Origin of the sequence: Caldiplasma sukawensis (assembly GCF_052315375.1) — an archaeon.
Taxonomy (GTDB): Archaea; Thermoplasmatota; Thermoplasmata; order Thermoplasmatales; family Thermoplasmataceae; genus Cuniculiplasma.
Window position 1 is genome coordinate 1 of the sequence record NZ_JBLSDG010000003.1, and the last position, 57671, is coordinate 57671.

Below are 57671 nucleotides of genomic sequence, written 5' to 3' on the forward strand. Positions count from 1 at the left end.
AGCTGTTGTTGAAGGATTGAACAACAAGATCCGTACTGCATTCAAGCGTTCATATGGGTTCAAGGCACAGGAGTACAGGGATACGATCATATATCTGGTGGCAGGAGGATTGAGGTTACCCCCAGAATGTTAAAGAGATCCTTAATTTTTTAATTTTACACAACATAATTAAATACCATCCTGCAATGATCATGTGCAATAGTTTTGCGTGGAACAGATAAAGATGAAAACGTTTGACCAGATGAATTTGAGTAAGGATATTTTGATGGCTATTGAAGATATGAAATATGAGTTTTTAACTGAAATTCAGGAAAGGAGTATTCCAGAAGCTCTGAAGGGAAAAAATCTCATAATAGGTTCCAGAACCGGCAGTGGAAAAACTGCTTCATTTTTAATCCCATTGATAGAAAGAACAGAAAAAAATGACTGGTTTTCCAGCCTTATACTCTCCCCTACGAGGGAACTGGCGAAACAGACAGACTATTTCTGCAACAAACTTGGTAAGTATAAGAATTTGAGAACGGCACTCCTATATGGAGGCAGGCCTGTTGATCAGGATATTGAAAAACTTGGAAAAAAGCCTCACATAATAATAGGAACTCCAGGAAGAATCCTTGATCTGATAAAAAGGGGAAGCCTTGACCTCTCAAAAATAAAAATTGCAGTACTTGATGAGGCAGATACCATGCTTGATATGGGATTTATAGATGACATAGTGGAAATATTTTCTGAGATGCCTTCAGATCGACAAGTTATGATGCTATCTGCGACCATTAATAGGGAGACGGAAAGAATAGCTCACAGAATAATGGATTCGTATGAAAAAATTGCACTCAACAATGGTGATACTGTAAAAGTTGATCACTTCTTTGCAGTAAGCAAGGATAAGCTTGCAACACTTTTTTCATATATCAGGGATGCAGCCCCAAAGAAAGCCATAATATTTGTGAATACAAAAGTTGAGACTGAAAAACTCAGGGAAACACTATACGTCAATGGATTTGATGTATTGAGTTTAAATGGAGATATGACACAGTCTCAAAGAGAGAGAATAATCAGGGACTTCTCAAAAAATGGTGGTTTTCTGGTAGCAACAAATCTTGCATCAAGAGGCCTTGATCTGAAGGACGTGACACATATAATAAATTTTGATCTTCCTGATCAACCGGAAACCTATATACACAGAGTGGGAAGAACTGCAAGAATGGAAAAAACAGGAAAAGCGTTTTCCATAGTTGAAAATGACAGGGCATATGAGATTGCAAATATTGAAAGAAAAACAGGTATAATGGCCAACCTCATTGATGTTCACGATAGTGATTATAGAAAACCAGGAAAAAAATGGAATTACAGAAGATATTCATCAGATAAAAAAATATATAATGAAAGGTAAGCCGCTCAGTCTGCCTGTCATTCATCATTTATCAGGACCTTGAAATATCATCACAGCGACATTTCATAATGTCAATTTTGGATTTATCATTATTCATATAAACAAAATGTTTATAACATGATACAATGGGAATAATATGCCCGTAAATCTTATTAGCACGCCGATGAAAGGCCTGGGGGTTTTTGAAAAAAAGATATTTTCAGATGAGAGGGGTTATTTTTCCGAGGATTACAAAAAGAGCGACATTGTCAGGTCTGGTCTTGACTTTGAAATTGTGCAGGAGAATATTAGCTTTTCAAAGAAAGGTGTGTTGAGAGGACTTCATTTTCAAAAAAAACCATTTGCTCAGGGTAAATACGTTAGATGTATCCAAGGTAGGATATTTGATGTTGCCGTTGATATAAGAAGGGATTCAGAAACTTTTTCCCAGAATTATCATGAAATACTATCACCAGAAAATGGCAAAATATTGTATATGGATGAGGGCTTTGCTCATGGATTTCTTGCACTTGAAGATTCAATTGTTGTGTATGGCTGTACAAGAGAATATAAACCGGAATACGAAGGAGGGATCATCTGGAATGATCCGGATCTGAAAATAGAATGGCCTGAAAAACCAGCTGTAATAAGCAAAAAGGACGCCTCATTCCCAATGCTTAGGGAACTGGAGGTCACTTTTTAATATTAATTTTAATTTTTGTATATAAAATTTTTATCATAATTTTTTTATGATAGGATAAAAACAATATTCAATTAACTATTGTGTCTCCATATTATTGAAATGAAAGTGAAGAACATGAATGAAATTGAAAAAATAAGTGATATAGATCTGTCAAGATGGAAAGATTACGGGGAAATTATCACAGACAGTTTATGGATCGTTGAGAAGAGATCCAAGGAGAATGGACAATCAGGATGGTATTGGGGTAATTTTATACCTCAGATACCTGAGCAGATGATGCTCAGGTACACAAAAAAAGGTGATCTGGTGTTTGATCCTTTTGCTGGAAGTGGAACAACAATTTTGGCGGCCCTAAAACTTGGAAGGGATGCATGCGGAATAGAAATAAATCCCATTACTGCAGAAAAGGCAAAAGAATCAATAAGCAGGGTGATAAAAAAAGTAAATGATGCCCCCATGACATTAATAGAAACAGGGGATTCACTGAAATTGGATTTCAAACTTTTGATTGAAAGATTTGGGAGAAAAAAGGCTGATTTGATGATAATACATCCACCCTACCACGATATAATCAGGTTTTCCAATATTGAAGGTGATCTTTCTGGTTCAAAAACTACTGATGATTTCCTTAAAAAAATGGAGATAATTGGAAAAAAATCCTATGATTCATTAAATCATGGAAGATACACTGCTCTTGTTATTGGGGACAACTATAGAAATGGAAAATGGATACCACTTGGTTTTCTTACGATGGAAAGATTCCTTAGGGCAGGGTATACCCTGAAAAGTATAGTGGTCAAAAACTATGAACAGACTAGGGGAAAGAGGAATCTTGAAAATTTATGGAGATACAGAGCAATGGCAGGCGGTTATTACATATTTAAACATGAATACATATTCATTTTCAGAAAAACATAATTATATTTTCATTTTTCATATGCTGACCAATGAGCGAAACACTTAGATATCTAATTACTGGTGGACTTGGGTTCATAGGTTCTAATATGGCTCAAATCTTGGCTGAGAATAATGAGGTTACAATATTGGATAATTATTCAAATGGAAGCGAAATCAATGTAAAAAAGATTATTGATAATATAAATCTGGTCAAAGGTGACATAACAAGACTGGGTGATTTTGAAAAAATTGGTAAAAATGATGTTGTGATTCACCTTGCTGCAAATTCAGATGTTAGAAAGGGTTCCCTAGATAGGGATTCCGATGTCAATATAAATGTGATTGGGACAAAAAACGTACTTGAATACATGGTAAGAGAGGGTGTTCCAGAAATGATGTTCTCCTCTACATCAACAGTTTACGGGGAGGCAAAACAGATACCAACAGAGGAGAACTATGGACCACTTCTTCCAATATCCCTCTATGGTGCAACCAAACTTGCAGATGAGGGTTTGATATGGGCTTATCATCACTATTTCAATATTAAGGTATCAATATTCAGATTTGCAAACATCATTGGGAGACACTCTACACATGGTGTTATCCATGATTTTATCTCAAAATTAAGGAAGAATAGTAAGGAGCTTGAGATACTTGGTGATGGAAAACAGGAAAAATCATACATGCATGTGGATGATTGCACAGGAGCAATACTTCACATTGGAAATAAAATAAAGGAAGGGGATGTGGTAAACCTTGGAAATGAACAAAGAACTTCCGTTAAGAGGATTGCTGATATCGTTATTGAGTCCATGGGCCTAAATGATGTTAATATTGTTTACAACAAAAAATATGGGGGAAGAGGGTGGCCTGGAGACGTAACAATAGCACAGCTTTCAGTGAAAAAAATGAATTCCTACGGTTGGCACAACAAATATACCAGTGATGAGGCAGTAAAGAAATCAGTTGAAGAGATTCTAAATAATGAGGAATAAACTATCTTACATGTGAGCTGTTTTATTGAAATAAACTCAATCGATACATGATTTAGGTGAAAAAAATGAAAACAATTGAAGGTTGGGTCTATTTCAGTATTGTAGTTGCAATAATACTATTCGGTGCAGGAATGTATTACACCGGATATGTACAGAATGCACCGACTGCTGTTAATTCAAATTCACAGTATAATTTAACTATGGTGATTACAAATCAGAATTACATGTCCTCAGTAAATCATGATCAGCCAGCCTATTTCGTGCTTGAAAACGGAAAGATAATGTCATCAGCTCAGATATATCTTCCAGCAAACTCCCTGATAAAGGTGACAATAATTAACTACGATACCGGTCCGGGAACAGTTCCTTCCCAGTACGCCAAGGTTATGGGTACACTTAACAACACAGAATATGTGATAAATGACACATCCGTTAACAAAAACGGAACATATGGACAGTGGGTGAACACAGTTCCTGAGGCAGATCTTGCACATACATTCACAGTGCCTGGACTTGGACTTAACATAATGGTGCCCTCAGTTTCAACAGTTATAGCATACTTCCACACCGGATCACCTGGTGTTTATCAGTGGCAGTGTCAGGTTAACTGCGGAACTGGGCCAAGTGGATGGGGCGGAGCAATGGCAACCAGTGGATGGATGCAGGGCGAAGTCATAATTCAATAATAATGACTTCATTGAAAATTTTAATCTTATCAATTTTTTTATTTTTCTTATAATTTTTTAAATGATGAATTTGATGCAAAATTCAAAGAAATCAGTTCTCAGGTATTCTATTTTAAATGAAATTTTTCTTTATCTTGTCCATTATATTTGATTAAATCTGTTTCTATGAACCAGGTTTCCAAATTTTATTGCTTAGAAATATGGCATCAGACAGAAATGATTTCCCAATAACAAATATTAAAAGGGGCACAAGACTATAAATCCCCGTCATCCAATTAGGTAAGGATGATAAAAATAATGTGAAATTTATCTTTATGACAATGGATATATGTATTACCTATTGGATTGAAAATATAAAGAGCGTGTACATATAATATATGACATTAATGTGGTGTCATGAAGACTTCTGAACTTTCAGATTCTATTTTTAACTGGATCGATGGATACAAACCCCAGGCAAAGCATGATTTTACATCAAGTGGAATGCCAAACGTTTCTCTTTCTGACATAGATGTAAAAATTGATTCTGAGGAATTTGACAGAATGAGACCAGAAATAGAAACTGTTTTCAGGGAAACAGTGGGTCACCTTTATGACGTGGAGCCTGAAAATGTATATCCGGTTAATGGGGGATCCGAAGCAATATCATTAGCCTCACTGTTTCTTAAAAATAAAACTATAAATGTAAAAATACCTGAATATGAGCCTGTATACAAAACCCCAGAATTTCTTGGCATGAATGTTAAGAAAGTTGAAAAACTTGAAAATATAGAAGGTGAGGCCATTATGTGCTCAAATCCCAACAACCCATCTGGAAACTTGATGTCTGCTGATGAAGTAAACAGCCTCATATCCAAAAAAAATGATGTGTTTATGGATGAGACGTTTCAGGAATTCTCATTCTCAGCCAGACCTCATACCTTATTTTCTGAGGCACCTGAAGCAATCTGTGCAACTACTCTGACAAAATTTTATGGGGCGGGATTTGCAAGGGTTGGTTTCTTCTTTATTTCAAGGGAAAGAATCAGAATGTTGCACGATCTGAAGCTTTTCATCTCTGGTTCAAAAAATTTGCTTTCTTTATACATAGCTGTAAAACTTCTTAACAAAAGGGAAAAAATTGTTGAAAAGAATAAAAAAAGGATATTGAATAACAGAAAACTTGAGGAAAAGTATCTTGAGGGTATTGATCACACGGATCCTGGAAGGACAACATTCACATTTGTTAATGGATTTGATGTGGATTTTGCAGATAGAATAAGAAAAAAATATGGAATTCTTGTAACACCAGGCAAGTATTTTGGTTTGAAAGAGGGTTTCAGGGTATGTTTCACTCAGGAAGAAAGCAAGCTGGAAGAGGATCTTCAGGCACTGGTGCATGCGATCCAATCAGAAGGGAGGAGGTAAAATGGAAAAGAATAATATTCTCAGACAAGGATATCTATAATGATGTTATAAAATTCAGATACATGTCCGATGTTTTCAATGTTGGTGAGGGTGAAACTGTTTATTTTCTAATTGATTCCTCACCAGAGATAACTGATTTTTACATAGGTTCACATAACATTCTTTCACTTCACGTTTTTTCAGAGTTTTTGAGAAGGATATACGATCTAAGTTATGAGGATAAAAGGCCTGAAATTCAGATATTTGAGCAGGAAACATATGTTATAAAAGACAGATCCAGAATGTTCAGGTATTTTCCACAGATGGGAAAGTTTCTTGCTTCATGTGGGGAACTGCTTAACTTTAGAATAGCAATTTCTGTGGGATTAACAGCCTTAAGGAAAGGAAAGCTCCTCTGTTCATACAGGGTAATGAGAGTTGACCCTGTTGGTGACATGGATCTTTTCAGAAAAAGAATGAAGGCATTGTCATATGATATGAAAAAAATTATAGATATGAAGGTTGTCAGGACATCAAACAGAAGAAAATTTTTATTCAAGCCATATGTTTACAAACAATCCCTAATAAATGTGTTCAGGATACCTCAGGATGACGATTTTTCCTGATTTACCCTGTACATTTCCTCTGTGAAGCGTCTTGGAGTGCCAAATGGTGAAAAGGGACGGCCGTTTCCATGATAGAATTTTGAAAAGAATTCAACGTATATGAGTCTAACACCCTGAATTGTTGATTCAACCACTGCAAGGATGAATGTGAAGAGTTGCCCAAGAATTAGAACAATAACCCCAACAACTATCAATACAGGATCTCCAAGTGTGTAAGTGAAGAAGCTGTTTATCAAAAGTGTAAGAACAACAGAGGCAAGTAAAATACCCACTATTCTTGTGTATGATACAACATGACTTATTATGCTGGGAAGCTCAACCAATCCCAGTGGTTTTTCCGCAACCCCTATGATAGCAATTCCCGCCAATATTATAGCAACTTCTATGTCAAATGGAACGCTTGAAAAAGAAAGAGGTGCTCTCCTCAGAAGACCCAGACCTAGTGTTGCAACACCGGTTATAAACATTATCCATCCAACCTTTCCAACTGCATGCCTTATCTCCCCATACAAAGTCTCGTCATATATTCCTATGACAAGACCAAGCAAAACCATGAAGAGACCTATATATCCAGTGATGAGAAGCATTTTAGGAGTGTAGGTCAGAGGATTTATGTAACTGATGCTGTACCCCAGAATATTTGCAGGCAATATTTGAAAACCGAAAAACTCATTGAATATGATACCTGAAATAATTGCAGCTATGCCACCGGGAAGTAATACCTTAGCCAGGCCTTTCAACTGATATGGTGTAAATATTGACAGAACAAATCTGGTTAATTTTTTTGGAAGAGGAAATTTTCCCCCATGATCCACTCTGTGTATTATAAAAAGAGAGAGAAGAATCACTGCTATGCCAAAGCCAAAATCTCCAGTCATAAATCCAAAGAATATTGGGAATACAAATGCTATTATCAGTGTTGGATCAACTTCAGCATTCTCTGGAAGTGAGTAGAATCGTATTATAGACTCAAACATTTTAAGCCTTTTTGGATTTCTCTGAAGTGTTGGTGATTTTTCTTCTGTTTTCAGTATTACCACAATGCAACGGTTGCCCGTTATCCTGTTAAGATCATTAATTAGAATGTCATATCTGGACTTCTGTATCCATCCCTCAGCCACAAATATTGTTTTCGAAGATGGGAATTTAAGTGCTGCTTCAACTTTTTTTGCTTCTATTTCAAGTGCTTCCTTAAGTGCGGCAATCTCACCATAATGCTTATCGGATATCTCGTTGATGAGCGCCGTTATCTCAATTTTCTTCTTCTCAAGATCATCAATTAGTTTTCTGTTCTGCATAATCAGTTCAGATGGTTTACCTGACATCTGCATTATGTAAAATGTCTTCAATCCTGATCTGGAAAGTGACTGGCTGAACGCCTTTTCCTCACCTTTCGGCACTATAATTATTCTTGAATTTTCTGAAATTTTTATTTCTCCAAAAACATTTGGATCAGGATTCTTATAATCACCTTCAATTATGAAAGCCGAAACCGCAGAATTATTAAAATATGATATGTCAGCATCAAGGTTTTTTATTCTCTCCAGAACTTCTAGCTTCTCACCTGCAATTTTCTGTTCGTTCCTAATTTCCGATATCATCTGAGTTGCTATCTTCAGATCTTCATCAATTCTGATGCTCTTTGCCTTTTCCATGAGTTCCTGAAGTGAGTTGAATCTGTACCTCTTGTCAACCTTTCTTTTGAACATCATACCCTCAAGATTTCTCATCCTGTTCATCTGAAGTATGATGTCATCCTTTAACTCCGGCACATAGTAAGCCTTTAGTTCAGATTTTACATCTGAGGAAACCTCCTCCAGCTGTATTATTCTGTAATCATGAAGGAGGGAAAGTACGTTTTCTGTATACTCCTTTGGTGAATATATTCTTATTTTTACAATCCTCTCAGATCTTAGGCCCATCAGTCTCCTCCCAGGTATTCTTTAATATATTTTTCAATAAGTTTTTCAATTTCTTCCTCTTTCATCTTAAATTTTTTCTTGCTGTATTTATCAGTTTCTTCCTTAATGCCAGATGATTTCACAGTTTCCAGTTTCTCCTCTAGATCCTTCACAAAACTTTCGTATTGGGCTTTTAAATTCTCCTCCATTTTAGTAACAGATTCATTCATGTCCTCAATTGCCCTTTCTTTCATATCCCTGCAATTTTCCTTCTCACTGGATATAAGCTTTTCTCCCTCCATCTCCTTCTCTTTTATCTTTTTCAGTATTTCCATATTTCCCATTTCTGTCATATCCTATACACCACATATAGCAAAGAAACTATAATGAGAATTCTCCATAGCATAGAGGTTCTCATCATGAATTTCAATATCTTAATTTTCCTCTCAGATGCTTTCACCCTTTTCTTCCCTTGAAATTATTTTTTTCTTCACCGTCTTCAGCGTTGTGAATGAATCCCGCTCCATCTCATCAAGTCTCATTCTAATATACTTCTGCTGCTGTTCTAGCCTTGGAATCATAACAAATTCTATTGCATTTGACCTTCTCTTTGTTCTGTCAATCTCGTTCAGAAGCCTTCTCATTGCTTTTTCCTTCTCAACAACCTTGATGAGAATTGTGAAAACGTCCTCAAACTTTTCCATTGCATCGTTTATTGATGCAGGTACTGAAATTGCCCTGAATCTTTCATTGAGTACTGCCCGTTCCATCTCAATGTCAAGTTTAGGTATTTTTACACCCATAATGTTTTTTGATGAAACGCTGACCGTTGAGCTGCCTGCCATCATTGAATAGTTCTCAATTTTCATTCTGCCTTCATTTATCTCAGCAGATTTGGCATACTCTATTGCCACGCCCATTTTTGATCTCAGATCCTCCTTTATACCTTTGATTTCTCTTGCAAGATTCATGAACTCCATGATGAGGGCGGATCTTTTCATTTTAAGTAGCTTGTAACCATTCTTGGCAAGCCTTATCCTTCTCTTTATCTGAATTAATTCTATTCTAGTAGGCTTAACGTTCATCTGAGCCAGGTTACATCACTTCCATTTACCATACTTATCTATAAATTCCTTCTTTATCCTTTTCATTTCACTAACGGGAAGTTCTGAAAGAAGATCGTATGCAATATCAAGTGTCTTCTCGATTGGTCTGTCCTCATAAAGACCCTGCTTCACGTATTTTTCCTCAAAATTTTCTGCAAATCTAAGAAACTTTCTGTCGTTCTGGCTCAGTGATTCTTCGCCCACGATTGCGCTCAAAGATCTCAGATCCTTTCCAGATGCATATGCTGAATACAACTGATCTGCCACCCCTCTGTGATCCTCCCTTGTCTTACCTTTGCCTATTCCCTGGTTCATAAGCCTTGACAGGGAAGGAAGAACATCCACAGGTGGATATATACCCTTTCTCTGAAGATCCCTGCTCATGACAATCTGACCCTCGGTGATGTATCCCGTTAGATCAGGAATTGGATTTGTTATATCATCTCCAGGCATTGTAAGAATTGGTAACTGTGTTATTGATCCTTTTTTATTCTTTATTTTACCTGCCCTTTCATATATTGTACTTAAGTCTGTATACATGTATCCAGGGAAGCCCCTTCTTCCTGGAACCTCATCCCTTGCCGATGAAATTTCCCTCAGGGCCTCACAGTAATTTGTCATATCTGTAAGAATTACAAGTACCTGATAGTCCTTCTCATATGCAAGATACTCAGCAGTCGTTAGTGCCACCCTTGGAAGAACTATTCTCTCCATTGATGGGTCCGATGAAAGATTCAGATAAACAGTGGCTCTTGACAGCGCTCCTGTATTCCTGAATTCATTTATAAAAAAGTTCGCTTCCTCACTGGTAATTCCCATTGCACCAAACACCACTGCAAAGCTCTCATCATCCTTCAGTGTCTTAGCCTGCCTTGCTATCTGTGCAGCCAGAATGTTATGAGGCAATCCGGATGCAGAGAATATTGGAAGCTTCTGCCCTCTCACAAGTGTGTTCATACCATCAATTGTTGATATTCCTGTCTGAATAAATTCAGAGGGCTCTTCTCTTGAATATGGATTTATTGCGTCTCCCACAATATCCATTTTTTCTCCTCTGATGCTCTGAACTCCACCATCCCTTGGCTCACCGAGACCATTGAATATCCTTCCCAGTGACTCCTCAGATGCAACTACCTTTGCAGTTTCCCCTGTAAATCTTACTGATGTCCTCTCTGTATCAAGACCCGAAGTTGATCCGAAAATCTGCACAACTGCCATTCCCTTCTCTGTTTCCAGAACCTGGCCAGTCCTAATTACCCCATCCGGATCTTCTATTCTCACAATTTCACCATATGAGGCATCATTCACACCACTCACGAACACAAGTGGTCCGCTTATTCTTTCAATACTTCTGTATGAAGGCTTAATCATTTCATTCACCCCTGAGCCTTTTCATCTCATCCCTTATCATACCAAGTGACTGGTTGAAATAGTTTTCAACATCAACTTCAGGTACTTCCTTGAATCTTGATATCCTACTCTTCGATTCCATCTGCTGCATCTCGTCCATAGTGAGACCTGCTTCCAGTGATTTTTTCACCTCGTTGTGATACTCCATTATAAGTTTCATCATCATCAACTGTTTTTTGGTGGAGCAGTACTGATCTATTTCATCAAAGGCACTCTGCTGCAAAAAATCCTCCCTAATGATTCTGGAAACGTCAAGTATTGACTTTTCTCTATCCTGAAGAGCATCGTAACCAACCAGTTGTACAAGCTCCTGGAGTTCAGCCTCTTTTTGAAGTAGATTCATGAATTCCTGTTGAAGTTGTGGCCACTGTGGATCAACATTTTTAGCAAACCAATCCATCAGATCGTTTGAATAGAGGGAATAACTGTTTAACCAATTAATGGATGGGAAATGCCTTCTTGAGGCAAGGGATGAATCAAGTGCCCAGAATACCCTTGTTACCCTTAATGTATTTTGTGACACAGGTTCTGAAATATCTCCACCGGGAGGGGAAACCGCCCCCACTATTGTTATAGAACCTTCCCTTTCAGGGGTTCCTATGATCTTTGAATTTCCGGATCTTTCATAAAATTCTGACAGTCTCCTTCCCAGATATGCAGGGTATCCTTCCTCACCTGGCATCTCCTCAAGCCTTCCTGATATTTCTCTCAAGGCCTCAGCCCATCTTGATGTGCTGTCAGCCATTAATGCAATTCCATATCCCATATCCCTGTAATATTCTGCTATTGAGATTCCAGTATATATACTGGCCTCTCTGGCTGCAACAGGCATGTTTGATGTGTTTGCTATAAGTATTGTCCTTTCCATAAGTGGCTTCTTTGTCTTTGGGTCCTCTAACTCCGGAAACGTTGTCAGTATTTCCGTCATCTCATTTCCTCTTTCCCCACATCCAACGTAAACCACGATATCACTATCAGCCCACTTGGAAAGCTGATGTTGTACAACCGTTTTTCCTGACCCAAATGGACCTGGAACTGCCACTGTTCCCCCCTTGGCCACGGGGAAAAGGGCATCTATGACTCTTTGACCTGTTATCAATGGTATGTTCGGGCTCATTTTTTCCCTCACACCCCTAATTGAACGGACAGGCCAGGTCTGTTTCATCCTTATCTCACTTATTCCGGATGATGTTTCAACATGACATATTACATCGTTTACTGAGAATTTTCCCTCTTCTATGGATGTTATCTTACCATTGATTCCAAATGGAACCATTATTTTATGCTGTATTATTGAAGTTTCCTGAACAGTTCCTATAATTGAGTTTCCAGAGACCTCATCACCCTTCTTTGCTGTTGGTTTGAATTCCCATTTTTTATTAGGATCTATGGGGTTGGCAGTGTATCCCCTCCTTATGAAATCCCCTGTTTTATCCTTGATTATATCAAGTGGCCTCTGAACACCGTCATATATTGATTTAAGAAGGCCAGGACCAAGTTCAACTGACAGAGGCATTCCTGTTGATTCCACCTTCTCTCCAGGTCTTATTCCACTTGTATCCTCATAAACCTGAATTACTGCCTTATCTCCATCAATCCTTATTATCTCCCCTACCAGCTCAAGCTCTCCAACTCTTACCACATCAAACATTTTTTTATTTTTAATCCCCTCGGCTACAACCACAGGACCTGAAATTCTAACTATCTTTCCCAAACTTTCACCTGCCTATATCTACACCCAAAATTCTCTTTGCCATTTCTTCCACAGATTCTCTGTCTTCAAAACCAGGGAGTGGTATGAACAGAACCAGTGGATCCATTGACGTTTCAAAATGATTAATTGTCTTCACATCCATGTATTCTTTTAACGCCTCAGAAACCATGATTACACTGTATTTTCCAGATTTTTCAAGTTCCTGAAGCACGTTAACTCCGTTTTCACCATAAGCCTCAAAGGCATCCTCTATACCGATGAGCTTGAATCCAAGAGTGAAAAATCTCTCTCCTACAGTTGCAATTTTATCACTCTTACCTACATTATAATTTATGGGCATATTTCATCACACCATAATAAGAGAATTTTCAATTGAAGAGACATCTTTGCCATACTGCTTCCCTGCAAATATCTTTCTCAGATTGTTTCTCTCATTTTCAACCATCTTTATTGAATAGATTATGGCCCCCAGGGAATTTGCCTGTGACCCAATTTTCTCAAGATTGTTTAATAAGGTTTTTCTTTCCATCTCATTCTTGATTTCACCGGGTGTCATTTTACCAATCTTTTCCCCATCAAGCCCAAAATATTTGGAGATAAAATCCTTTATTTCAATTTCCTGACCTGTACCATATATCTCCGAAAGCTTTCTTTCATCTATGTTTCCGCTCTTTATTATCCCAGGCTTCAGAGACTGATAATCAAGATTGAAACGTGAACCCTTAAGAAGGGTCTCCAGATTCTTTATATCAACTTCCTCTTTTATGAAATGTCTCACTGGACCTTCATCACCATTATAGAATTTTATACAATCAATCAGGCGCTGAAAGTATGCAACATCTAGTGCATAAAGCAATATGGAAATATCATTCTCCTTTCTGAATTCGTCCAGATAGTAAAGAAGATAAGATCCATAACCTAGCTTAACAAGAAATTTTGCTATGCCTTCAATATCAAATTCGTTTATCATCATTCTGTACTCTTCTCTGCTTATAAGATTGGTAATTGAACCAACTGGAAAATCGGCCCTGTCAACTATAAATATATCGTTTTCTTTTAACTCTGTACCTAGAAATTTAGAGGTTATAATTGCCTTTATACTCTCAAAATCCCACCTTGAAAGGTATGCTTTCAATGTGTCTCTTGCCGTGGGAGGCGGTGAATCCATTATGTGGACTATTGTTGCAAGCATCTTTTTTGTGGCAGAAAGATCAAGCATATCAAATGAATTGTATCGTGATGAAAGCTCAGAAATATATTTTTCATAGGGTGTACCATTCAATATCCTTATTATATCCGCTACAGACGGAGCTCTTGCTATCTCAATCAACTTCTCCTTTGGAAGCAATTCCATTCTAATTAATCTGGCTTTTGAGGCGCTGCCAGCATAAACCGTATACATCATCAGGACACCATCATCTTTAAAATTTCCATGTTTATGCTTTCTTTGAGATCTCTTAATATTGAGTTTATGGTCATATCGTAGGATATCTTGCCATCTCCACTTTCGCATATAATTCCTGCAAAGTCTCCTGGCATTTTCATAATTTCTACAGTTTCATCAATCTTTTTTACAATGTCAACATCTTTCTCTGAACATTTAACTTTCATTGATTTTTTAAGAAATTTTTTACCAAGGCTCAGTTCTTTTCTAATAATATCCTCATAGCTTTTTGATTCCCTTATTTTTAAAACTATGTTGTTTGCCCTCTTCCAGAATTCTTCCAGTATTCTGTTTTCATACTGCATTTTGATGTTGTTTTGCTCTATCCTTAATTCGTCTTCATAACGTTTTCTCATCATGTTTTCAGTATCTATTCTGATATGCCTGTACTTCTCATTTATGGCCTGCAGCTGAGCCTCTTTGTCCTTCTCGATATTCTTTAAATCCTCCTCACACTCTCTCCTTATCCTTTTTACTTCCTCTTCTGCTTTATCTGAGATGTCTTTAAGAATATCTTCCAACGACATTTGTTCTCACACGACGTTTCTCAGGATAAGAAGAGCAAGTACAAAACCTATAATCCAGAGTGTTTCAGGAAGCACGAAAAGGATCAGAACTTGACCAAACTTCTCAGGTTTTTCAGCGTATATTCCCATTCCTGAGGCTCCTATACCCTGTTGAGCCATTCCTGTACCTATCAAACCTCCAGCTATGATGATACCTGCTGCCAATACTTCATAAGTCATAAATACCAGTGTGTCGGAATATGCTTTATTTATTTAAATTTAATTTATTAGTTTAACATTTGCAGTAAAAGCAAAAACAAGCATTATTTTTTAAAGACCATTTAATAATAGAAAAGACCCATTTAATGTCATCATTAAGTAAGGTGCCCTGCATAATTTTTGATATTATACTAAATTTATGATCCAGAATTCTAAGCATGGAGAATGCTCAAAAACTTTTTATCATCTATATAAAGATTGAATTGAAAAAGATGAAAGATGCAATAGGATGTTGATAATGAGAATTTTAATTTTTATATGTTAAAAATTTATTTTAGTTAATTTATTTATTATTATCATTTAATTTTGTATTCAATATATTCTTCGCTCTGAATTTATTTTACAATATAGTTTTAAAGATTCAAATTTTCATTTCGAAAAAAGATAACTCCGATGTTAATAAATTAGAAACAATATAACGTGTTAAAAAAACTTTTAATTCGTCCATAAGCATTAATTGTTATGAAGCTTACTGCAGTAGAAAAGGCGTTCAACCTCATAACTGGAGAGATTAAAAGACAAGGAGAATATGTCTGGGCATCTCCCCATACAATCCACATGCATGACGTACTTGGCCCCCTTGTGAAGAAGATTATAAAAGAGCAAAATATAGATACACTGAAATTCAGGGGGAGAAAGATAGTGGTAATTGACCATATCTATCCTCCAAAGGATCCTGAAAGCGCAAATAACATAATTTCTATGAAGAACTTTGCTGAGGAGTATGGCTTTGAGATATTTGGAAATGGTGACGGTATAGAGCACACTCTACTTATTGAAAATGGAGTCATAGGTAAGGATGAGATCGTTGCTGGAACAGATTCGCATACAGTAACAGCTGGTGCAGCAGGATCATTTGGAATCGGCCTGGGTTCCACTGACATGGCTTTCCTTTTGATCCATGGAAAAACATGGTTCAGGATTCCGGAAACAATGAGGGTCCATCTTTCGGGAAAGCCTGGTAAGTATACAGAGGGAAAGGACATAATTCTGGAAATATTAAAAAGAATAGGAACTTCAGGAGCAAACTACATGTCAATGGAATTTGTTTCAGATAATGATATATCTTTGGATGACAGACTTTCAATAGCAAACATGACAGTTGAGGCTGGAGCAAAAACATGCATTTTTCCTCAGTCTGAAGTTTATGAAAGTGATGAAGATGCCATATTCAAAAAAGAAATGGAGATAGATGTGAATCAGATTGAACCTGTGGTATCAGTACCATATTCCCCTGGAAATGTTAAATCCCTCAGTGAGGTAAGAGGAACAAAGATTGATAAGGTATATATTGGAAACTGTTCAAATGGAACATTATCAGATATGAGAAGAGTTTATGAAATTCTCAAAGGCAATCATGTTAAAAAAAATATAGAAATGACAATTGTCCCTGCAACACGTTCTATATATCTGGAATCGCTTAAAAGAGGTTACATTGAAACTTTCATTGAGGCTGGAGCAACCGTCCTTCCACCTAATTGTGGAGCATGTGCTGGTTTGCACATGGGTGTGCTTGGAAAAGGCCAGGTATGCATAGCAAACATAAACAGAAATTTCCGTGGAAGGATGGGCGATCCCAATAGTCAGGTATACATTTCCAACACTAGGGTTGCGGCAATGTCAGCAGTTTTGGGAGAAATTCCGGGTGATGTTGATGAATAGTGGTAAGGCAATTGTACTTGGGGATGATATTGACACAGATGTGATTGCTCCTGGCCCTTATCTTCATATGGGAATTGAGGAAATATTAAGGCATTCCTTTGAAGCCATCTCAAAGGACTTTTACAAAAAAGTATCTCCTGGAGATGTGCTGTTTGCAGGTGAAAATTTTGGATGCGGCTCATCCCGAGAACAGGCTGTCATCGTGATCAAGGAAATGGGTATCGGTGCCATAGTTGCCAAAAGCTATTCAAGACTTTTTTTCAGAAATGCAATAAATAATGGACTTTACGTCCTTGAATCCAATCAGATTGAAGAGGTTAAGGATGGCCATGTTATAAGGTATTCTTTTGAAGATCAAATCATGGTTTTTGATGAAAACTTGAAAAAGAATCTGAATGTGAAAAAAATTGACGGTCCTCCTCTTGAGATCCTCAGGGCCGGAGGACTTTTAAATTTTGGAAAAATAAAAAAATTTTAATTTCTTTATGCTGCAATCTGTTCCACATATTTTCTTGTGCTTTTTGGGCCTAACAGTATTAGTGTCAGTGAAACTATTACAACGAGTATCCATACAAATGTGAATATTCCAACTGCATTCTTTCCTCCTATGAAGGCAGCTATAAAGAGCACAAGGATAGTGGTTGAAATCCTACTGATTGAATAGACAAAACCAGCGGCTGTTGTCCTCAGTCTTGTTGGGAATATTTCTGCATTGTACTGGTGCAGGAAGTTAGAGAAGTTCCATAGCATGAATGCCGTAAGGAAACCGAATATGACCACTTCATCCAGTCCATGAATGATTGCAAACATTGTGCCGAAAACACCGCCAAGAATTGCAAACAATATTATACCCCATTTTCTCTCCACTCTGTCTATTATGAATATATTGAACACACTTCCGAAGAAGAACCCACTGAATATTACTGCAGCAAGACCAAGAGGATCACTTGATGGAAAAGCAACGCTTACAAGACCAGGGGCAAATGTTGCAAATCCATAAAATATTCCGGATTGGAAGAACATGAATATGGCCATCATGATTGTGGTTTTTCTCACATCTGGTGCGAATATATCCTTGAATTTTCCCTCTTTCTCAACAACATCGATGTTTTCTGGTATTGGTGGAAGCTCTTTCATTCCAGTTTCTCTCTTCACCTCCTCCTCTATTTTGTCCATCATCTGAGAGGCTTCCTTTATTTTCCCATGGGTTGCCAGCCATCTTGGGGACTCTTTTAACCTGAACCTTATCACCCATACTGCCAATCCCACAGCGCCCATGAACCACAGCGGAATTCTGAAGGAATAGTATCCAAGACCACGTGTTAATGATGTTATGTACAGAATGAGTGGAGCTGATGTGACTGCTATTGTGTAAATCAATGCCAGCCATGCACCTCTTGTATTTTTATTGAAAACCTCTGTTCCGTAACTGTCAACTAGAGGAAATTCTCCACCGACTCCAATACCACCTACGAATACAAAAAATGCCACCAGTGGCCAAGAATCCATAAAACCTGCAATTATCATTCCCAGACCAAAGATCAGCTGGTTATACAAGAAAACAGCTCTTCTTCCCCTTGTATCTGCCAATCTGCCAAAGAAAATAGAACCCACAAACTCTCCAACGAAGAAGAAGGCAGGTATGGAATAATGAGCAAGAAACGATGAGGATGAGATGCCAAAATAGGCAGCTACAAGACCCAGAATCGCTCCATTCCCAAGCAGCATTAAACTTTCCGCCCACTCTCCGCTAGTAAGCATAAGAGCAAATTTCAGATGGAATCTGCTCCTAGGCAATCTCTCAAGCCTGCCAACTATTTTCTCGGCCTCTGGATCGACCGAATTATTGGTTGCCATAGAGTGTGATGATCCCTTATATATATTAAGGGACAATCTAATCTGTTAGATATAAAAGTGACGAATAAATTTAGAATTGCATGTAAAATTTTACAAATGTTTATTTTATATAGGATACCAATTATAAAAAATTTTATTTCCAAATCTAACAGGTTAAATTGAAATTTATAAATGTTGAAAAAATCACGATTTATGGATTTCTCAGTGTGTGATGACACTGTAAGAGAAGGACTCCAAACTCCTGGCATTTCTTTTTCAATTGAGGAAAAGATTAAGATTGCAAGGATTATCGGGAATTCTGGAGTGAAGAGGGCACTTGTTTCATACCCTTCAGCACATATAAGTGAAATTGAAACAACCAAAAACATTCTAAAAAATAATATTTTCAGAGAGACTTTTGCACTGGGAAGGGCCATAAAAAAGGATGTGGACATAATAGGTGAAACCGGTGCCAATATTTCCTTGCACCTTCCTTTTGATCTGAAGAATCTTCAGGAATCATATGAAGCCATAAATTATGCAAGAAAATATGGAAAATTAATAGAGGTTGCAGTTGTTGATGTGGTAAATCACACAGTGGAAGAGATAGAGAAGATCGTAGATAATGTTGTGAAGAGTGGTGCGGACATTGTACAATTACCAGATACAACAGGTTCAGGCACACCTGACAAAATAAGAAATGTTTTCAGAAGAATCAGATCAAATTATGATTTAAAACTTGAAACACACTGCCACAATGATCATGGTATGAGCATTGCAAATACAATTGCGGCTCTTGAAGAGGGTGCTGATTTTGCAGACTGTACTGTTTTTGGAATTGGGGAGAGGAATGGCATTGCAGATCTGCTTTCCATTTCAAGATATGCGAAATCAATGGGTATCAAAACTGGCATAAATGAAGAGAAACTCCTCGATGCTTATGAAAATATACTGAACCTCATTTTGAAAAAAATAGGACCTGACTTTTTTTTGAAAAATTTTCCAAACTTCGGTGATAATGTTAAAACCAACACAGCGGGAACACATGTTTCATATTCAGATGTATTTTCAGGAAAGGAATTTTCAGTGAATGTATACACTGGAAGATCGGTTATTTCAAAAATACTTAAGATGAATGGAATGGAACTTTCAGAGGATTCACTTAAAAAACTTGTTGACAACATAAAGGATATTTCTTCCCAGACAGGTAAATGTCTCAAAACTGATGAGATAGTGAAACTGGCAGGTGAATTTATTGAGAATAATTGAAATTGGACATATTGTAGCGGGCCCAACTGCAGGTCTGATTCTTTCTGAACTTGGTCATGAAGTAATAAAGATAGAAAAACCCGGCACAGGTGACATTGCGAGAAGCCTTACAGGTACAAGCAAGGGAACGTTTCCATTTTTTAACACTAATAAGAAGAGTATTACACTGGATCTATCAAATGAAAATGGGAGAGATATATTTCTAGAATTGCTGAAAACTTCAGATGTCCTCATAGATAATCTTGGCCACGGTTCACTTGAGAAGCTTGGCCTATCTTACGAAATTTTGAAGGAAGCAAACAGAAAACTCATATACCTAAAGATAGAAGGTTATGGAGAAGGACCACTGGAGAGCAGAAAATCACTTGATTATCCCATAGAGGTTCACAGCGGAGTGGCCTATATGAATGGTCTTAATGGCAGGCCAATGAGGCTGGGAGCCTCAATCATAGATATGAATGCAGCAATGTTTGGAGTCATAGGGGTAATGAATGCAATCATTGAAAGAGAGAAAACAGGCGAGGGTAAAAGAATAGTTGTGGGATTGTTTGAAACCTCACTTTTTCTTATGGGACAGCATATCAACACGTATGGGATTACAGGTGAGGATCTTAAGCCAATAAATGAAATGGGTTTTGCCTGGGGGATATATGATTTTTTCAGCACAAAAGATGAAAAAAGGGTTTTCATTGCTGTCACCACAGACGCACAATGGAATAAATTCAGAAAGGCAATGTCATTAAATCTGGATGATGAACAAAAGTATGAAACAAACAGAAAAAGGTATGAACACCGCGATGAACTAATCAAAATTGTTCAGGATGCAGTAATTAAAATGAATCTGATTGAATTATCTGAAATTCTTGACAGGGAGAACATAGTATTTTCCGTTATGAAAAAGCCCTGGGAGGCTATTGAAGAGGAACAGATGATGGGAAAGTACTTTCTGCAGAACTTCGAGGGTAAAAAATTGAAGACCCCTGCGATACCCATTGGAGGCAAATTTTTGTGTAACCCACCATCCCTTGGGGAGCATACAACAGGCTTACTGAAATCAATGGGATTTTCCGCTGAGAAAATACAAAAACTGAAAGAACAAAATATAATTTGAATTTATTAAAATAAAAATTATTAGTGTGTATTGTTTATCATGATCATGTATTTTACCACATGCTATGTGAATAGCAAATGTGGAGTTGCCAGGATGTCAGAATATATAGAGAAGCCAATATTTGTAATGCTGGCAAATAATGTTGAAAAGAGGAACAACCTAGTAGTTGGAATATCGGAAACAAATATTAAAAAATTTGAATATTCATACAATGATTTTATGTGGATGAAATCAACCAGTGAGGGGAAATTCACAGTTTCCCTCATGTTAAAGAAGGGACATGGAATTGTAAGAGGAATTGTGGAAAACATGTCATTTTTAATTTACCCTGTATTAATAAATGATGGTAGAGAAAAGGTAAATTTCATAAGCATTGATAAGGAAGACGCAGAGAATGCCCTGAGAGCAATAGAGATGAGAAATTCGGTGGATTATTGCGATATTAGGAGAATTGAAAAAGGAAAGGGTATTGAAAGCATACTTTTTCATCATGGTATAGATAGGGGACTTACTGAAACACAGAAATTGATACTGAGGGAAGCCTACAGGAGGGGTTATTATAGCTGGCCCAGAAAGATAGAGCTTGAGGAACTGGCAAACACTTTTAGGATTAAAAAGCCAACTGCCCTCTATCATCTGAGAAAAGGTGAGAAAAAAATTCTGGATTCTTTTTTTGGTACAGATGACTTATCTTCCTGAATATTTAACAAATGATCACAAAAGATTATTTTATTTAGAATCAATTGAGTTCTGATATTGATGCTTGATTTTAAATTTGATGATGAACAGGAACTTCTAAGGAGAACCGTCAGGGAGTTTTGTAACAGGATAATTTCCCCAAATATAGGCAAAATGATGAGAGATAAAAGAATCCCTGATGAGGTTGTTAAGGGCCTTGGTGAAATGGGACTAATGGGAATGACAATAGCTGAGAAGTACGGAGGTCCAGGGCATGATCCTGTTACCGTTGGAATAGTAGCCGAAGAAATTGCAAGAGCAGATCCAACCATGTCAATACCTGTTCTTTTCCTTGTTCACAACGCATGGTCTTACCTCATATCCAAATATGGAAGCGAAAAATTGAAAGAAGACGTGCTTCATGATGCTTCCAAAGGAAAAAAGATAATAGGTATTGCATCCACTGAGCCAGATTTTGGGTCGGATGTTGCATCAATGAAAACATATGCTGAAAGAAATGGAAAAAAACTCAAAATCTTTGGAGAGAAGAGTTATATTAGTCTGGTGAGGGATGTAAAAGAGACTGGAGGTGGGTTTGTCACCGTTGCCAAAACAGATAGGAACAAGGAAGGGACAAAAGGCACTTCACTGGTTTTCCTACCTTACTCAGATGATTATCTTGATGTGACATACCTCGAAGAGATGGGAAGAGAGGGTTCAAGCTGGGGGGCATTCAAAATCAACGGTGCAGAGATCCCGGATGAATACATAATTGGAAAAGAGAATGAAGGCTTTAAAATAATTCATGAGGGATTTGAATTTGCGAGAGGCCTGATTGCAGTAATAAGTGCCGGGGCCGCGCTTGAATCAATAAAAAGAGGTGTTGAATACATAAAGAACAGAAAGGCCTTTGGGAAGGAACTTAGCCGCTTTGAAGGTCTGCAATTTCAGGTTGCAGAGAATGTTGCAAGGATGGAAACTGCCCTTGATCTTGGATACAAGGCACTATGGGTCTACTGGCAGGAACAGGCTTTCCATAAATACACGAGATTTCAGGTGAGTAAGGAGATTGCAAAGGCAAAGCTTCTCTCCACAACCTGGGCATTTGATGCCATAAATGACGCTCTTCAGTGGCAGGGAGCATTCGGATATTCAAAGGATTGCCCGGAAGAGTGGGCTCTGCGGGGTGTAAGGTCATTTCAACTTGCTGAGGGTTCAAGAGAAATAATGAAGGTGATAATAGCAAGAGAAACAATAGGAAAAGATTTTATTTAATCAACAAATATTAATTTATGATTTGTCCCTATTGTGGAACCACCCTCAGGGATGGGGCTGACCACTGTCCCATATGTCAGCACGATCTTAGATATCTCAACAAGGTCTATGATATCTCAGCAATAAGATCGTACGGTTTCATCTCTCTTATCTCATTCCTTATTTTTATTTTTTTTGACTCATATGTAATCTTCAATGGTTACAAAATTGGTTTCACAGGATTGATAATATTCCTTTTTGGAAATGTCATATTTCTTTATTCAATATATGTATTATTGAGATTCTATAAAGAGGATGAAAAAAATTTTTCTTCAGAACTACTTTCATCCAAAATTTTACTTGTGATTTTGATTATATTAAATGCATTTTCCTTACTTCTCACTATTAAGGAATTTCAGTCTTTGGATGTTTTGATTTTTTACTACCCAGTTCTGTTTATATTCTACTTTTTAATTATTTTTTTGTCCTATGGCGTCAGAAAAGTGTTCAAAATCGTGAATGTCAGTGGTGGGCGTCTTTTTTTTATCCTCTTCGTGATTGGTGGATTTATAAGCCAAAATTTTCAGCTTATAACTCAATCTGCAACCACAAGAGCAGTGTTGAATTTAATAAACAGCGAAAAAACATCGGGATTGAGTATCACTGGTATCGGAAACCTGGATGCAACCGCGTACCACTATGAGTTTTACCTCTCTATTTCAGGTCTTTTTTTACTTTGTATATCTTCACTCATTATAATTTTGAAAATGAGAGATATACCATCACATTCTGATGTCTTTCAGTGATCTGAATATGTTTATTATCTGTTCCTTTGTTATTTCCTTGGAAAGGTATGCAAAGAGGAAATATATGAGAAAACCTAAAAAAATTCCCAAGGAGAGAAATATAAATTCATATGGCACTATCATAACACTGTAAAAATAGAGGAAAATCATCATTGGTATGGCCATTATTAAGTGTCTCCATATCCTTGGAAATGTTCCATGGCCATTCAGTTTAACATATGCTTCCCTCATCAGTAAATATGAAAGCAACATTCCAAGAGTGAATGAAATACATGCACCGGTAACGCCTAGTCCCAGAAGCTTAACCGAACCTATTCTTTCAGGGATTATGAGAATATTTAGTATTATATTCACAATTATTGAGATTATGGATATTCTTGCCAGCTTCCTTTGCCCTTCCTTGCTTATAATTGCTGATTGATACGTTATACCTATAACATAAAGGTAGTTTCCCACTGCAAGTATTGAAAATGAAAGGAAGTATGGTTTGTAAATGCTGTTGAATATATTGAGAATGTAAGGGGAAAAAAAGATGAAGCATAATACAAATGGCATTGAGATGAAGGAGAGAACCCTCTCATACTCAATAACGTCTTCATTGAACGCAAATCTGGATTTTTTTCCAAATGATGAGAGCAATGGAAGTACGAAAAGTGATGCGGAGGCCGAAATTGATCCTATTATACCAACTATTTTCTGATCTGTGCTCAGCGCACCAACGGCTATTATTCCGTAAAAGAACTGAACAAGTATCTTGTCAAGATTGAGATTTATAATTCCAACGGTGGTAGACAAGGCAAGGGGAGCAGAAAATTTGATAAATCTGGATATTGAGGACCTCTTTGGACGCCTGAGACCCCAGGGTCTTCCAATGAAATAGAGTATAAGAAAATATATTAAATAACTGATGTCATAAATGAGGCTGAATAGAATAACAACAAGGAGGCCAATTGGTTTAATAATATGAAATATGTAAAAAACACCAATCATTATCAGAGATCCATTTCTAAGAACAGATTCTATAAGCTGTGGTATTGCAATCCTGTTATTTTTAAGATATGCCTGATTGTAAGAATTAAATACCATCAGCAATGAGTTGAACACATAATATGGGATTATTGCTATTGCTGCCCAGAATTCAATTGGGTTTTCAAACCCCCTGTGAAGTATGTAAACCCAAATGAGAAGGGATGATATGACAGCAAAGGAGAACAGAATGACCATTATGACCTTTATGAAGGCAAATGTGCTCATGTCCTCCTTTACCTTTTCTTCATCATTTTTGTCTGAAGAGATAAACTTCAGATTTGTTGTGTTTATTCCAAAATCAAGAAATATTGAAAAAATTCCAGCGAATGCTATTGAATAACTGAGATAACCCCAATATACGGGACCAATAAATCTGTTAATAAAAAACAATGAAGCGTACCCAAGGATTGAAGATATAATTGTCTGCAATAGAATTATGGGTGAACGCTTTGAAAACACTTCTTGCTAAATAAAATATGGTATTTAATGGTTTAAGTTCAGTCTGATTCTCCGCCTGCTGGGTTTGAAGATGGAGGTGATGATGACTTTGAACCCTTTGTTGCAATTACATCGTCGATTCTCAGTATCATCACAGCTGCCTCAACAGCTGAGTCAATTGCCTGCTTTCCAACCCTTATGGGTTCAATGACACCAAGCTTAACCATGTCATCAATTTCACTGGAGAATAGGTTTAGTCCTGCATTCTTGTTTCCTTTTGCATGCTCAGTTCTAAGGTTTATTATAACGTCAATAGCGTTTATTCCTGCGTTTTCTGCAAGTGCTCTTGGCAGCTCCTCAAGACCGTTTGCGAATTTTTCAATTGCAAGCTGCTGCCTTCCTCCAACCTTGTTTGCATATTCTCTTAGTTTTACCGCAAGCTCAATTGCTGATGCTCCACCACCAGCAACATACTTTCCGTCCTCCACAGCAGCGGCAACCACATGGAGGGAGTCCACAATTGATCTCTCTATCTCATCAACAACGTGCTCAGTTCCTCCCCTAACAAGTATGCTAACAGCCTTCGGATTCTTGCAGCCTGTTACAAATGTGAGGTAATCCTCTCCAATTTTTATCTGCTCAACCTTATCTGCATGTCCAAGGTCACTCTCTGATAGTTCATCTATTGATGATGCAATTGTTGCACCTGTGGCTTTTGAGAGTTTCTCAATATCGCTTTTTTTAACTCTTCTGACTGCGTAGATACCTTCCTTTGAGAGATAGTGCTGTGCAAGATCATCAATGCCCTTCTGTGTGATCAGAACATTGGCACCTGTTGCCTTCACCTTTGAAACCATCTCTTTTAGAAGTTCCTCTTCCTCTGAAAGGAATTTCTGTATCATTGTAGGATCGTCTATCCTGATGTTTGTGTCAAATTCTGGCTTTTTAATTTCAAGTGCTGCATTAAGAAGAGCAATCTTTGCATTTTTAACAACGTCAGGCATTCCAGGGTGAACCTTCTCCTTATCCACAATTATTCCCATTATGAGCTGTGTTTCATCTATATCTCCACCCTGCTTCTTTACTATCTGAATGTTGTCAAAATCCACATGGACGTTTCCTTCCCTCTCTTCCATTACAGCCTTTATTGCATCGTAGGATATTTCTGAAAGTAATTTCTTGCTACCTGAAGCAGATTTGCTTCCCAGTGAGGTCTCGGCCATTCTGAGTATAACATCCTTGTCTTTTATTGAGACCTTTGTTGCAACACTCTCCAATATCTCCTTTGCCTTCTGTGCTGCCATTCTGAAGCCCTCAGATATAACAGTGGGATGAACATTCTGATTTATCAATGCCTCAGCTTCCTGTAGAAGAGCGCCGGCAAGGACCACAGCTGTTGTTGTTCCATCTCCAACCATGGTGTCCTGTGTCTTTGAAACCTCAACCATCATTTTAGCAGCAGGATGCTCTACATCCATCTCTTTGAGAATGGTAACACCGTCATTTGTTATGACTATGTCCCCAAGGGAATCCACAAGCATCTTATCCATTCCCCTTGGGCCAAGACTTGTCCTGACTGCAGTTGAAATAGCCTTTGCAGCCTCAATGTTCGATTTCATTGCATCCTTTCCGGTTTCTCTTTTGCTTCCTTCCTTTAATATGAATATAGGTTGTCCTCCCATCATGATTATCGATTAGTAAAAATAAACTTCTATATAAATATTACTAAAACTCATACATTAATGGAGATGGAAAAAGTGCTGAAGATGATGTTTACGATGATGAGTTTTTATTATATAATAATGGTTAAATCAGGAACTTTCAGATTCTCTCTCTTCTTTTTCTATTTCCTCAAGAGCCTTTTTTGCAATTTTTGGGTGTTCATCATATTTTGTCTGTGAGTTAAATACAGTTCTTATTACTCCTTTCTTGTCAACCACGTATGTGACTCTCTCCGGTATAAGACCTGCCTTTATATCCAGCAATTTATGTATGCTTCTATCTTTATCTGCAATTATATGAAATGGTAATCTGTTTTTCTCTATGAATTTTTTATGTTCATCAGAATCGGCCTTGTTTAACCCTATAACAACTGCGTTCAGATTTTTGAAACTATCTATTTCATCCCTGAAAATACAGGCTTCTTTTGTACAACCAAGGGAGTTGTCCTTTGGATATGAGTAAATCACAATGTTATATTTTCCAATGTAATCAGATATGTTTATTGGGTTTCCATTCTCATCCCTGCCTGAAAAATTAGGCAATTTATCACCGACTTTTAGTGTCATGTTTACGTATATGATATCTAAAGTAATAAATATGAGATATTTACATTAATATATGGTCAAAAATATTAGTCTTCTTTTAAATGAAAAAAATAGTGGATCACATTTATTATTTTCAATGGATTAACCAATGAATGAAAATTTTTGTTAAATCATCAAGAGAAGAGAAAGAGAAAGAAACAGCCCAGGTTTTTTTATCCAGTGATGAACCAATTTATTTAGGAGTGAGGATGAAGCCCGCACCAGGTGTCTGGGAGAAACTAATGGGTCAGAAAACACTCTATCTTGATTTGATGGGAAAAGAAATTGAAACGGAGATAAAATACCGGATTGAGGTTGGTGATTCCACCATATTCTTCGTTACAGGAAATTCTAAGGAAATGGAAATACTAAAGGAGGAGTTAGGTGCCTGATCAGTATACAAAGGTAAATAAAAGGATAACAAAAATAAGAGGGGAATATTATTCTGAGACTGATGTTAACTCCCCTCTGTTTTCAGAAAAAATTGTTAAAATAAAGGGTAAAAAGTACAGGGAGTGGGACAGCAGGCATAGTAAATTATCAGCCTATATGAACCTGGGTGATTACCCATTTCCATTTTCTGAGGATACGGATGTTTTATATCTTGGAGCATCATCGGGCAACACCGTCTCCCACATATCAGATATATGCCCGGATGGATCTGTTTTTGCAGTGGAATACTTTCCAGAGCCGTTTCTATCACTATTAAATATATCTGAAAAAAAGAAGAACCTGTTTCCAATTCTTTCTGATGCAAGATTCCCTGAAAAATATGGTTTCTTTATTGAAAAATCCCCAGAGGTTATTTACCAGGATATATCGCAAAGGGATCAGACATCAATATTTTTAGAGAATTTGAAATATTTTAATAACTGGGCTTATGCTTTCCTTGTTATTAAGGCAATTTCAATAGATTCTACGAAACCTCCTGATGTGGTTAAAAACAAGCAGGTTGAAATTCTGAGAAAAGAAAAATTAAGAATCATTAAAGAAGTGAATATCTCAAAATATCACAGAGGTCACTTCATAATAGTTTTGAAGAATACAAAATGATGGGAAAATGTATATTTTAAATTTAAATGCGTGAAACATGGAAAGTCAGGAAAATGATAATGTTTTCAATATAAAAACCTTTGAACTCATTGGATTTAAGAGAAAAAAATGCACCAGTTGTGGTAAGTATTTCTGGACATCTGACAGTGAAAGGAGGACATGCGGGGATCCTCCATGTGATTCCTACACTTTCATAGGAAATCCTGCAGGAAAAAAACAGCTTCGCCTCGATGAGGCAAGAAGACTTTTCATAGATTTCTTTTCGGTGGATCATGGATTTCTGAAACCATATCCGGTTATTCCCAGATGGAGGGAGGATGTATTTCTGGTAAACGCATCAATTTATGTTTTTCAGCCACACGTTACTTCAGGATTGGTTCCACCACCTGCAAATCCCCTTGTAATGTCTCAACCCTCAATAAGACTCAATGACATCGATTCAGTTGGTGTTACGGGAAGACACCTGACATCTTTTGAGATGTTATGCCATGATTCATTCAATTCAGATGAAAATGAGGTATACTGGATAGACGGGACAGTAGAAAGATGCTACAGGCTTCTAACAGATGGAATGGGAATATATGGTAAGGAGATAACATTTAAGGAAAACCCATGGTTCGGAGGCGGAAATGCAGGCAATGCTCTGGAGGTTTTTGTGAGGGGGCTTGAGGTTGCCACCCTTGTGTTTATGGACCTAGTTGAAGACCCAGAGGGAGAAATTTTGCTTGATGGAACCAGATACACACACATGCGTAATAGAATTGTGGATACAGGATATGGCCTTGAAAGACTTTCCTGGGTCACACTTGGCTCCCCTACAGTGTATGATGCAATATTCCCTGAAGTTGTAGATTGGATTCTTGAAAAAGCAAATCTCCATATTAAAAACAGGGAGTTCATGAAGGAAATTACTGAGCATTATTCAACTGATGGAGAGTATCCAGAAAGCATAGTTGCTGATCTGATAAAAGGAGGAAAAATAACAGGAAAGGAACAACTGAACTTCATAAGGGATGCATATATACTGGCAGATCACACAAGGACAATATTCAGAATACTTAGGGAATATGTGATTCCTTCAAATGCCAAGCTTGGATATCTGGTTAGACTGCTTCTCAGAAGAACTTTCAGAGCAATGAAAAACCTGGGACTAAATGTACAGGATCTTCTGGAAGCAATAAAAATGCATTCAGAAAGTCTGAAAGAAATAAGCCCCGGATATGATGCTGAATTCTTTGAAAAAACAATTAACAGGGAATTTGAAAGGTACAAAATTTCAGAGGAAAATGGAAGGTCAGAGGTTTTGAAGATTTTAAAGAAGAAACATGGACTTGATGAAAAAGACCTTGAAATTCTCTACGATTCATATGGTATAGTACCTGAAATATCTGTAAAGGTTGCCAGAGAGAATGGGATCACTGTGAGAATTCCTGAGAATTTTCATGAGAAGATTGTAAACAGACACTCAAAAAACGCAAAGGAAAATGAAGAGTCATTTTATGTTCCGGAATTCCGTGATCTTGAAACAAGAACACTCTATTATGACGATCCAAGGCTTCTTGAATTCTCTGCAATAGTTCTTGCCTCAAAGGATAATTATGTTGTTTTAAATCAGACTGCATTTTATCCCACTGGAGGTGGACAACCTAACGATTTTGGTTACCTTCAGGTCGGATTTAAAAAATATCAGGTAACAGAGGTTTTCAAGCAGGGGAATGCCATAATTCATAAGATAGATGGTGTGTTGGAACAGGATACCAAAGTACAGGGACATGTTGATGGTCAGAGAAGAAAACAGCTTATGATACATCACACCTCAACTCATCTGCTTCTTGGCACTTTAAGGAAAATGTACGGTAAACAGGTATGGCAGGCCGGTGCACAGAAAAATGTTGATTACAGCAGGCTGGATGTTACCATTGACAGAAAGATAGAAAGGGAGGATGTGATAAACATAGAGAATGAATGCCTTAAGACAATAATAGAAAACCACACTGTTACTGCAAAAAGATTGCCATGGAATGCAGCAGTGGAAAAATATGGATTTATTCTTTTTCAGGGCGGTGTCCCATTATCACCTTATTTGAGAGTTGTTGAAATTGAGGGTGTGGATGTGGAGGGCTGCGGTGGAACCCACCTTTCTGCAACAGGACAGATAGGTTTTCTTAAGATAATATCTGTTGAGAACATACAAGAAGGCGTTGTGAGGTTTACGTTCTGTGCAGGTCCTGCAGCCCTTAAACATGTGGAAAAACAGGAGGATTTTCTGATTAAAATTAAGGAAATTGTTAAATCTCCGGAAAATACAGTTGAAAAACTTGAGAATATAGTTAAGGAATGGCTTGAATTTGGAGATAAGTTGAAAAGAATGTATCAGAAAAATGCGGAGGAAAAAATAGAAAATCTATTGAAAGAGGGGGATTCAGATAAATTCATTGAACTGAATGAAGAGGATGAGGAAATTTTAAAGAATATCATATCCATTTGTCTCAGGAAAAAAGTGGATGCTGTTGTACATAAGGGAAATGAATTGACGGTGATCCTCGGGAATGGAAAGAGCAAAAAAAGAATTGAAACTCAATATGGAATAAAACTGGATGAAAAATCAAAGGTAACTGTGGTTTCAAAATAATTTATAAAAAATATATTTTGTTTCATTTATTAACCACATTATAACAATATCTGTTTTTCCATTTTTTACAGTTATAATGATAATTTTATATAAATTAAATTTTCATTTTATCTGTAACTGATAAAAGAACCAAGTTGAAAATCAAAAACAATTATTATACAATATGGAATCACCAATCAATGAGTGAATTTGATGCAATAGTTGTTGGTGCAGGTCCTGCAGGTTCATCAGCTGCAATTAAGATGGCATCAAATAAATTAAATGTCTTACTTGTTGACAGGGCAGATCCTCCTGGAAGCAAAAATGTTTCCGGTGGAGTTTTATGGGGGAACAACCTATCATCTGTTATTCCGGATTATGAGAAAAATGCCCCTCTTGAAAGATATGTTGAGGCCAAGGGTGTGGCTTTTCTGACAAAGGATTCAAAGATTGGGATAGATTTCAGATCAAAAAAATATGGGAATGGTGTTTACTCAGGATATACAGTTTTAAGGACAAAATTCGATGAGTGGCTTTCAAAAAAGGCCAAAGAGTCCGGAGCAATGGTTGTTTCAGGTGTAACCGTTGATAAGATAGCATTCAAGGATGGAAAAGCCATAGGTGTTGAGCAGAACGGTGAGATCATAACATCAGACTCTGTAATACTTGCAGAGGGTGTGAATTCAAGAGTTGCAATAAATTCAGGAATAAAGAAAAAACTTGATGATTCTCATGCTGCAATAGGAGTTAAAGAGGTTATTAAGTTATCTGAGAATTCAATTAATGAGCGCTTTAATCTCTCTGATTCAACAAAAGGTTTTGCATCAGAATATGTGCTGGGTTTTCTTGAAGGTGGAGTTCGAGCAGGAGGCTTCCTCTACACAAATAAGGACAGCATTTCCATAGGGGCTGTTATATCAATGGGGACATTGAGGGAAAACAATTCAACATATTCATTTAATGTAATAGAGCAGTTTAAAGAGCATCCTTTCATTGCGCCTCTGCTGGATGGTGGGAAGGTTGTTGAATACAGTGCTCATCTTGTACCCGAGGGAGGAGTTTCCACTGAAAATATTTACGGTGATGGTTACATGATAGCAGGTGATGCAGCAGGTTTTTCATTCAGTAACGGACTTGTTCTTCAGGGTATGAACTATGCAATTGAATCAGGAATAAAAGCTGGAGAGACAGTTTTGGAAACAAAGGGAGTTGAATCAAAAGACAGATTCAGTCTATATGTAAAGAAGTTGAAGGAGACATTTGTACTGAAAGATATGGAGAGGTTTGCAGGTTCTGATAAAATCACGTGGAGCGAGGGAGTTCACAACATTCTTCCGGAGTTTCTGGAAAGTACAATGAGTGAAGTTTTTTCTGAGAACGGAATGCCGAAAAAACATCTTGGTGAAATCGTTCTTCATAATCTTCTATCTGACAAGAAAAAGAGAAAGAATCTTATTATGACATTATACAGCATGGGGAGGAGGCTGTAAAGATGATGAAAATAGAAGAAAGACTGGCACTACTCAACTATAAGATAGATAAGGAATATGCACACATATCTGTAAATCCAGAGATATGTGAGACTTGCCCTGATCATTTCTGCACATTTGCATGTCCTGCAAAGTGTTACACACTTATAGATGGAAAACTGAATTTTCAATATGAGGACTGTGTAGAATGCGGAACATGCGATTTTGCCTGTTCCCATGGTAGTGTGACCTGGACAAACACAAAGGGTGGTCATGGGGTAAAATACAAATTCGGGTGATACAATGGCTCTGGAGATAATTTGCCTTATAAAACAGGTTCCGGACAGCAATGAGGTGGAGATAGACCCTGTTACATTCACTCTGAAGAGGGCCACAGCAAGAAATGTAATAAATCCATCTGATGAAAATGCCCTGGAAGCAGCCCTGAGAATCAAGGATAAAAATGATGCAAAGATAACTGTTATTTCAATGGGGCCACCATTCGCAGATGTTGCAATACTTGAGGCAATGGCCAGAGGAGGGGATCGTGGAATACTAATTACGGACAGGGCCTTTGCAGGAGCGGATACCTATCCCACTGGCCTTACACTTGCAGCAGCAATTAATAAAATAGGTAAATTCGATATCATTTTTGCCGGTGAGGAGAGTACAGACGCTTCAACTGGACACGTTGGTCCAGGAGTGGCTGAATTTCTTGGAATAGAACAGGCATCCTATACTTCAAATTCCTGGTTTGAAAATGGATATGTTTATGCAGACAGGGAACTTGAATATGGAACTGAAACGGTTAAAATGAAACCGCCATGCCTCATAACAGTTCTTACTAATTCCAATATACCAAGGAATGCCACACTCAGAAGAAAAATAGATGCTCAGAGGAAGGGTGTTGAAACATGGACACTTAAGGATCTTGACCTTAAACCAGAATGGGTTGGAAAAAGCGGTTCTCCAACAGTGGTACAGGGCATGAAAGGCATAATGGAAAAAAAGAGGGAGGGAAAGAGATACGGCATTGACGATTTGGGAAAACTTGTTGATGAGATGATCAGCAGTGGAGTACTGAAATTGTGAGGTGGAATGATGTCAGGACTTTTAAATGCAAAGGTAGCAGAAAAACCAGATGAGTACAAAAATGTGATGATTTTTCTCGAGACAAGGGATGGGAAGATTGCAAAGCCCGCACTTGAAATGATAACTGCAGGTTCAAAACTTGCAAGAGATGTAAATGAAAAGCTGATTGGTGTAGTGATGTCTGATGATGTTTCATCTCTTTCCGATGAGGCAGGTTATTATGGTTGCGATATTGTTATAGGACTTCAGTCAAAGGCTTTAAAAGAGTTCAGAACGCTTCCATATGCTGCCATGTTCTCTGATGTAATAATGGAGATGAAACCAAATATAGTTCTTGTTGCAGCCACCAGAAATGGAAGGGATATGGCTAGCAGGGTTGCAGTTAGATGCAGAACCGGAGTTGCTGCTGACTGCACTGAATTTGAAATAGATAAAAAAACAAGGATCATGGTTGGAAGGAAACCAAGTTATGGAGACAGCGCATTTGCGGAAATACTTTGCAAAGATTACAGACCTCAAATGGCAACTGCAAGACCAGGAACATTTATACCCCCGGAGAGGGATGAAAAAAGGAAATTTCAGAAGGATATAAGAAACGTAAAGATTCCTGATGAATTTCTAGGCAAGGAAATTGTAGAGTTCAAGCCAAAAAAGGAAATGGATCTGTCGTCGGCAAAAGTTATAGTTAGTGGAGGGTTAGGACTTGGTAAACCCTCTGGATTTAAGCTGATAGATGAACTTGCAAAGGAATTGAATGGACAGGTTGGAGCCACAAGGCCCGTGGTTGATCTTGGGTGGATATCCAGGGATCACCAGATAGGGCAGACGGGGCAGACAGTAAGGCCTGATATCTACATCGCAGCAGGTATTTCAGGTAGTCCTCAGCATACAATGGGAATGAAAAAAAGTGGAATAATAATATCAATAAACAGTGATCCTGATGCGGAGATTAACCAGATTTCTGATTATATTATAACAGCGGATCTTTACACTGCAATACCAAAACTTCTTGAAGAAATAAGAAAAAGAAAGGGTGCCACGGTGGAAGAGGAAATTGTGAAAGAGGCGGGAACACAAAAAAAAGTAAGGTCGAAAAAGAAAAAGGAAAATGAAGAATGAAAATTATGAATTGCAGTTATGAGTATAGAGGCGTAATTTCACTCATATTTTTATTTTCTTTTTATAATGCATCTATCTTTTAAGTAAGAAAAGGAACTCCACATCGCTGCTTTTTTCATTGCTGTCCCTTTGTTATTTATAAGTTTTTTAATAGTTCTCTAAGCAAGTCCTGTGAATAGTTAAAAATGTGTCACATAAAATAATATAAATGGAAAAATTAAATAATTACGAGAAATAACAACCAGATTGAATCTTATATTAGCCCTGGAATATTTCAGCTACGTGGCCTCCGCCATGTTTGCAATTATTAATCCAATAGGTGCCATACCAACATTGGTATCCCTTACACAGGATTATTCAGACGTTGAAAGAAAAAGAACCATCAGAATGGCCATAATGATGGAGGCCGGCATGCTTTTTGGTTTTGTCTTTGTTGGGATATATGTTTTTCAGATACTTGGCATAAACATAAATGATTTTAAGGTTGCAGGTGGCATATTACTGTTCAAGGTTGCATTCGATATGCTTCAGGGAAGGCCGTCAAATACCAAACTGACAAAAGAGGAGAGCATGGAATCCACAGAAAGGGAAACAATTGGAATTGTTCCAATTGGTACTCCACTTCTGGCAGGTCCAGGTTCAATAACAACTGCAATTATTTTGAACACAAGGGCAATAGGAATTAGTGAGAAAATGGGTTTCTATTCAGGCATATTGCTTGTTCTCCTTCTATCATTCATTATTCTTCACTATTCATTTGCACTTTCAAAAAAACTTGGAAGGACGGGGACAACCGTGATCTCAAGAATTATGGGACTTCTCCTTGCGTCCATTGGTGTTGAACTTATATCCACAGGCATAATTGCCATAGTTCAGAGTATTTAACCAAATGTGGAAAGGAATATGGAGATCATCTCATCAAGGCTGAACTGACCTTCTGAAGTTGGATTGTGAAGATAACAGTATGTGAAATCAGAGCACAGAATGGCGGTTGCTATTCTCATCTTTCTTGATGATTCTCCTAGAGGAATGATGGAAAATGGTTTGCTGATATTCAGGGAAGTTGCCTCCCAGATTGCCTGTGCAAGGCTGTTTATATCGAAATATGATGCCACCTTCCCGGCACCTGAATTGTATGTTATTATCTCTCTCATCCTTACCATTGCAAGTTCCGGAGATGCTTCATGTGTGGAAATTATTGTCCTTTGTGGATCATAATCCACTTTTATATCCTTCAGATCATCAATGTCTATATCAAAAATGAAATTGTTGTATCCATCCGCAATTTCATAATATTCCCTCACCTCCTTACCTCTCCCCCTGTAAGTGAATATGATAGGTATCTTGGATGAGTTAAGATAATCCATATAATCGTTCATCTTTCTCTTTCCAGCCTGAGAAATAAGATCGAATCTTCCCTCCATAACTATGTTGTAAAGACCATTAATTTCCCTTAACTTTTCCAAATCCTGATCATTTATTGTTTCTGGATTTGTGGAAACAGCAATTGTTGGTGCCTTTCCCCTGACAAGAATGGAGGATGCTTTTAATTTAGCCATATATGGATAGTAATTCTGATTATAAAAATCTCTAAATTTTTATCAGAAAAATAAACTGGTTACGAAAATATTTGTATTGTTTTCTGGGTTGTGTTTTTTATTTAATTATGTAAATTTTGTTCTACTATAATGAAAAGTATTATTTCACAGTAAGTTATTAATGGGCATTGGCATCAGATTTGAAGAACATTGCTTCTATGATACAGAGGATGATAGGTATGGATATGTTGGAAATTAAAAAAGGTGGAAAATACAAGGTTATATCAAACAGCGGTACAGATCAACCCATGATAACAGAGGGTGAGTACATCGGTTATACTCTCATGGGAGAAGACGGTGCAGTGGTTTTCAAAATGGAAGATGGAATGATGAGGCTTATTCCCGTTGGAAATCTTATTGCAATAGAGTTTAAACCGGAAGAAATAGAAACAAAGGAGAAAAAAGAGGATAAAAAGGAAAATCTAACCTACATAAGCTGAATTCTGTAAATCTCATTGTGCAGAGCTCCAGAACTATTTAACACACTCTCGTAAAATACCAGACTGGTGAATTTCATCTCAGTTTCCTCCAGTCTTTCCTTAAATTTTTCCAAATTTTCCTGCCTTTTGAACCTTCCCAGGGTGATGTGTGGCCTGAAGTTTCTATTTTCCCTCAGATTTTCAGGAGTGTTTTCTCTGACCTGCCTGTAAATTTCAAATAGATCTTTCCCTTCAGCCAGAAAGCAGGCAACCCTTGCATATTTTGAGTTTGGAAGCCCTTCAGGCCCAAATATCTTATAAGTCCCTGATTTCATATTAACATTGTTACATTTCTTATATATCTGTTTTAAAACCCTATCCTCTATGTCTGAAAAAAATTCAATTGTTATATGAAACCCAGCTCTGTCAGGCCTGAAGGAATTGTATTTTTGAATCATCATCTCCTGAAAATTTGTAAGAAAGATACCCTCAACAGGTATTCCTATGAAAGCCCTCATTCCGGATGCATCCTATTTATACTATATTATACTTACCTGATCATGTCTCTGGTTCCTGATAATCTCAGATATACAAAAACACATGAATGGATAAAAGAAGAGGGGGAAAATGTGATCATTGGGATCACAGATTTTGCCCAGAAACAGATAACAGATATTGTTTTTGTAGACCTTCCAAAAGTGGGTAAAAAAGCCCAGTCTGGAAAACCCCTTCTCACCATTGAATCTGTAAAATCTGCAGAAGATATCATATCTCCCGTTGATGGTGATGTTGTTGAGGTAAATAGGGTTCTTGAGCAGAAACCTGAAGCTATTAATGAAGATCCTTATGGTACTTGGATTGTAAAAATAAGGAAGTCTGGAGAGATAAAAGAGAGCATTGGCGCTGAAGAATACAGGAAATTCACAGGGGAATGAACAGAAAGGATAATTATTACAGACTGGCCAAAAAGGAGGGTTTCAGAAGCAGGGCTTCCTTCAAACTGATTGAGATTGACCAGAAGTTTTCCATACTGGGAAGGGGTATGAGAGTTCTGGAAATAGGTGCATCACCAGGTGGATGGACCGATGTTATCATTCAGACTGAGCCTTCCTACCTGCTCTGCGTTGATATACAGGGGAAAACTTCCAGAGGTTTTCCTGATACAATTAAAGGTGATATAAGAAGAAATGAAACCTGGGAAAAAATAAGGGAGTTTTCAGAGGGGATGCCATTTGATATCATAGTTTCAGATGCCATGACACATACAACTGGAAAGAGTGATTTGGATCATGGTGCTTCACTGGAAATTTGTAATGCAGTTCTTTCAGAGGGTGTGAAAACTCTATCAAATGGTGGTGCGATGCTTTTAAAACAGTTTCAGGGAACTTACACAGAAGAATTCATTAAAAAGGCACAAATGTATTTTCATGTGGTAAAGGTAACCAAACCCTCAGCTTCAAGAAAAGAGAGCAGGGAGATATATATCATAATGAAAGGTTTTCATTGGTAGTTTCATTCTTCCCAATTATTTCAAGTACCCTGTCCCTGAACTCATATGCCACTATGGCAACCATCTTTCTTGCCTTTTCCTCCCTGTTTTCAATAATATCCCTGAGTCTCCTTCCTATCTCTTCCTCTCTTGCTATATCCATATTTCTTAAAGCGGAATTTCTGTTCACCTCTTTTCTCCACTCCACAACAAATGCCTCAGGTGAGCTCAGGTCAAAAGAATGGTGCATGAGCCTTCTCCTCACCGTTATAAATTTGATAAAATGCCTGAATTTGAATTCTTCATCATACTTCTCTGAAAACGTGTCCTCATCCATATCTATTCCAACCATTTCAACTTCCCTTTTTTTTCCATATATTACGGGCTGAACATATATTGGAGGGGGTGTCTCAACTTCTCCAAACCTTGCAAGTATGGTTCCGTATATAACGTCGTAATCACCAAGGGGTACCTCAAATGGATCGTCCAGAAATTTTGTAAGCCCTTCCACCTCCTCTGGCGATATGTCCATTATGATTCTATCTGGAAGCTCTTCATGTAGAAAATTTTTAATGGCCTCTCCCTCTGAAACCAGACCCTTTATGCCAAAACATATTAAAAGATCTGATCCTGAGGCTGTCCTCATCCTTTTAATTTCCAAATCAATCCCCTTTCAGTCTCGTGATTTTTTTCATCAGTTCATCCTGATCCTTAAGATCACTGATGGTGTTAACAGTGATCACAGGGCAACCCCCAATTCTCTCCTTTGATGAAGATTCCTTTGATATTATTAGAGGCTGCACATCAAGTACTTCTGAGGATTCCCTTATCATTTTAATCCTTTCAGTCTGTACCATCATATTCTGAAATATTCCAAGAAGTCCATTCCAACTGTCTCCCGTTGCTGTTGCATCAAATGGTAATTTTGTAAAAAATTCAGGAATCAAACCAAGATTCACCAGAAGTCTGTCCACCTCGGAAAACAATGGATCCTCCGGTTCAGGAAAGTTACTCTCACATTCTATTGCGTTTTTCAGATCTATTTCGTTTGATATGTCTGTTTGCAAAAGATATTTAAGTTTTCTGTAAACCTCCATTGTTGAGGCAGTTCCAGATTCATAAAGGGAAATGGATCTCCTAGATACCCCAATCTTGTTTGATATGTAGCCAATAGACATGCCAAGCTTTATCCTGGCTTCGTGCATTCTCTCCCCATTTATCTGTACATAATACCCACCAGGGGCAGAAAATGTGCTTGGCCTGTCTCCCTCTATATATTTCTCAATTGTGTTTAAAGTCATTATTGGTATTCCATGCCTAAAATATACAATTTCATCTTCGAGATATCCAGTTCCGGATCTTCCTCCAACAACCACCGCAATGGCATCAAAACTTCTTGCCAGCTTTTTCAGATCATCAGAGCTCTCAGGACGGAGAGTATCCACATTGTAGAGAACCTTTATTATAATTACCTCTTTTTCATTCTTCCCTATAATATCGAATGACAGGTTTGAATAGTACTCGGAATGGCTTACCCTATATCCATTCCTTATGAAGAAATTTCTCAATTCCCTGATTGTATCTATCCTGAAGTTATCCAATGCAAGGGACTATCATATTAAAAATATTTAAATTTTTTTAATTCTCAAAAACATCCCTTAAAATTTATATGAGCAAAGCATGTCTCACAGTGATCATTTTCAAAATGGGTGGAAGTGTCATCACGGACAAATCAAAATATTGTACGGAAAATAGAGGTGCAATTTTAAGGATTGTTGATGAAATTTGCAGCATAAATGAAAGGATGGCAGTTGTCCATGGAGGTGGATCATTTGGCCACATAGCCGCTGCCAAATATGATCTGAAAGGGAAAATAGATGCTAAGAAGGCAAGGGGAATCTCAATAGTCAAGAGTGATATGGAAAAATTAAATTCCATTGTGGTCAGGGCATTTATTGACGCAGGTATGAATGCAGTTGGTATCTCTCCATTTTTCACAGAACATATGAATACTGATGAATTTTTGAATGAAATGGTTAATGATGGCCAGATACCCATAATGTATGGGGATGTGACCGTGAAAAACGGTGAAGTTAAAATTGTTTCAGGTGATGACATTATAATTTCTGCCTCAGAAATACTGAAACCTGAAAAAGCAATAATATTCAGTGATGTGGATGGTATTTTTGACAAGGATCCAAAAAAACATAATGACGCCAGAATCATAAAAAAACTGGAAACACATGATGTTTTATTTTCAGATGTTGAAAACGATGTGACAGGTGGTATGCGAAAAAAATATTCTTCCATGATTGCCTTGAAAAACATGGGTGTAAAAACATATTTAATCAATGGAAATTATCCTGAAAGAATGCATGATATAGGAAAGGATGAATTTATAGGGACTGAGATAGTATGATAGAAAACAGAAAGGAGGAACATATAAGAATTGCAGAGAACCAGAGTGTTGATGCCAGGCACAATTTCTGGGACGATATAACTTTGATTCACAGATCAATTCCAGAGGTTGACTTTGATAAGATAGAAACCTCTACGGATTTTCTTGGAAAAAAAATTGCATATCCAATGATCATCTCATCCATGACTGGTGGTACAGAACTTGCTAAAAAGATAAATCTAAATCTTGCAACCGCTGCAGAGAAATTTGGGATTCCCATGGGGCTTGGTAGTATGAGGGCTGCCCTGGCAAAGAAAGAATTGTCCAATACATATTCAGTAATACTTGAGAGAAAGGTGCCCGTCCGTCTTGCAAATATAGGTGCACCTCAGCTTATTGAACAGGATAAAAAACCATTGTCTCATGGTGATATTGAATTTCTTATGAATTTGATTGATGCACACTTCCTCATAATACACTTCAATTTTCTTCAGGAGATGATACAGCCAGAGGGGGATAGAAATGCAAAGGGAGTTTTAAAGGCAGTGAAGGAGATTGCTTCAAGTTTCCCTGTGATTGCAAAGGAGACTGGAGCTGGTTTCTCCCTTGATGATATAATGGACCTTAAGGATGCAGGTGTGAAAGGAATTGATTCAGGAGGCCTTGGAGGTACTTCATTCTCAGCCATTGAATACTACAGAGCAAAATCCTCGGGAGAAATGGAAAAGGCTGAGGCCGGTAAAACCTTCTGGAGCTGGGGAGTTCCATCTCCAGTGACGGTTAAGCTTGCATCACAATTTCTCCCGGTGATTGGAAGCGGGGGATTGAGAAATGGCCTTGATCTATTTAAGGCCATAAGGATGGGGGCCTCTGCAGGTGGTTTTGCAAAAACTCTCCTTTCATCTGCAGATGCATCAGCTGAACAGATTTCAGAAAAGATAGGAATGATCATAAGGGAACTCAAGATTGCAATGTTTTTAACAGGTTCATCAACTGTTAATGATATATCAAAGGCGAAAATGTTTGTAAGGGGAGAATTGAAGGAGTGGATGGATTATTATGGATGAGAATAACTTTTTTGAAGAGGAACAGAATGATGTGAAATGCCCTGTGTGCAATTCAAACCTTTTTTACACACAGATGATAACTGATATTGCCTTTGAGAGGAGAATTCTCATACAAACATACTACTGCAAGAAATGCCTTTTCAAGAGAAATTCAGTGATTCCCCTGGACTCTGGTAAAGCTGTCAGGATCAGGTACGAAGTTTCCAGAGCTGAGGATCTCAGAACAATAGTTTACAGATCACCAGATGCCAGAATCACCATTCCTGAAATAAATGGTGAAATAGAACCAGGAACAATATCTGACGGTGAAGTGACAACGGTTGAAGGGGTCATAACTAGATTGTCGGAGAATATGCTCATTGCAATTGATGAAAATGATGAATCTGCAAAGGAAAAAATGAAATTCCTAAAGGATTTCAGTGAGGGAAAAAGGATTCCTTTTACACTGATAATTGAGGATGAATCCGGTTTATCAACAGTGAGGAGTCCAAGAGCCATTACAGAAATTCTTGTCTAATGAAAAAAACTTTATTCCAATAAAAAATACTTCAACATGAAGGTCATTGGTATTACGGCCATGAAGACCGGAAGCGGAAAAACAACGGTCACCGGAGCGTTGCTTCACAGGCTGAAAAATTCTGTACAGATAAAAATAGGCCCCGACTTTCTGGATCCAATTGTTCATAGCAAGGTTTCAGGAAACAGAGGCTACAATATGGATAAATGGCTGCAGGGGAGAAGATTTTCTCAGGTACTTACAAAAGCAGCTGCAAAATACGATTATGCTGTGGTCGAGGGAGTCATGGGAATGTACGATTCAGGTTCTTCTGAAATTTACAACACATTTGATTATTTCAGGATGCTTAAAATTCCATATATTCTTGTTGTAGATGCCTTTTCATCTGCAGAATCCCTATATTATATGGCCAAGGGATTCTTAAGAAATCTGTGCGCAGGTGTCATAATCAACAGATACACAGGTGAAAAACATCTTAGTATGGTGAAGGCCCCATTTGAAAAGAATGGTGTTCCCATTATTGCTGAAATTCCGTATATGGAGGAGACAAAGGTTTCCAGCAGGCATCTTGGACTTGACATATACAGTGATGAGGTGAGTAAAATATGGGAGAAAATATCCTCATTTATTAACACTGAAGCAATAAGAAAATGGGCACATTTTGATTCAGAGGCGGAAAATGAAAATAATTATTATGAAAAAAAAGGGCACATAGACATTGCCCTTGATGACGCCTTTACCTTTTACTATACAGATGCATTGGAAATGCTTGAAAGAAAATACAATGTGCATTACTTCTCACCTCTCAATGGTGATATTCCGGATGATCCCGATCTTGTCTATTTTGGAGGAGGGTATCCAGAATTGTTTCCTGATAAGCTTGGTAAACTTTACAGGCTTGCAGATTATCTGAAAGAGTTCCAGGGTCATATATATGGTGAATGCGGGGGTACCATGTACCTTCTTGAGAAGCTTGTAAACAATGATGGTGATTTTTATATGTCAGGAGTATTGAAAGGAAAATCATACATGGATAAAAGACCCGTTATAGGTTACACTGAAATGATATCTGAAAAGAACAATCCAATTTTTCATGAGAACAGTAAGTTAAGAGGACATGAATTTCACTACAGCAGGATTGAAAGTGATGAAAAAATGTCATTTCACATGATGAGGGGGAAGGGTATAAACGAAGGTGATGGACTCACAAAGAGAAATGTTCTTGGAACATATTCTCACATAAATATGGGTAGATATGTGAATGCAATGAAAAAAGGGGTTTTCAGTAAACCTCAGTGAGCCAGTTACTGTATCTGTTATCTTTTCCCTTAACTATGTTGAAGTACGTGTCCCTTATCTTTTTCGTTGTTTCTCCCGGCTGACCATCACCAATCTTTATTCCGTCAATATTAATGATCGGAGTTACTTCAGCAGCGGTGCCTGCGAAAAATACCTCATCGGCTATATAGAGCTCCTCCCTCCTTACAAATCTCTCCCTTACTTTGTAACCCATATCCTCGAATATTTTTATGAGTGAATCTCTCGTTATACCGAGGAGGATTGGACTGTCTCGCCCTGGAGTTATAACTTCTCCATCCTTTACGAGAAATATGTTCTCTCCAGGACCCTCAGCAACAAAACCGTTTCTGTCCAGAAGTATTGCTTCGTCAAAACCCGATTCCCTTGCCTCGTTCATTGCAATTACTGAATTTAGGTAATTTCCGCTAGCCTTTGCCTGAATTGGCAATACAGATGAATCTATTCTTCTCCAGGCTGCAACCTTACAGCTAAGGCCTTCCCACTTTGAAAAGTATTTGTCAAAAGGCACTGCTGCAATAAATGTACTGACCTTTTTTCCTCCAACCCCCACACCGATCCTTGAATCGTCATAAAATGCAAAAGGCCTGATGTAACTTGTTTTGAGATTATTCACCTTTACCAGATTTATGCATGCCTCTATGAGTTCTTCCTGGGAATGTTTGATTTCCATACTGTATATTTTTGCAGTTGCAAAAAATCTTTTAATATGCTCCCTAAGTCTGAAAATTGCCGCTCCTTTTATTGTTTCGTATGATCTGATTCCTTCAAAGATCCCGCTTCCATACTGCAATGAATGCGTCAATATTGGAACCTTTGCTTCTGATTCCTTTATAAATGATCCGTTAAGCCAGAATTTTCTCTCTTCTGTCATGATTACTTAATGCCCTATTGTTATTAAACAATTTTTTTAAAATTTCTTAATTTATATGCTTGTTAATCCGTTATCCTTCAAATATTGGCATTCTGTCAAGTTTAATAATTGTCAAAATTATGGATGCGATTATTTACCTGATATTCATTTTCTCAAACATCAGTCACTCTCTGTTAAATCTTAAAAATATAAATTTCAAATTATTATTATATAAAAAGGTAAAAAATAGTCTGGAAAGGAGCAGCTATCTAAGCAATGAACACAAATAATCTTACACATAGAGTTGCAAATCTACCCCATTTTGGATTTACAATTTATCTTCATAAATAGACATATATGAAATAAAATCGCACAACTAGAATCGGGTTTTAAGTGATATAAAAAAGAATAATCTCAATATGTTTTTCCATTTGAAAATTTCTAAATAAGATTCTAACTATTAAGTGTGTTGCGTCATCTCCCAAAAATCCTGGCTTGGAAACTTTCTAAATAAGATTCTAACTACCTTGCCCAAAGACTTCATTATATACTTAAAAAGCTTAGAAACTTTCTAAATAAGATTCTAACATTATATTCATAATAGTCTTCAACCATAAAACTCAACTTAGAAACTTTCTAAATAAGATTCTAACTAATTTGTCCAATGCAACATCGGATAAAAATTTTCCTCATAGAAACTTTCTAAATAAGATTCTAACTCTTTTAGTGTCTCTTCAGGAATTCCTACACCATTTTCATTTTCCAGCTCAATGAGGGGATTTAGTTTCATATTTATGATACTTATAAGAATCACAAGCTGAAGAATTTTCATTCCCCCTGAAAGGTTTATTATCATATCAAAATCTGATATTGATAAAAAACATCCGAAATTTGAACAATCGCCTTGAACGGATCAGTTATGTCGATTTTCACCTCTGTGAATTTGATTTCCAGTGTCTCAGAACTTTTTAATTGAGGAAAGTGGTGTACTTACCTTGTTGCTTGATTCCTCCGGGAGAATTGCAATAACCTCCCTAAGATAATCGTTTCCATGTCTGAATATTGATCTAAGCTGAAATGTTTCCTGAAAACCAACAGTAATAAAGAGAATTTTGATTAAATGTGTCTTTTGTTGAAATTTGAAAAAATTTCAATTCGTTCATATGTTCTTGCCTTTGAAAGATTTTCTCTTCCCGTATCTGTATTTTTAATTATTTCCTCAGCCTTTTCCGGTGAATCAAGCCACAGATATGGCATTATACCATATATGAGTGTTCCAACCCTTTCAAGGGATCTGTAAACTGAAAAAACGGTTTCCCTGATATCAATAAAGTGTTTCAATGCAAGACCTCTGTTTTTTACATTCAGGGCAAGTGATGAAAAATATCCCGTTATGTCCTGCTTCTTCACCTTTCCTTCCTCAAAAAGTTTCATTATATTCCTGAATGATTCTTCACCGGTAACCCATCCAAATGATCTCAACATTCTTATTCGATCCTCATCGCTCTTAAATGATTGATACTTCTTTATCATACCATCTGAGTCTCCAGTCATCCTTCCGTATGCAGTAAGTATGGCTTCCCTTATCTCGGGATTCTCCTTTTCAACCTCTGAATATTTTTTGGTCAGCATTTCTGCAAAATTATCATCGTACTTTGCCATAGTAAGATCAATCTGACCAATAAGTATTGAAAAATCTTGATTTTCTTTGGTTTTTGAAGAATACTCCTTTTCCATTTCACTTATGAGAGGTATAAATTTTCTTTTTATTTTTTCCTCATTCTTACTTATTGAGATCATAAAATCCATATCTCTAACAAGCTGAAGGGCCGTGTTAATATCAAAGTGTTTCCATACCTTTGATGCAAATGTAACATAATCATCCAGACTTATCATTCCTGAAATTGCTTCCGCACCCAGATCCATCACAATATTCATCTGATCCAGAAATGAAAGAGTGGAAAATTTTTCAACAATGTTATTTAGCATGTTTGAATCGTAAATTGTTCTGTGAAAGCTTGAAAAATTTCTGTTCAATTTCACTATTCCCCTCTCTTTCAGAGTGGTTTCATCAGTGTTGAAAAGTATTCTTTCCACTCCCTCTGAATGTTCATATATGATTGGTAGGGGCCATGGTTTTTCCTCCGTTTTTTTTCCGCTGAGAAGAAATCTTTTCTGGGAAATTTTAATTCCGTCTTCATTTATCTGGGCAGTTACAACAGGATATCCCGGTCTTGATATCCATTCCTCCATTATTCCATTTATGTCGATACCTGATTTTTCAGAAATTGAATTCCAAAGATCCTTTCCCTCAGCGTTTCCATAACTGAATTTTCTCAGATAATGCTGTACCCCTTCCCTGAACTTTTCCTCACCCATATAATTTTCAATCATTCTGAGAATCATTGCACCCTTACCATATCTTATATTAACTGACTGGCCGCTCATTTCCTCCGGATCCTTCATGTGGGTTTCAATCGCCGCAGTATTAATCATAGCATCATCTTCAAGGGCTCCCTTTCCGTCAAGCTGCATCATTCTTCCATAAATTTTCATTTCAGGGTAAACATGATCTACGGCCTTGTAAGCCATGAAAGTAGCAAATGATTCGTTCAACCAAAGATCATCCCACCATTTCATGGTTACAAGATTTCCAAACCATTGATGAGCCAGTTCATGTGCTATTACTTCAGCTACCCTTTTTTTACCTGTTTCTCCACTGTCCTTATTTATTGCAAGTGCGTTCTCCCTGAACGTTATGGCTCCCCAGTTCTCCATTGCTCCAGCTGCGAATTCCGGAACAAGAATCAGATCCATTTTATCCAGTGCATAAGGAATTCCAAAATAGTTCTCATAATACTGAATAAATTTCACTGCCATATCAAGAGGAAGGGATTCTGTATTTGCTGATCCTTTCATCATAATGAGTGATATGTCCTTTGAGTCCATTTTTGTACTTTTAAACTCAAAATCCCCTATTCCTATGTATATTAGGTAAGCGGACATCAGTGGAGTTTCATAGAACTCAACTGTCTTTTTTCCATTATGAATCCTTTCACTCTCCTTTTTCATATTTGAAATGGCACTAAGTTTTTCAGGAAAACAAAGTTCAATTTTAAAATGAAACTTAATGCCGGGGTGATCGAAGCATGGAAATGCCTTTCTTGCATCTATATCTTCAAACTGTGTGGTCACCATTTGGTTTCCATGGGAGTCTTTTGCCAGATATAGGCCAACAAGACTTTCATTGAGCTTTCCTTCAAATTCAAAATAGAGTTTGTGTTTTCCCTCCTTATTTATTTCCAGATTGAATTCGTCATCCCTTCTGCCTTTTGAAAGCTGAAAGTCTTCATCATCAATCCTCGAACATATAATTGTATGATATTCTCCATCGGAATTGAAAGTGATCTTCTCTTTGCCAGTTGAAAAAATAATCTCTGTCCAGCCAGAATATTTTCTATTTTCCAAATCAAAATCAAGATGAATCCTCTGATGCTCTCCCTTCATGAATCTCCATACATTTATCATTCAATATGTTTTCCTGAATTTTTTGATGCTTGACAAATATTTTAATATTAAAAGACAATAGGCATTTTTAATGGATAAAAAGTCTCCACAGATCTTAAATTTTTTCCTGTGGGGTGGGCATTTTCTAATTTTTAAAGGGGGGAAAATGGAGTGAGAAGATACCTTCTCCTCCAGGATGGCTCTCTTCTGGAGGGAAGGTCATTTGGCTCCATGAATGATTGTGTTGGTGAAATTGTTTTTAATACAGCCTTCACAGGATACTATGAAATAATGACCGATCCTTCTTATAGAGGCCAGATTCTCATGTTTACCTTCCCGGAGATGTTCTCCTACAGCTACATGGAAGAGATAGCACAATCTGACAAAATTCAGGCATCCGGCATTGTAATTGGAAACAATCAAAATGAGAATAACCGGCACTTTAGAGATCTTGATCTAAAGATGAAAAAGTTTGGGATACCGGGAATTTCAGGAATTGATACAAGAATGCTCACACAGAAGATAAGGGAAGAGGGAGAGATGATTGGATGGATAATCAATTCCCCTGACAGAATTCCAGAGAGAAGTGCAGAACATCCTGTAACTGAAGTTTCGCCCCAAAGTATAACTGTAAGTGGGAGGGAAGAGGGAATTGAAATACTCTATCTGGATCTTGGCACAAAAATTTCTCTTCTTCATGAGGTTGAGAAACTTGGAAGGGTTACAAGATGCGGCATAAACCATTCAGAACTCATAGATAACTCCTTTGATATTGTTTTCATATCCAACGGTCCAGGTGACCCTTCAGATCCGGTCTTTAATTCTGTTATTAAAAGAATACAAAAAATAATAGGAGAGGTGCCTGTTTTTGGTGTGTGTTTGGGCCATCAGTTAATGGGCCGGGCCTTTGGATTGAGAACTGAGAAAATGCCATTTGGACATCATGGAACAAATCACGGGGTGACAGACGGTAGAAAAACATACGTGACTTCACACAATCACAGTTATCGTGTTTCTCCTTCAGAATCAGAAGTGTTGCCAATGCTTTTTGATGTAAATGACGGTACTCCGGAAATGTTTCAGTACAACAATAGCAAGGGTTATTCTGTTCAGTTTCATCCTGAGGGGCATCCAGGACCATTTGATCCAACAGGATTTTTTTCACTTGTGAGAAATTTGATTAAAAGTGAGGTTTTGTGATGAGAATCCTTGTGATTGGATCAGGCCCAGTGGTAATAGGTCAAGCGGCTGAATTTGACTATTCTGGAACTCAGGCTTGCAGGGAGTTTCTGAAAAACGGAAACCTTGTTTTTCTGTTGAATTCAAATCCAGCATCTTATCAGACAGATGCTGAAAATGCCACAAGAGTCTATCTTGAGGAAATTAATGTGGAAAATGCAATAAAAATAATAAATAAGGAAAAAATTGATGGGGTTGCCGCAGCATTTGGAGGCCAGACAGCACTCAATATTCTCCTCTCACTACACAGATTGGGTATACTGAAAGAAAAAGGTATAAAGGTTCTTGGAACTGCGCCGGAGGATGTGCTTAATGCAGAGGACAGATCAAGATTTCACAAACTCATGAAATTGAATGGTATAAAAATAACTGACTCTGAAATCATAACAAGGGAAGACTTTTTTTCAGGAAAACTGCCCACAATATATCCCTTCATATGTAGAACATCATTCACACTAGGAGGATCCTCCGGAAAAATTATTGAAACTCCAGATGATGCAAGAGGATATTTCCTCCATCTTTTTGAGGATGAAAATATTGATTCCGTAGAAATTGAAAGATCCATTTACGGTCTGAAGGAGATGGAGTATGAGATAATTAGAGATTCAATTGGGAACTGCATGATGGTATGCAACATGGAAAATGTTGATCCAGTTGGAATACACACTGGAGAGAGTATTGTTGTGACACCCTCCATTACAGTAAATGATGATGTTCATCAGAAAATGAGGGAGACTGCATTAAGAATTGCATCCATTCTGAACATAATCGGTGCTTGCAACGTTCAGTTCGCAATAGAAAAAAATGCAAATGATTTCTATGTCATAGAGGTGAATCCAAGAACTTCACGATCCTCGGCCCTGGCATCAAAGGCAACCGGATATCCCATAGCAAGGATTTCAGCACAGATACAGATGGGTAAAATTCTTCCTGAGATCAGGAATCCCATAAATGAAAGCACCTCTGCATCACTTGAACCAGTTCAGGATTATGTAACAGTGAAGATACCAAGGTGGGAAGTTGAGAAGTTTCCTGATGATATTGAAATTGGTGTGGCTATGAAATCTATTGGGGAGTCAATGGGAATAGGTTTGAACTTTGAGGAGGCTTTTTTCAAGGCCCTTGCTTCACTTGATCTCACATATATTTCAAAGGTGTTTTCTGAAACCAATAAGGAAATCATAAGGGACAATGTGAAGAGGCAAACCGCGCTCAGGTACATATACATATTGAGTGCACTTTATCAGGGAATGGACCCTGATGAAGTTTCAAATTTGTCCATGTGGGAAGATGTTTTCATACGTAAGCTTGGAAGAGTTATGAAGAAATTGAGAAAATTCAAAAAGGAAGGCGATTTGAAATCATTTATAAAAGTGAAAACCGAAGGTGTTCCTGACCAGATAATCTCTGACATTACGGGTTTCAGTCTAGAAGAATTGCACAGAATGAGACATGAAAATTCCATATTTCCTGTTGTGAGGAGAATAGACAGTACCTCTGCAGAATACATATCGGAGACTAACTATCTTTTCTCAACGTATCTTAAAAATGAGGGTGAAAAGGTGAATAAAAAACCTGTTCTCATAGCAGGATCAGGACCAAACAGAATTGGTCAGGGCCTTGAATTCGATTACTGTTCTGTAAAAGCGGCAAAATGGCTTGAAAATAATGGTATGGGCGTTGGTATGATAAACTGCAATCCTGAGACCGTATCCACAGACTTTGATACCTCTGACCTGCTTTTCTTTGATCCTGTTAATCTGGAGTATGTTGAGAATGCGTACCTGAAAACTGAGGCATCGGGTCTCATTGTTCAGTTTTCTGGTCAATCAGGGCAGAAAATTGCTAGAGACATGAAGGATAACACAGAAATGAAAATTATTGGAACTGATAGAAAGAGTATTGATTTATGTGAAAACAGAAGACTGTTTTCAGATTACCTTGAAAAAAATAAAATAGAGCAGCCTGAATCCTTCAGGGAAATTGGCGATCCATTTTTATTAAAATTTCCCCTGATTGTTCGAGGAAGTTACATCATAGGAGGTTCAGGGATATGGGTTGCAAGAAATCAAATAGAATTTCAAGAAATTGCAGAAAATATAAAAATGGATTCACTTGAGATCACCAGATTTGTGGAAAACGGAACTGAAATGGATGTGGATTTTATCAGCAATGGAGAGGATTTTTCAATATGCGGAATAATGATTCATGTTGAGAAGGCAGGTGTTCACAGCGGAGATGCTATTTCATATTGGTGCCCAGGAGAGATTTCCAATCATGTTATTAAAGGGATAGAAGAGATAATAGCAAAAATACTGAAAGGTATCAGGATAGTTGGGATTGCAAACCTTCAGTTGATTGAGAAGCAAGGCAAACTGTTTGTGATAGAGCTGAACGCAAGGGCAAGCAGAACTGTTCCGGTAATAGCAAAGGGTTCTTCTATTGACATTGTCAGTATTGCAATGGATGCCATATTCAATAAAAAGGTGCAAAAAATAAAATGGAATGAAAAATGTTATGCAAAGGTGCCTGTGTTTCCATACAAAAGAATAAAATCTGTCAAACTCAAAAAGGGCCCGGAGATGCATTCAACAGGGGAGATCATAATAATAGAAAATTCAAGGAGTGATCTTATGGAAAGGATCAATCATTATGTATAAAAGTTCATATTCAATTCTAAATATATAAGTTAAGTTTATATTATATTTGAAACTATATTTTCATGACATACTGCGGTAAATGCGGAACCCAAATCCCAGATGGAGCCTCATTCTGCCCTTCCTGCGGAAACCCGGTAACACAGAATGTTCAGCAGAGTGTGCCCATGGGAAACAGTAAATCTGGAATTTCAGGAGATCACTTCAAAACCGTTGGAAAGAAAAATATGATGAGTTTCATTCCACAGATTGAGATATCATCAGAGAACGGGGTCATAGGATATGTGGAAATTCCGGCTGGCATAATAGGAGAGATGCACAGGGATTTTGTCCTTGTTAGTCCGGATAACATGCCTCTTCTTAATATACAGCACAGGAAATCGGGAAAGGCCTTTTCCACAGCAAGATTTTATTCCATAACAGATAATTCCGGAAATGGGGTTGGAGAGATGGAGATACATGAAAGAAAGGCCACCCTGAAGGATGGGAATGGAAATGAATACAATGTAAATGAGAACCTTTCTGGAAGGGAATACAAAATTCACTCAAAATCTGGTGAGGTTGCGGAGATAAAACATCATCTTGCAAGCAAATATTTCGAGGGAAATGTTACAGGAGACATTGACAGATCCCTTTTTGTTTCCTATCTTCTTTACAGAACTCTTCTGCACGCAATGAACGAGGGGAGCTTTTACGGAGGCCCCATGACAGGCGGCCCAGGTTTCAGAATTTAATTTTTTAAATAAAAACAAATATTCATTTTCAATTATTAGTGGTTGAAGAGATTTTATCTAACAGTGGGACTGACAGTGATGCTGTTCAATTCACTGTATCAGTATTCCTGGAACGTTCTTGAACCAAGGCTTGTGAATGGTTTTAATACAGGTACGGCGGAGATTGAGGTTGCCTTCACCATTTTTGGTATATTTTCAACAGTATTTCAGGGCCCAGGGGGCTACATTGCTGATAGGTTCGGACCAAGGTACATGGGTGTTATTGCTGCAATAATGGCCGCTTCAGGGTTCCTTTTCACACCTTTCCTGTCAAACGTTTTTCTTTTTTACGTACTGTGGGCATTTGGAAGTACAGGGGAAGGAATTCTGTACGGAATAGCATCTAATCTTGCAGTTAAATGGTTCAGAGAGAGAAGGGGGTTTGCCGTGGGAATTGTTTCTCTGGGATTTGGTACAGGCGCAAGCCTTGGAAACATATTCATAGAACAGTACAGCCAGTTCAGAACACCCATGTTTATAATAGGAATTGTTGAATTTGCAATTCTGCCATTATTGTTGTGGTTCACAAAATATCCCGATGAATATGATGAAAAGAGAACAGCAGTCCAGGCAATAATAGATGGCAGATTCTGGATAATTTATGCTGCGTTTTTCATGGGCACCGTCCCGCTTATAGTTGTTTCCTCAAATCTTCCAGTGTTTGGTTCAACTCTTTCAAAATTCAATCTTGCTGTTCTCGTTTCCCTTTTCCCCTTTCTAAGCGGTGTAGGAAGGCCTTTTATGGGTATCCTTTCTGACCGTATAGGGAGGATAAATGTTTCTCTAATAATAGGTCTCATGTTGATTTTAGGTTCTGTTTTTCTCATATATCATTTGTTCATATTTTCCATAATTCTCATTGGACTCTTTGGTGGTTCCATGATCTCCACATACATAGCTCTTGTTGGAGATCTATTTGGCCCTAATTTCTCAACAGCAAACAACGGAATTCTCTATACAGGGAAAGCCATAGGTAGTGTTCTTGGTTCTGTTGTTTTCTTTGAAATATTCAGCGTTTTGCCATTATATTCATACATTTATGTTACACTTGCTGCAGTTGTATCACTCATATTTCTTAATGCAGGAAGATCCATAGGTAAAAAACAAGCTTCTTCCATAGAGTCTGGTGATGGTTAAAAGCCCTGACAGCAATCCAAAAATATGTCATGTCCGCATACAGGACAGGCGGGGTTGTGGCGATATGAATAGCAGTGTTCACAGGAACATTCAGAAAATGAGCATTCAGAACACATTTTTACTTATTTCATACAAATGCAATAAACTTTCTATTCTCCAAATAGAGCAATTATGGAAACAACTGCAATAATTGAGATGGATGAAAATAGAACCGTAAGTTTGTTGTGTCCTGTTATGAATGACAAGAAGGATCCGAGAATGCCAATGATCACTGCAGGTCCGCCTATACTTACAGTTAATGTCCTTGGGAATCCAATGAGAGGCTCAATCAGAATGAAATGATATATCATGTATGTACTGGATATACCTATGAAAAGAAGTGTCAGGGAAAACACAAGAAGTATCTGGTTTTCTCTTGTGGTTGTAACATCCCTCATTTTAGATTGTTTTTTAACTTCCTCCTGAAGCGGTTCCCTCAGTTCAGATATGTTTCTCCAGGAAACGTATTTTTTTAAACCGTTAACTTCAACAAGAATGCCTGTGTCATCAAACCCTATCAGAGTGCCAACTTCCCAGTCCACGTAATCCAGATATATGATTGTAATCTTTTTGTTGACCAGTTGATCAAGTACCAATATGGGTTTATAATTACAAAGATTATGAATTTTGCTTTTTATAGTTGATAATTTTTTTATTTCCCTATTTTATTTTTTGTTGTCATGAAACTCCGGTATTTTTATGTTTTTACCCTTTGAAATTTCTATTGTATATCTCTCCTTAAGTTTCTCCATTTTTTCATTGAATGCTTCATCAAGTGTGAAACCAAGATGATCTGCAAGGGCTGCGCATCCAAACAATATATCAGAGACCTCTCCCATTATTTTTTTTCTGAATTTCTCAGAATTCTCAAATTCTTTGTCTGCACTTTCTCCGGATTTCCAGAGAAAATTCTCAAGAAGTTCACCTGATTCTACACTTATGCTTTCCGCTATATCCTTGGAAGTCTGAAACTGTCTCCATTCCCTCTCGTCAATGAAAGTTGCTACCCTTTTAATCACATCATCAAGTGTTATTGAAATATTGCCTCACCCCACATTTCTTCATGCTTGTTACCTCATCACGCATTGTCCAGTATGTAGTTGAATGTCCTTTCGAAATTTTCCTGCAGAAACTTTTCAATTTCTTCTGCTGGTAAATCTCCAACAAATCTCTTAGTGAGAGATAGTATACTCTCCGGAGATATACCGGGGTTTTTCTTTGACATCTTCTCCAGAAAAATGTTTTTCCTTGCCAGCATTGTAAGAAAACTTCTGTATACTGTGTTCTCTCCATGAAGGGTTTCTGAGAAAAAAAGGAGTTTTCTTGATATTATCTCTTCCTTTATCTCATCGATTCCCATCTACTTATCACATTTGCCGTCTGGGCAAGCGGGATCAAATGTAGCCTCAAGCTTCAGGAAAACCCCGGGAAGTCCCTCCGTCTTTTTCTCCCCGTCCTCTTTCAGTTTCTCTATTATCTTCTCCTTTTCCTCTGTTTTTTTCTGCTTCTTCCTTGACTCCGTACCTGAGTAGAGAACCTGTTCTGTTTTACTCCTGTCTCTGTATACTGTTATTCCCTTGCAGTGGAGATCCTTTGCCAGTCTGTATGCCCTGCTTATGTCGTCTGGGGTTGCATCATGTGGAAGGTTGATGGTTTTTGAAACCCCTGAATCACAGTATTTCTGGAATGTGGCCTGCATAAGAACATGCCATTCCGGATCTATTTCATGTGCAGTAACAAATATCCTTTTCAGATCCTCAGGAACATTAACCTCAGAGAGGTTTCCGGTTTTTGCAACCTCCTGCATCAGGGCCTCAGAATAAATTCCTCTCCTTTTTGTTTCCTCCTCAAACAGGGGGTTTACCTCAACAAGTTCCTGTCCATTCAGAACATGTCTTACAAAGGCAATAGCGAAAAGGGGTTCAATTGATGAAGAGCATCCCGCTATTATGGATATTGTTCCTGTTGGAGCTATTGTTGTTGTAGTTGAATTTCTCATTGGAAGGTTTTTCTTTTCATACTCAGATCCGTACCATCCTGGAAACACACCCCTCTCCATGGCAAGTTTCTGAGAGGCTTTGTGAGATTCTTCGTTAAGGAAAGACATCACTGCCTCAGCCATTGAGAGTCCTTCCTGTGAATCGTATGGTATTCCCATCTGTATAAGCATGTCTGCAAAACCCATGATTCCAAGGCCTATCTTTCTTGTTTTCCTTGTCATTTTTTCAATGTTCTTAACAGGGAATTTGTTTGCATCCACCACGTTATCAAGGAACCTCACAGATGTGTGTATGACTTCCCTGAGTTCATCCCAGTCTATCTTTCCATCTTTCACAAACTTTGAAAGATTAATTGAACCTAAATTGCATGATTCGTAAGGCATAAGTGGCTGTTCACCACAAGGATTGGTAGCCTCTATCTCTGCTATGTGCTTGACAGGGTTTGCCTTGTTTATCTCATCCAGGAATATTAGACCAGGATCAGCAGTCTTCCAGGCCTGTGTCACTATGGTATCCCACATTGTCCTGGCCTTAATTCTTGATACTACCTTGCCGCTTCTTGGATTTTTTAACTCAATATATCCATCTGAATCAAGAGCCTCAAAAAACTTATCATCCATTCCAACTGAAATGTTGAAATTTCTCAGAATGGTGTTTTCTGCGTCCTTTGAAGTTATGAATTCCATTATGTCTGGATGATCGTACCTTAGAATGCCCATGTTTGCCCCTCTTCTTTTTCCTCCCTGCTTTATTACCTCTGTTGTTATGTCAAATATTTTCATGAAAGATACGGGGCCAGAAGCCACACCCTTTGTTGATCCCACTATATCATCCTTGTTTCTCAATCTTGAGAATGAAAATCCTGTACCTCCTCCCGATTTGTGAATTTCTGCTGTCTCCTTCACAGCCTCAAATATCTCATCAATGCTGTCACCAACAGGCAGGACAAAACAAGCCGAAAGCTGCCCTAGCCTTGCACCAGCGTTCATCATGGTGGGTGAGTTTGGAACATATTTCAGGTTCACCATATCCTTGTAGAATTTTTCTATTGTTATTGGTGCCATTGTTTGTTTTGTATAAATGAAATCCATGAACTGACCAAATGTCCCTGTCAGTATACCCTCTTCCTTCAGATTATTAAATGCCCTCTCAAGAACCTCTATCTGTGTATTGAGAAGGGTACCAATTTTCTTTCCCTTTGGATTTAATTTTCCAGAATTCTGATACTCCGCATAATCATAAAGTGCATCTATTATTCCAACATGATCTGCTACCCTCTTGAACATCTGGCTCGGTGTTTCTATTATTTTTCCTTCCTCATCCTTTAGAAGGTATCTGGCTTCAAGAACCTTTACAGCATTAAGAGTCAGTTTAAGATCATCCTTGACCCCAAGCCTTGCCTTCTCCTCCCTTATTCTCCTTCTCTTTTCCCTGTAAAGGATGTAGGCCTTTGCCACATCATTAAACTTTCTTCCGTCTATCTCTGTGGACATTAATGAAGACTCAACAGCGTCCTGTATCTGCTCTACGGTTGGAGTGTCAATCTTCTTTTCTAAAAGTGAATCAATGACCTTTTCTGATATTATCTCGGCGTCTTTCATTGTGCCGTTTTTAATAGAGAGCATGGCCTTGTAAATAGCCCGGACAATTTTTGTTTTGTCAAAATCAACCTCCTGGCCATCTCTTTTAATAACCTTTAAAATTTTAATTGATGTGTTCATGTAAAATAATAAGTTTTTCGGCGTATAATAATCTTTTTTTGATAACGTATATTTATCATATATGAATCCAATTATAATATTTAAATGATGTTCAATTTCTTTGTACCAAAAACCAATTTATTATATACATTATAAAAAGTTGTGAACAAATTTTTCAAGATTCTTGTATTTATGATCATAAT

General features: G+C 37.6%; 58 protein-coding genes, 1 pseudogene and 1 CRISPR repeat array (1 of these 60 running past the window's edge). Of the genes and pseudogenes, 35 read left to right on the top strand and 24 right to left on the bottom strand.

Annotated elements, in window-relative coordinates; translation table 11 throughout:
- The 8 genes and pseudogenes from ACNF4Z_RS02465 to ACNF4Z_RS02500 form a co-directional block, all read left to right on the top strand.
- Nucleotides 1-133 (top strand): annotated as a pseudogene (locus tag ACNF4Z_RS02465) (ISL3 family transposase); the annotation flags it as partial.
- A gap of 90 nt (nt 134-223) precedes the next feature.
- Nucleotides 224-1393 (top strand): DEAD/DEAH box helicase, encoded by a 1170-nt coding sequence (locus ACNF4Z_RS02470; protein ID WP_458327661.1) that lies wholly within the window; start codon nt 224-226, stop codon nt 1391-1393.
- A gap of 136 nt (nt 1394-1529) precedes the next feature.
- A complete protein-coding gene (gene rfbC, locus ACNF4Z_RS02475) occupies nt 1530-2075 on the top strand; it encodes a dTDP-4-dehydrorhamnose 3,5-epimerase (RefSeq protein ID WP_458327662.1) in 546 nt (181 codons plus the stop codon).
- A 114-nt stretch (nt 2076-2189) separates the two neighbouring features.
- Complete coding sequence (locus ACNF4Z_RS02480; protein WP_458327663.1) at nt 2190-2993, top strand: DNA methyltransferase; 804 nt, start codon at nt 2190-2192, stop codon at nt 2991-2993.
- 29 nt (nt 2994-3022) lie between these two features.
- Entirely contained in the window at nt 3023-3967 is a 945-nt protein-coding gene (locus tag ACNF4Z_RS02485) for an NAD-dependent epimerase/dehydratase family protein (RefSeq protein WP_458327664.1), read from the top strand.
- 65 nt (nt 3968-4032) lie between these two features.
- Nucleotides 4033-4653, top strand: coding sequence for a hypothetical protein (locus ACNF4Z_RS02490; protein ID WP_458327665.1), 621 nt, complete (start codon nt 4033-4035; stop codon nt 4651-4653).
- A 396-nt stretch (nt 4654-5049) separates the two neighbouring features.
- Complete coding sequence (locus tag ACNF4Z_RS02495) at nt 5050-6060, top strand: pyridoxal phosphate-dependent aminotransferase (RefSeq protein ID WP_458327666.1); 1011 nt, start codon at nt 5050-5052, stop codon at nt 6058-6060.
- A complete protein-coding gene (locus ACNF4Z_RS02500; RefSeq protein ID WP_458327667.1) occupies nt 5979-6665 on the top strand; it encodes a hypothetical protein in 687 nt (228 codons plus the stop codon). The genes ACNF4Z_RS02495 and ACNF4Z_RS02500 overlap by 82 nt, the downstream gene beginning before the upstream one ends.
- Here ACNF4Z_RS02500 and ACNF4Z_RS02505 read toward each other — a convergent pair.
- From ACNF4Z_RS02505 to ACNF4Z_RS02545, 9 genes are all read right to left on the bottom strand, one after another.
- On the bottom strand, nt 6644-8587 hold the full coding sequence (locus ACNF4Z_RS02505; RefSeq protein WP_458327668.1) for a V-type ATP synthase subunit I: 1944 nt from the start codon (nt 8585-8587) through the stop codon (nt 6644-6646). The two genes, ACNF4Z_RS02500 and ACNF4Z_RS02505, sit on opposite strands and share 22 nt — an antisense overlap.
- Nucleotides 8587-8919 (bottom strand): hypothetical protein, encoded by a 333-nt coding sequence (locus ACNF4Z_RS02510; protein ID WP_458327669.1) that lies wholly within the window; start codon nt 8917-8919, stop codon nt 8587-8589. The genes ACNF4Z_RS02505 and ACNF4Z_RS02510 overlap by 1 nt, the downstream gene beginning before the upstream one ends.
- A gap of 93 nt (nt 8920-9012) precedes the next feature.
- A complete protein-coding gene (locus ACNF4Z_RS02515) occupies nt 9013-9651 on the bottom strand; it encodes a V-type ATP synthase subunit D (protein ID WP_458327670.1) in 639 nt (212 codons plus the stop codon).
- Nucleotides 9652-9666: 15 nt separating this feature from the next.
- Entirely contained in the window at nt 9667-11043 is a 1377-nt protein-coding gene (locus ACNF4Z_RS02520; RefSeq protein ID WP_458327671.1) for a V-type ATP synthase subunit B, read from the bottom strand.
- A 1-nt stretch (nt 11044) separates the two neighbouring features.
- The gene (locus ACNF4Z_RS02525) at nt 11045-12796 is read right to left on the bottom strand and encodes a V-type ATP synthase subunit A (RefSeq protein WP_458327672.1); all 1752 of its coding nucleotides are present in this window, start codon (nt 12794-12796) and stop codon (nt 11045-11047) included.
- A gap of 4 nt (nt 12797-12800) precedes the next feature.
- Entirely contained in the window at nt 12801-13136 is a 336-nt protein-coding gene (locus ACNF4Z_RS02530) for a V-type ATP synthase subunit F (protein ID WP_458327673.1), read from the bottom strand.
- A gap of 6 nt (nt 13137-13142) precedes the next feature.
- Nucleotides 13143-14201 (bottom strand): V-type ATPase subunit, encoded by a 1059-nt coding sequence (locus tag ACNF4Z_RS02535; protein ID WP_458327674.1) that lies wholly within the window; start codon nt 14199-14201, stop codon nt 13143-13145.
- A complete protein-coding gene (locus ACNF4Z_RS02540; RefSeq protein WP_458327675.1) occupies nt 14201-14767 on the bottom strand; it encodes a hypothetical protein in 567 nt (188 codons plus the stop codon). Before ACNF4Z_RS02540 ends, ACNF4Z_RS02535 begins: the two co-directional genes overlap by 1 nt.
- Before the next feature lie 6 nt (nt 14768-14773).
- Complete coding sequence (locus ACNF4Z_RS02545; RefSeq protein WP_458327676.1) at nt 14774-14986, bottom strand: ATPase; 213 nt, start codon at nt 14984-14986, stop codon at nt 14774-14776.
- A gap of 501 nt (nt 14987-15487) precedes the next feature.
- Here ACNF4Z_RS02545 and ACNF4Z_RS02550 point away from each other — a divergent pair.
- The gene (locus ACNF4Z_RS02550; RefSeq protein ID WP_458327677.1) at nt 15488-16687 is read left to right on the top strand and encodes an aconitase/3-isopropylmalate dehydratase large subunit family protein; all 1200 of its coding nucleotides are present in this window, start codon (nt 15488-15490) and stop codon (nt 16685-16687) included.
- Nucleotides 16680-17165 carry a LeuD/DmdB family oxidoreductase small subunit gene (locus ACNF4Z_RS02555; RefSeq protein ID WP_458327678.1) on the top strand — a complete coding sequence of 162 codons (486 nt, stop codon included), beginning with the start codon at nt 16680-16682 and terminating at the stop codon, nt 17163-17165. Before ACNF4Z_RS02550 ends, ACNF4Z_RS02555 begins: the two co-directional genes overlap by 8 nt.
- Nucleotides 17166-17170: 5 nt before the next feature.
- Here the strand turns inward: ACNF4Z_RS02555 and ACNF4Z_RS02560 are convergent, their stop codons facing one another.
- The gene (locus tag ACNF4Z_RS02560; RefSeq protein ID WP_458327679.1) at nt 17171-18544 is read right to left on the bottom strand and encodes an MFS transporter; all 1374 of its coding nucleotides are present in this window, start codon (nt 18542-18544) and stop codon (nt 17171-17173) included.
- Nucleotides 18545-18736: 192 nt separating this feature from the next.
- Between ACNF4Z_RS02560 and ACNF4Z_RS02565 the strand changes: the two genes are divergently transcribed.
- From ACNF4Z_RS02565 to ACNF4Z_RS02585, 5 genes are all read left to right on the top strand, one after another.
- On the top strand, nt 18737-19792 hold the full coding sequence (locus ACNF4Z_RS02565) for a hypothetical protein (protein WP_458327680.1): 1056 nt from the start codon (nt 18737-18739) through the stop codon (nt 19790-19792).
- The gene (locus tag ACNF4Z_RS02570; RefSeq protein WP_458327681.1) at nt 19779-20903 is read left to right on the top strand and encodes a CaiB/BaiF CoA transferase family protein; all 1125 of its coding nucleotides are present in this window, start codon (nt 19779-19781) and stop codon (nt 20901-20903) included. The genes ACNF4Z_RS02565 and ACNF4Z_RS02570 overlap by 14 nt, the downstream gene beginning before the upstream one ends.
- Nucleotides 20904-20996: 93 nt before the next feature.
- Complete coding sequence (locus ACNF4Z_RS02575; RefSeq protein WP_458327682.1) at nt 20997-21602, top strand: helix-turn-helix domain-containing protein; 606 nt, start codon at nt 20997-20999, stop codon at nt 21600-21602.
- 60 nt (nt 21603-21662) lie between these two features.
- On the top strand, nt 21663-22856 hold the full coding sequence (locus ACNF4Z_RS02580) for an acyl-CoA dehydrogenase family protein (protein ID WP_458327683.1): 1194 nt from the start codon (nt 21663-21665) through the stop codon (nt 22854-22856).
- Between the two features lie 17 nt (nt 22857-22873).
- The gene (locus tag ACNF4Z_RS02585) at nt 22874-23641 is read left to right on the top strand and encodes a zinc ribbon domain-containing protein (protein ID WP_458327684.1); all 768 of its coding nucleotides are present in this window, start codon (nt 22874-22876) and stop codon (nt 23639-23641) included.
- On the opposite strand, the gene ACNF4Z_RS02590 is transcribed toward ACNF4Z_RS02585, so the two are convergent.
- The 3 genes from ACNF4Z_RS02590 to ACNF4Z_RS02600 all read right to left on the bottom strand — a co-directional run bounded on the left by ACNF4Z_RS02590 (nt 23618) and on the right by ACNF4Z_RS02600 (nt 27396).
- A complete protein-coding gene (locus ACNF4Z_RS02590; RefSeq protein ID WP_458327685.1) occupies nt 23618-25129 on the bottom strand; it encodes an oligosaccharide flippase family protein in 1512 nt (503 codons plus the stop codon). The genes ACNF4Z_RS02585 and ACNF4Z_RS02590 overlap by 24 nt on opposite strands.
- Nucleotides 25130-25167: 38 nt before the next feature.
- Nucleotides 25168-26793 (bottom strand): thermosome subunit beta, encoded by a 1626-nt coding sequence (thsB, locus tag ACNF4Z_RS02595; protein WP_458327686.1) that lies wholly within the window; start codon nt 26791-26793, stop codon nt 25168-25170.
- A 126-nt stretch (nt 26794-26919) separates the two neighbouring features.
- Nucleotides 26920-27396 carry a peroxiredoxin gene (locus tag ACNF4Z_RS02600; RefSeq protein ID WP_458327687.1) on the bottom strand — a complete coding sequence of 159 codons (477 nt, stop codon included), beginning with the start codon at nt 27394-27396 and terminating at the stop codon, nt 26920-26922.
- Between the two features lie 131 nt (nt 27397-27527).
- Between ACNF4Z_RS02600 and ACNF4Z_RS02605 the strand changes: the two genes are divergently transcribed.
- The 8 genes from ACNF4Z_RS02605 to ACNF4Z_RS02640 all read left to right on the top strand — a co-directional run bounded on the left by ACNF4Z_RS02605 (nt 27528) and on the right by ACNF4Z_RS02640 (nt 35643).
- Nucleotides 27528-27806 carry a hypothetical protein gene (locus tag ACNF4Z_RS02605; RefSeq protein WP_458327688.1) on the top strand — a complete coding sequence of 93 codons (279 nt, stop codon included), beginning with the start codon at nt 27528-27530 and terminating at the stop codon, nt 27804-27806.
- Nucleotides 27799-28467: a fibrillarin-like rRNA/tRNA 2'-O-methyltransferase gene (locus ACNF4Z_RS02610; RefSeq protein ID WP_458327689.1), complete on the top strand. Its 669-nt coding sequence runs from the start codon at nt 27799-27801 to the stop codon at nt 28465-28467. Before ACNF4Z_RS02605 ends, ACNF4Z_RS02610 begins: the two co-directional genes overlap by 8 nt.
- Before the next feature lie 37 nt (nt 28468-28504).
- Nucleotides 28505-31099 carry an alanine--tRNA ligase gene (alaS, locus tag ACNF4Z_RS02615; protein ID WP_458327690.1) on the top strand — a complete coding sequence of 865 codons (2595 nt, stop codon included), beginning with the start codon at nt 28505-28507 and terminating at the stop codon, nt 31097-31099.
- 179 nt (nt 31100-31278) lie between these two features.
- Nucleotides 31279-32568, top strand: a complete 1290-nt coding sequence (locus tag ACNF4Z_RS02620; RefSeq protein ID WP_458327691.1) for an FAD-dependent oxidoreductase — start codon at nt 31279-31281, stop codon at nt 32566-32568.
- A 2-nt stretch (nt 32569-32570) separates the two neighbouring features.
- A complete protein-coding gene (locus ACNF4Z_RS02625) occupies nt 32571-32846 on the top strand; it encodes a ferredoxin family protein (protein WP_458327692.1) in 276 nt (91 codons plus the stop codon).
- A gap of 4 nt (nt 32847-32850) precedes the next feature.
- Nucleotides 32851-33639, top strand: a complete 789-nt coding sequence (locus tag ACNF4Z_RS02630; RefSeq protein WP_458327693.1) for an electron transfer flavoprotein subunit beta/FixA family protein — start codon at nt 32851-32853, stop codon at nt 33637-33639.
- A 9-nt stretch (nt 33640-33648) separates the two neighbouring features.
- On the top strand, nt 33649-34758 hold the full coding sequence (locus ACNF4Z_RS02635; protein ID WP_458327694.1) for an electron transfer flavoprotein subunit alpha/FixB family protein: 1110 nt from the start codon (nt 33649-33651) through the stop codon (nt 34756-34758).
- Between the two features lie 246 nt (nt 34759-35004).
- Complete coding sequence (locus tag ACNF4Z_RS02640) at nt 35005-35643, top strand: MarC family protein (protein ID WP_458327695.1); 639 nt, start codon at nt 35005-35007, stop codon at nt 35641-35643.
- Here the strand turns inward: ACNF4Z_RS02640 and ACNF4Z_RS02645 are convergent.
- On the bottom strand, nt 35640-36317 hold the full coding sequence (locus ACNF4Z_RS02645) for a type I 3-dehydroquinate dehydratase (protein ID WP_458327696.1): 678 nt from the start codon (nt 36315-36317) through the stop codon (nt 35640-35642). The two genes, ACNF4Z_RS02640 and ACNF4Z_RS02645, sit on opposite strands and share 4 nt — an antisense overlap.
- Nucleotides 36318-36484: 167 nt before the next feature.
- Here ACNF4Z_RS02645 and ACNF4Z_RS02650 point away from each other — a divergent pair, with 167 nt between their 5' ends.
- A complete protein-coding gene (locus ACNF4Z_RS02650) occupies nt 36485-36796 on the top strand; it encodes a hypothetical protein (RefSeq protein WP_458327697.1) in 312 nt (103 codons plus the stop codon).
- Here ACNF4Z_RS02650 and thpR read toward each other — a convergent pair.
- Nucleotides 36784-37293: an RNA 2',3'-cyclic phosphodiesterase gene (gene thpR / locus ACNF4Z_RS02655; RefSeq protein ID WP_458327698.1), complete on the bottom strand. Its 510-nt coding sequence runs from the start codon at nt 37291-37293 to the stop codon at nt 36784-36786. The two genes, ACNF4Z_RS02650 and thpR, sit on opposite strands and share 13 nt — an antisense overlap.
- 42 nt (nt 37294-37335) lie before the next feature.
- Here thpR and gcvH point away from each other — a divergent pair, with 42 nt between their 5' ends.
- Together gcvH and ACNF4Z_RS02665 are read left to right on the top strand one after the other, a co-directional pair.
- On the top strand, nt 37336-37710 hold the full coding sequence (gene gcvH / locus ACNF4Z_RS02660; protein WP_458327699.1) for a glycine cleavage system protein GcvH: 375 nt from the start codon (nt 37336-37338) through the stop codon (nt 37708-37710).
- The gene (locus ACNF4Z_RS02665) at nt 37707-38285 is read left to right on the top strand and encodes an SAM-dependent methyltransferase (RefSeq protein ID WP_458327700.1); all 579 of its coding nucleotides are present in this window, start codon (nt 37707-37709) and stop codon (nt 38283-38285) included. The genes gcvH and ACNF4Z_RS02665 overlap by 4 nt, the downstream gene beginning before the upstream one ends.
- Here the strand turns inward: ACNF4Z_RS02665 and ACNF4Z_RS02670 are convergent.
- Both ACNF4Z_RS02670 and ACNF4Z_RS02675 read right to left on the bottom strand, forming a co-directional pair.
- A complete protein-coding gene (locus tag ACNF4Z_RS02670) occupies nt 38260-38925 on the bottom strand; it encodes a hypothetical protein (RefSeq protein ID WP_458327701.1) in 666 nt (221 codons plus the stop codon). The two genes, ACNF4Z_RS02665 and ACNF4Z_RS02670, sit on opposite strands and share 26 nt — an antisense overlap.
- Before the next feature lies 1 nt (nt 38926).
- On the bottom strand, nt 38927-39865 hold the full coding sequence (locus ACNF4Z_RS02675; RefSeq protein WP_458327702.1) for a helix-turn-helix domain-containing protein: 939 nt from the start codon (nt 39863-39865) through the stop codon (nt 38927-38929).
- A gap of 68 nt (nt 39866-39933) precedes the next feature.
- On the opposite strand from ACNF4Z_RS02675, the gene ACNF4Z_RS02680 reads away from it, so the two are divergent.
- From ACNF4Z_RS02680 to ACNF4Z_RS02695, 4 genes are read left to right on the top strand one after another with little or no spacing between them, the layout of a single operon-like run.
- Nucleotides 39934-40683, top strand: coding sequence for an isopentenyl phosphate kinase (locus ACNF4Z_RS02680; protein WP_458327703.1), 750 nt, complete (start codon nt 39934-39936; stop codon nt 40681-40683).
- Nucleotides 40680-41729 carry a type 2 isopentenyl-diphosphate Delta-isomerase gene (gene fni, locus ACNF4Z_RS02685; RefSeq protein WP_458327704.1) on the top strand — a complete coding sequence of 350 codons (1050 nt, stop codon included), beginning with the start codon at nt 40680-40682 and terminating at the stop codon, nt 41727-41729. The genes ACNF4Z_RS02680 and fni overlap by 4 nt, the downstream gene beginning before the upstream one ends.
- Nucleotides 41722-42246, top strand: a complete 525-nt coding sequence (locus tag ACNF4Z_RS02690) for a ZPR1 zinc finger domain-containing protein (protein ID WP_458327705.1) — start codon at nt 41722-41724, stop codon at nt 42244-42246. Before fni ends, ACNF4Z_RS02690 begins: the two co-directional genes overlap by 8 nt.
- A gap of 36 nt (nt 42247-42282) precedes the next feature.
- Nucleotides 42283-43545: a cobyrinate a,c-diamide synthase gene (locus ACNF4Z_RS02695; RefSeq protein ID WP_458327706.1), complete on the top strand. Its 1263-nt coding sequence runs from the start codon at nt 42283-42285 to the stop codon at nt 43543-43545.
- On the opposite strand, the gene ACNF4Z_RS02700 is transcribed toward ACNF4Z_RS02695, so the two are convergent.
- The 3 genes from ACNF4Z_RS02700 to ACNF4Z_RS02710 all read right to left on the bottom strand — a co-directional run bounded on the left by ACNF4Z_RS02700 (nt 43529) and on the right by ACNF4Z_RS02710 (nt 47923).
- Nucleotides 43529-44437 carry a branched-chain amino acid transaminase gene (locus tag ACNF4Z_RS02700; protein WP_458327707.1) on the bottom strand — a complete coding sequence of 303 codons (909 nt, stop codon included), beginning with the start codon at nt 44435-44437 and terminating at the stop codon, nt 43529-43531. The two genes, ACNF4Z_RS02695 and ACNF4Z_RS02700, sit on opposite strands and share 17 nt — an antisense overlap.
- 412 nt (nt 44438-44849) lie before the next feature.
- Nucleotides 44850-45135: direct repeats of the CRISPR family, unit length 25 nt; unit sequence GAAACTTTCTAAATAAGATTCTAAC.
- Between the two features lie 239 nt (nt 45136-45374).
- Nucleotides 45375-45533, bottom strand: coding sequence for a hypothetical protein (locus ACNF4Z_RS02705; RefSeq protein ID WP_458327821.1), 159 nt, complete (start codon nt 45531-45533; stop codon nt 45375-45377).
- The gene (locus ACNF4Z_RS02710; protein WP_458327708.1) at nt 45533-47923 is read right to left on the bottom strand and encodes a M1 family metallopeptidase; all 2391 of its coding nucleotides are present in this window, start codon (nt 47921-47923) and stop codon (nt 45533-45535) included. The genes ACNF4Z_RS02705 and ACNF4Z_RS02710 overlap by 1 nt, the downstream gene beginning before the upstream one ends.
- Before the next feature lie 171 nt (nt 47924-48094).
- Here ACNF4Z_RS02710 and ACNF4Z_RS02715 point away from each other — a divergent pair, with 171 nt between their 5' ends.
- The 4 genes from ACNF4Z_RS02715 to ACNF4Z_RS02730 all read left to right on the top strand — a co-directional run bounded on the left by ACNF4Z_RS02715 (nt 48095) and on the right by ACNF4Z_RS02730 (nt 53729).
- Nucleotides 48095-49123 (top strand): carbamoyl phosphate synthase small subunit, encoded by a 1029-nt coding sequence (locus ACNF4Z_RS02715; protein WP_458327709.1) that lies wholly within the window; start codon nt 48095-48097, stop codon nt 49121-49123.
- Nucleotides 49123-51822, top strand: a complete 2700-nt coding sequence (gene carB, locus ACNF4Z_RS02720) for a carbamoyl-phosphate synthase large subunit (RefSeq protein WP_458327710.1) — start codon at nt 49123-49125, stop codon at nt 51820-51822. The genes ACNF4Z_RS02715 and carB overlap by 1 nt, the downstream gene beginning before the upstream one ends.
- Before the next feature lie 62 nt (nt 51823-51884).
- A complete protein-coding gene (locus ACNF4Z_RS02725) occupies nt 51885-52553 on the top strand; it encodes a zinc-ribbon domain-containing protein (RefSeq protein ID WP_458327711.1) in 669 nt (222 codons plus the stop codon).
- 63 nt (nt 52554-52616) lie between these two features.
- Entirely contained in the window at nt 52617-53729 is a 1113-nt protein-coding gene (locus ACNF4Z_RS02730) for an MFS transporter (RefSeq protein ID WP_458327712.1), read from the top strand.
- Between the two features lie 149 nt (nt 53730-53878).
- Here the strand turns inward: ACNF4Z_RS02730 and ACNF4Z_RS02735 are convergent, their stop codons facing one another.
- From ACNF4Z_RS02735 to ACNF4Z_RS02750, 4 genes are all read right to left on the bottom strand, one after another.
- Nucleotides 53879-54364: a hypothetical protein gene (locus ACNF4Z_RS02735; RefSeq protein WP_458327713.1), complete on the bottom strand. Its 486-nt coding sequence runs from the start codon at nt 54362-54364 to the stop codon at nt 53879-53881.
- A 69-nt stretch (nt 54365-54433) separates the two neighbouring features.
- Nucleotides 54434-54787: a nucleotide pyrophosphohydrolase gene (locus ACNF4Z_RS02740; RefSeq protein ID WP_458327714.1), complete on the bottom strand. Its 354-nt coding sequence runs from the start codon at nt 54785-54787 to the stop codon at nt 54434-54436.
- A gap of 59 nt (nt 54788-54846) precedes the next feature.
- On the bottom strand, nt 54847-55128 hold the full coding sequence (locus ACNF4Z_RS02745; protein ID WP_458327715.1) for a hypothetical protein: 282 nt from the start codon (nt 55126-55128) through the stop codon (nt 54847-54849).
- The gene (locus ACNF4Z_RS02750) at nt 55129-57489 is read right to left on the bottom strand and encodes an adenosylcobalamin-dependent ribonucleoside-diphosphate reductase (protein ID WP_458327716.1); all 2361 of its coding nucleotides are present in this window, start codon (nt 57487-57489) and stop codon (nt 55129-55131) included.
- A 141-nt stretch (nt 57490-57630) separates the two neighbouring features.
- On the opposite strand from ACNF4Z_RS02750, the gene ACNF4Z_RS02755 reads away from it, so the two are divergent.
- Nucleotides 57631-57671: the 5' end (the start) of an outer membrane protein assembly factor BamB family protein gene (locus ACNF4Z_RS02755; protein WP_458327717.1), read on the top strand. Its footprint extends 1273 nt past the window's final position; 41 of the gene's 1314 nt are visible here — the first part of the coding sequence; it begins with the start codon at nt 57631-57633; its stop codon lies off the right edge, out of view.

Excerpts from the sequence above, each read along its gene's own strand:
- ACNF4Z_RS02745 (WP_458327715.1), bottom strand. The coding sequence starts at position 55,128 with ATGGGAATCGATGAGATAAAGGAAGAGATAATATCAAGAAAACTCCTT.
- ACNF4Z_RS02530 (WP_458327673.1), bottom strand. The coding sequence starts at position 13,136 with ATGCCCATAAATTATAATGTAGGTAAGAGTGATAAAATTGCAACTGTA.
- ACNF4Z_RS02510 (WP_458327669.1), bottom strand. The coding sequence starts at position 8,919 with ATGACAGAAATGGGAAATATGGAAATACTGAAAAAGATAAAAGAGAAG.
- thsB (WP_458327686.1), bottom strand. The coding sequence starts at position 26,793 with ATGATGGGAGGACAACCTATATTCATATTAAAGGAAGGAAGCAAAAGA.
- ACNF4Z_RS02680 (WP_458327703.1), top strand. The coding sequence starts at position 39,934 with ATGAGCAAAGCATGTCTCACAGTGATCATTTTCAAAATGGGTGGAAGT.
- fni (WP_458327704.1), top strand. The coding sequence starts at position 40,680 with ATGATAGAAAACAGAAAGGAGGAACATATAAGAATTGCAGAGAACCAG.
- ACNF4Z_RS02540 (WP_458327675.1), bottom strand. The coding sequence starts at position 14,767 with ATGTCGTTGGAAGATATTCTTAAAGACATCTCAGATAAAGCAGAAGAG.
- ACNF4Z_RS02480 (WP_458327663.1), top strand. The coding sequence starts at position 2,190 with ATGAATGAAATTGAAAAAATAAGTGATATAGATCTGTCAAGATGGAAA.
- rfbC (WP_458327662.1), top strand. The coding sequence starts at position 1,530 with ATGCCCGTAAATCTTATTAGCACGCCGATGAAAGGCCTGGGGGTTTTT.
- ACNF4Z_RS02695 (WP_458327706.1), top strand. The coding sequence starts at position 42,283 with ATGAAGGTCATTGGTATTACGGCCATGAAGACCGGAAGCGGAAAAACA.
- ACNF4Z_RS02490 (WP_458327665.1), top strand. The coding sequence starts at position 4,033 with ATGAAAACAATTGAAGGTTGGGTCTATTTCAGTATTGTAGTTGCAATA.
- gcvH (WP_458327699.1), top strand. The coding sequence starts at position 37,336 with ATGTCTCTGGTTCCTGATAATCTCAGATATACAAAAACACATGAATGG.
- ACNF4Z_RS02625 (WP_458327692.1), top strand. The coding sequence starts at position 32,571 with ATGATGAAAATAGAAGAAAGACTGGCACTACTCAACTATAAGATAGAT.
- ACNF4Z_RS02520 (WP_458327671.1), bottom strand. The coding sequence starts at position 11,043 with ATGATTAAGCCTTCATACAGAAGTATTGAAAGAATAAGCGGACCACTT.
- ACNF4Z_RS02600 (WP_458327687.1), bottom strand. The coding sequence starts at position 27,396 with ATGACACTAAAAGTCGGTGATAAATTGCCTAATTTTTCAGGCAGGGAT.
- alaS (WP_458327690.1), top strand. The coding sequence starts at position 28,505 with ATGGAAAGTCAGGAAAATGATAATGTTTTCAATATAAAAACCTTTGAA.
- ACNF4Z_RS02560 (WP_458327679.1), bottom strand. The coding sequence starts at position 18,544 with ATGGCAACCAATAATTCGGTCGATCCAGAGGCCGAGAAAATAGTTGGC.
- ACNF4Z_RS02700 (WP_458327707.1), bottom strand. The coding sequence starts at position 44,437 with ATGACAGAAGAGAGAAAATTCTGGCTTAACGGATCATTTATAAAGGAA.
- ACNF4Z_RS02725 (WP_458327711.1), top strand. The coding sequence starts at position 51,885 with ATGACATACTGCGGTAAATGCGGAACCCAAATCCCAGATGGAGCCTCA.
- ACNF4Z_RS02550 (WP_458327677.1), top strand. The coding sequence starts at position 15,488 with ATGAAGCTTACTGCAGTAGAAAAGGCGTTCAACCTCATAACTGGAGAG.
- ACNF4Z_RS02505 (WP_458327668.1), bottom strand. The coding sequence starts at position 8,587 with ATGGGCCTAAGATCTGAGAGGATTGTAAAAATAAGAATATATTCACCA.
- ACNF4Z_RS02580 (WP_458327683.1), top strand. The coding sequence starts at position 21,663 with ATGCTTGATTTTAAATTTGATGATGAACAGGAACTTCTAAGGAGAACC.
- ACNF4Z_RS02635 (WP_458327694.1), top strand. The coding sequence starts at position 33,649 with ATGTCAGGACTTTTAAATGCAAAGGTAGCAGAAAAACCAGATGAGTAC.
- ACNF4Z_RS02555 (WP_458327678.1), top strand. The coding sequence starts at position 16,680 with ATGAATAGTGGTAAGGCAATTGTACTTGGGGATGATATTGACACAGAT.
- thpR (WP_458327698.1), bottom strand. The coding sequence starts at position 37,293 with ATGAGGGCTTTCATAGGAATACCTGTTGAGGGTATCTTTCTTACAAAT.
- ACNF4Z_RS02500 (WP_458327667.1), top strand. The coding sequence starts at position 5,979 with ATGTTTCACTCAGGAAGAAAGCAAGCTGGAAGAGGATCTTCAGGCACT.
- ACNF4Z_RS02710 (WP_458327708.1), bottom strand. The coding sequence starts at position 47,923 with ATGAAGGGAGAGCATCAGAGGATTCATCTTGATTTTGATTTGGAAAAT.
- ACNF4Z_RS02565 (WP_458327680.1), top strand. The coding sequence starts at position 18,737 with ATGGATTTCTCAGTGTGTGATGACACTGTAAGAGAAGGACTCCAAACT.
- ACNF4Z_RS02575 (WP_458327682.1), top strand. The coding sequence starts at position 20,997 with ATGTCAGAATATATAGAGAAGCCAATATTTGTAATGCTGGCAAATAAT.
- ACNF4Z_RS02515 (WP_458327670.1), bottom strand. The coding sequence starts at position 9,651 with ATGAACGTTAAGCCTACTAGAATAGAATTAATTCAGATAAAGAGAAGG.
- ACNF4Z_RS02690 (WP_458327705.1), top strand. The coding sequence starts at position 41,722 with ATGGATGAGAATAACTTTTTTGAAGAGGAACAGAATGATGTGAAATGC.
- ACNF4Z_RS02605 (WP_458327688.1), top strand. The coding sequence starts at position 27,528 with ATGAAAATTTTTGTTAAATCATCAAGAGAAGAGAAAGAGAAAGAAACA.
- ACNF4Z_RS02630 (WP_458327693.1), top strand. The coding sequence starts at position 32,851 with ATGGCTCTGGAGATAATTTGCCTTATAAAACAGGTTCCGGACAGCAAT.
- carB (WP_458327710.1), top strand. The coding sequence starts at position 49,123 with ATGAGAATCCTTGTGATTGGATCAGGCCCAGTGGTAATAGGTCAAGCG.
- ACNF4Z_RS02485 (WP_458327664.1), top strand. The coding sequence starts at position 3,023 with ATGAGCGAAACACTTAGATATCTAATTACTGGTGGACTTGGGTTCATA.
- ACNF4Z_RS02620 (WP_458327691.1), top strand. The coding sequence starts at position 31,279 with ATGAGTGAATTTGATGCAATAGTTGTTGGTGCAGGTCCTGCAGGTTCA.
- ACNF4Z_RS02750 (WP_458327716.1), bottom strand. The coding sequence starts at position 57,489 with ATGAACACATCAATTAAAATTTTAAAGGTTATTAAAAGAGATGGCCAG.
- ACNF4Z_RS02585 (WP_458327684.1), top strand. The coding sequence starts at position 22,874 with ATGATTTGTCCCTATTGTGGAACCACCCTCAGGGATGGGGCTGACCAC.
- ACNF4Z_RS02470 (WP_458327661.1), top strand. The coding sequence starts at position 224 with ATGAAAACGTTTGACCAGATGAATTTGAGTAAGGATATTTTGATGGCT.
- ACNF4Z_RS02545 (WP_458327676.1), bottom strand. The coding sequence starts at position 14,986 with ATGACTTATGAAGTATTGGCAGCAGGTATCATCATAGCTGGAGGTTTG.
- ACNF4Z_RS02495 (WP_458327666.1), top strand. The coding sequence starts at position 5,050 with ATGAAGACTTCTGAACTTTCAGATTCTATTTTTAACTGGATCGATGGA.
- ACNF4Z_RS02645 (WP_458327696.1), bottom strand. The coding sequence starts at position 36,317 with ATGGCTAAATTAAAAGCATCCTCCATTCTTGTCAGGGGAAAGGCACCA.
- ACNF4Z_RS02665 (WP_458327700.1), top strand. The coding sequence starts at position 37,707 with ATGAACAGAAAGGATAATTATTACAGACTGGCCAAAAAGGAGGGTTTC.
- ACNF4Z_RS02535 (WP_458327674.1), bottom strand. The coding sequence starts at position 14,201 with ATGATGTATACGGTTTATGCTGGCAGCGCCTCAAAAGCCAGATTAATT.